Raw genomic sequence first — 55,594 nt, forward strand, 5'->3', positions numbered from 1 at the left:
CGAAGGCCAAGGCTCTGAATCAGGCGGCGGTACTACCGGCAAGGACGATACTGGCAACGGCCTTGAATAGCCAAAGGATAGACTGGCTAGGGTGCTAGCCCCTAGCCAAGCCTATCGCCCCAAAAAGTAAACATGAAACACTAAACTTTAAACACTAAAAAGATGAAAGCGAACACTTGGAAAACAATTCTTCAGATAGCCATCAGCATTCTGACCGCTATCGCTACTACGCTCGGAGTAACGAGCTGCATGGGATAAAGAACAAAAACGACCGCTCACCTCAATATGAGGAGAGCGGTCATTTTCGGTCACGGTCATTTTCGGTCATTAAGGATTTCAGATTATCAAAATATCCCTCTATCGTATAAAATAAGGTTAAATCGAGTTCGCCCAGCCAACAAAATCCATCCATATCATCAACTTTCTGAATATTTTTTGTATTTTTGCAGATATATTGCAAGAATGTAGGGGGTTGAGCATGGCTTATCCTCCTAGATTATAGGCGCATAATTATTAAAAGATTAGAGAATGAAGAAAATATTTATCATGAGCATTATAACCATGCTATCAAGCCTGTATTCTTGTCAGGCGCAAAATAAGGGCTATAAGAGTCTGTCGGCAGATGACTATGAGAAAGCCATCGCTGACACCGCAGTAATCCGTCTCGACGTACGAACCGCAGAGGAGTTTGCCAATGGGCATATTCGGGGCGCAATCAACATTGACGTACTGAAATCAGACTTCGAGCAGAAGGCCGCTGCCACTCTTCCCAAAAGCAAGACTATCGCCGTGAACTGCCGAAGCGGCAAGCGAAGCAAAAATGCCGCAGCTATATTGACAAAGAACGGCTATCAGGTAATAGAACTCGATTCCGGATTTATTGGCTGGCAGGCAGCAGGAAAAGAAATCGTAAAGGAGTAAAGTTAAAATAACTGAACTTCCCCACATGCGAAAGTTCCGTTAGTTATTATAAAATTTTAATTTGTAGCGTATGAAAAGAATTTTGCGAATTTTGATGATTGCCATCTGCTGCATGGTTTCATGCAATATGGTGGCGAATGCGGGCAACGACAAACCTATCTCTGTAAATGCACTTCCTGCAAAGGCTCAGACCTTACTCAGCCAGCATTTCAATGGTCAGAAGGTGATGCTTGCTACCATTGAGTCGGGCGTTGTGAGCAGAAGCTACGACGTGGTTCTGCAGAATGGCACGAAGCTGGAGTTCGACAAAAAGGGAAATCTTACAGAGATTGACTGCAAGCAGGCCACCGTGCCAGACCAGCTGATTCCGCAAGCCATCAAGAATTACCTGATGGCTAATTATGCAGGACAATCGGTGAAAAAGATAGAAATGAACAAGAATGAATACGAGGTAGAACTGGCAAACGGATTGGATTTGACCTTCAACAAGCATTTCCAATTAATAGATATTGACTGATTATCAAGTTAACTGAACTTTCGCATATCAGGAAGCTAAGTTTAGCAAATAGTTTAAGTACGGACTGAAGGCCCAAAAGCAAAAAAAAATCCCAGTCAGGATAAAACCTTGACTGGGATTCTTATTTTAAATCTCTCTCTTATTTTTCTCATCTATAAAAAGATGATTACTTCAAACCACGATTGATAAGAGTTGTGTTGAGAAGCATCACGTACTTACGATACTGACTGTTGTTCAAGATAACGTGCATGTACTTGAGATCCTTCAAAACTGCCTTGTCAATCATTGCAGAACGTTCCTCACCCTTTGCTGTTGCAGCATTCATCATGTCTGCGGTGAAGTTCTTGTGTACATCAGCTACAGCCTCTACCTGGTCGATGTTCAAGCTCAAAGCATCTGCCAAGCTAGACATCTTTACATTCATGTTGTAAGCTGCTGTTGCATTTGTCTCCTCTTCTGCTGCGAAAGTAGCTGTTGCCATTGCAAACATAGCTACTGCTAATACCATAATCTTCTTCATAATCTTTTTACCTTTCTTTACTTTGTGAGTCCTGCACATCCGTAGACGCCGGCTCTGTTAAACATTATCCTATAGTCTTTTTCTTTAAGACGCTGCAAAGATACGAACTTTTCTCTGTGTGCGCAAACATTTCTTGGGATATTTTCAGTTTTCCGCCTATTTCTTGACTTAAATCAACAACAATACACCGAAATAGGCATCAGAACGTTAGAGATATTACATTTTCTCTATCATTTTGTAATATCATCGAAAAAAAAGCCCTTTTTCTTCGTTTATACCAATTATTATTTGTACCTTTGCAAAAGATTCAACCTATAAAACAAGCAAAATGGTACAGGAAAATCATATAGACAAGGCACTCGCCTTTATGGAAAGTCTCGAGAAACTGGGCAACCAGCTCAAGGCGGCTGAGGAACACCAGAAGCAGCTCATCGCCCGAATGCTGGATCTCAAGAAAGAGAATCTGACCGACGGCGAGGAATATGCTGAACTCTCGCAGAAGAGCAAAAGTCTGCAGGACATCATCGACAAATGGCGCCCTATCTATCTGGAGCGCATGGAGATGGTAAAGAGCGTAAGCATTCAGAAAAGAAAAAGAAATAATAAAAAATAAATATAGAAATGGAAACAAACAACAAAAACAAGTTTATTGTAGTTTCATACGCACTGTATGATGTAACTAATGGTGACAACGGCGAGGAAATGCTCATCGAGCGCACAACCGACGAGCGTCCGTTCATCTTCATCAGCGGTATGGGTGTTACCCTGCCAGCTTTCGAAGAGAAGGTGGTAGACCTGGCTAAGGGTGATGAGTTCGACTTCCAGCTGGACCCAGAGCAGGCTTACGGACAGCACTATGATGAGCGCGTACTGGAGCTCGACAAGCAGATTTTTACCATCAACGGCCAGTTTGATGCACAGCACGTACAGGTAGGCGCTATCATCCCATTGCAGAACGAGGATGGCAACCACTTCAACGCAGTCGTGAAGAACATCAGCGATACAAAGGTAACCTGCGACCTGAACCACCCATTGGCTGGCTTGAAGCTCAACTTCTGCGGTCAGATTCTCGAGAGCCGCGAGGCTACTGCTGAGGAGATTGCCAAGATGGCTCAGATGATCAGCGGCGAAGGTGGCGGCTGCTCAGGTGGCTGCGACAACTGCGGCGGCGACTGCAAGGATGGCAACTGTGAAGGTGGTTGCGAAGGCGGCTGCAACAAGTAATAAACACCTTTATAATATATTAAGGTAATGAGGAATACATTTGGTAATCTTTTCACTCTCACTACGTTTGGAGAGAGTCATGGAATAGCTGTAGGAGGCGTTATTGACGGATTTCCTGCAGGCATAGAAATCGACATGGACTTTATCCAGAGCGAGCTGAACCGCCGACGCCCAGGACAGAGCCACATCACTACGGCCAGAAAGGAAGCTGACAAGGTAGAGTTTCTGAGTGGTGTGTTCGAAGGCAAATCAACAGGAACCCCTATCGGCTTTGAGGTGCGTAACCAGAACCAGCATTCTCAGGACTATGAGAACATGCGCTGTCTCTTCCGCCCTTCTCACGCAGATTTCACCTATCACGAGAAGTATGGTGTACGCGATCATCGTGGCGGCGGCCGTTCTTCAGCCCGCATCACCATTGCCCGATGCGTAGGCGGAGCTTTGGCTAAACTTGCCTTGCGACAGTTGGGCATCAGCATCACGGCCTATACATCGCAGGTGGGCAGCATCGCGCTGGAGAAAGATTATCATCTGTATGACCTTAACACCATAGAAGATAATCCGGTGCGCTGTCCTGACCAGCGGAAGGCGAAGGAGATGGAAGATCTCATCGCCCAGGTTAAGGCCGACGGCGATACGATTGGTGGAATCATCACTTGCGTCATCAAGGGTTGCCCGGTAGGATTGGGCGAGCCTGAATTTGGCAAGCTTCATGCCCAACTGGGTGCTGCCATGCTTGGCATTAACGCCGTGAAGGGTTTTGAATATGGTGAGGGATTTGCCGGAGTTACTGCCCGCGGAAGTGAGCAGAATGATGTCTTTATCCCGAAGGCTGATGCTGCAGAGACGCCAGCTGATGCTGCTGTGAATCAGGATATTGCTGCCCGTATTACAACAAAGAGCAATCATAGCGGAGGAATACAGGGCGGTTTGAGCAATGGTCAGGACATCTATTTCCGTGTTGCCTTTAAGCCAATTGCTACTCTGCTGATGGAGCAGAATACGGTAGATTTGGAAGGAAATGCCACCATGCTGACTGCCCGCGGCCGTCATGATCCTTGCGTTTTGCCAAGAGCCGTGCCAGTGGTTGAAGCCATGGCTGCCATGGTGATTCTGGATAACTATCTCTTGAATAAAACAATAAAACTTTAATTAGTGATTAATTGGTAGTGATTAACAAACTAATCACTACCAATTAATCACTAATATCTACCTAAAGCTTACTGTCCTTTAATAGTTTTGGGCAATATTCATTAAAAAAGCATTTATCGCAGAGCGGCTTCGTACTCTTGCAAATATATCTGCCATGCAGCAGAATCCAATGATGCGCATTCGGAATATCCTCAGCCGGAATGTGTTTCATCAGATAATCTTCTACTTTTCGGGGCGTATCTGCCGTTTTCGGCACCAACCCCATACGATGACTCACACGGTAAACATGCGTATCCACCGCCATCGTAGCATGACCGAACCATACGGCACGAATCACATTCGCAGTCTTGCGCCCCACTCCTGCCAACTTCTCCAAATCATCCGCAGCCTCAGGCACCTCACCTCCGAACATCTCAACCAGCTGGCGAGACATTTCAGCAAGATGCTTCGCCTTGGCATTCGGATAACTCACCGAACTGATCAACTCATAAATATCTTCCTCGCTCGCCTGTGCCATGTGCTGCGCATCAGGATAACGGGCAAAGAGAGCAGGCGTAACCATGTTGATGCGTTTGTCGGTACATTGCGCAGAAAGCAAGGTAGCCACCAGAAGCTGAAATGCGCTACCGAACTGCAACTCGGTAGTTACATTCGGCAGCGCACTTCTGAAATGGTTCAATATAAAATCGTATCTTTCCTTACGAAGCATTTCTCTTACTTTTTAGCAGGAGCAGCCTCCTCTTTCTTCAGCTTTCCCTTGTAAGCCTTGTTCAAGCCGGAAATCACCTCTTTTGTAATATCGTAAGCCTTGTCAGCATAGAGCAGATTATCGCCGCTCTTAGAGAAGATAATGCTGTACTTCTTGTCCTTGTTATAGCGGGCAAGATAGTTGGCAATGCTGTCGTGGAGCGCCTTGTTGTACTTCTCCTGCTCAGCAGCAAACTCGTTGCTCAAGCGCTGCTGCAAGCCCTGCAGGTCGTTGTTCTGCTTCTGCAGTCCAGCCTGGATAGCCTCAGCCTGCTCGCGGGTGTAAGCATTCTGCTGAATCTTCTGCTGGAAGTTGGCTGCTGCTGCCTGAAGCTGCTGGCCCTTCTGCGCAATAGTAGCCTGAATGTTCTGACCCTTCTTCTCCAAGATAGAAGAATACTCCTTAGCAAAGGTATACTGAGTCATGATAGAGTCTACCTCTACATAAGCAATCTTCAATTCAGCAGGAGCCTTGCTCTCTGACTTAGCCTCTACCTGAGGCTGAGATTTGTTGCATGATGCCAATGACAGGGCAGCAACAGCTGCAATTGCCACTGAACTCAAAATGTTCTTTCTCATTTTTTCTATCATATTATATTATTACTATTTTCTAATAAGCCTTGTTGGCTTCCCTTGCCTCGCGGTCCTGATCCACCACACAATGAATGCCCTGCTTGCGCAAGCCCGGATTGTCGTGCACATGCTGGGAAGAGAACTTGCCGTTCTTCTTAAAAATCACCTTTACGCAAAATAATGCCATGCAGATAGCAATTATTAACACGCTTAATAACATTAATTTTATCATTTTTATTACCTTTGCAGTGCCTTAGTGCACTTTTGGGTGCAAAGGTACTATTTTTTTGGGAATAACCAAAACAAAATAGCAGAAATAAATGTTTTATCAAAACAAAATAATAGAAAATAAATGAATAAAAGTGAATTGAAGCCTGCTCTCGTGTTCGAGCAGTTCGCAAAAATCAACGAAATACCTCGTCCTTCCAAGCACGAGGAGAACATGATTGAGTTTTTGAAATCTTTCGGAGAGGCTCATCAGCTCGAAACGCTGGTAGATGAAACCGGTAATGTGCTCATCCGTAAAGCTGCCACTCCAGGCTACGAGCATGCTGAAACCATCATCCTGCAGAGCCACATGGACATGGTTTGCGATAAACTGGTAGATGTTGATTTCGATTTCCACAAAGACGCCATCCAGACTTACGTAGACGGAGAATGGCTTAAGGCAAAAGGCACTACATTGGGTGCTGACGACGGTATAGGCTGCGCCATCGAGCTGGCTATCCTGGCAAGCAACGATATTGAGCATGGTCCTATCGAGTGCGTCTTTACACGTGATGAAGAAACCGGACTGACCGGTGCTCACGGCATGAAGGCGGGCTTTATGACCGGAAAGATGCTCATCAATCTTGACTCAGAGGATGAGGGCGAAATCTTCGTATCCTGCGCCGGTGGTCAGACAACCCATGCCACTTTCCACTTCTCACGCGAAGAGGCTCCTGCGGGTTATTTCTTCATGGAAGCTTCGCTGAAGGGTCTCAACGGTGGTCACTCGGGCGATGACATCAACAAGAAGCGCGCCAATGCCATCAAAATTCTTGCCCGCTTCCTCTTCCTCGAAAATGAGAAACTGGATGGAAGTCTGCGCCTCGTAAGCTTCAACTGCGGCAAAATGCACAATGCGATTCCTCGCGACGGAAAAATTGTTTTCGCCGTCAAAAATGCTGATAAGGAACAGGTTCGTGCCGACTGGAACATCTTTGCATCAGAAGTAGAAGATGAATTCCACGTAACCGAACAGGCTATGCTGTTCAATATGAGCAGCACCGATGCTGCACCTGTCATCGAGAAAGCTGTAGCTGACAAGTTCGTAATGGCTCTCCAGGCTGTAGACAACGGTCCGCTTACTACCTGTCAGGATGAGGCGATTGCCTGGATGGTAGAAACCTCAAGCAATGTGGCAAGCGTGATGACCGATGAGAACAGCATCAACATCGTAGCTTCTCAGCGAAGTAACGTGATGAGCAATCTGGAGAACATGACCAACACCGTAAAGGCAGCCTTCCTTCTGGCTGGCGCCGAGGTAACTGTAGGCGACAAGTATCCAGCTTGGAAGATGCGCGCCAACAGCGAGCTTACCGACCTGGCTGTGAAGGCTTATGAAAAGCTCTTCGGCAAAAAGCCATTGGTAAAGGGTATTCATGCCGGTTTGGAGTGTGGTCTTTTCTCAGAGCGTTATCCTGAGCTCGATATGGTAAGTTTCGGTCCTACCCTTCGCAATGTTCACACCCCAGACGAGGCTCTTCTCATTCCTACTGTAGAGATGGTTTGGGATCACTTGCTGGAGATTCTCCGCAGCGTGGCTAAATAAGCAAGCTCGCTAAATAAAACAACGAGCTTAATAAAAGCAGTGCGGCTTAATAAAAAAGAAGATGTCTATGATAAAGAAAATGATGTTTTTCATGGTTTCAGGACTTGTGCTGATGTTCACCTCGTGTGGCGATCAGCACAAGGCTCAATCTCTTGTCAAGGATTTTCTTAATGAAAACCTCGTTGAGCAGGACTGCAGCTATGAGCGGTTCTCCCGCCTCACTCCTACCGCCATGATCAGTTTCGACCAGATGAAGGTGATGCGACAAAATGTCAGCAAACTGCCTTACGTCAAGAAGAATATTAATTATAATGATGCAGCTTATCCCGACACCTTATTATATTTAAGGGCTACATACAAGCTGACCAACCATCAGGGCGAGAAGCAGGAAGTAACCCAAACCTTTTATCTTGATAAAGGTTTGACAAGAGTAATCGGGTTTAAGGAAAACTAAAAAAATAGTTAAGAATTGCCTTTCAGCAAGGCAGTAAGAATAAACAGAAAGAGTTGACTAGCATTTTAACTAGCCAACTCTTTTTTCATATAATCTCTTATTTCTTTTCTAGCCAGAGTCAGACGATTCTCAGCCGCTTTATATCCGAGGTTCAGACTTTGGGCAATCTCGCTCACCTGCATTCCTTCGAAGAGATTCAGGCGGTAAACCTTGCTTCTCTTCTCTGTGAGCCGGGCAATGCCACGCTCCAGAATCTCGTTGGTCTGCTGGGCAGAGAAAACTGATTCGCCATCAACATCATATCTTCCCATCCAGTCGCTAGCTCCCAGGAAGTGTTCATACTCCTCAATCTTATGCTTGCGCCGGTAATAATCGATAATCAGATTCTTGGCAATGGTGTATACAAAACAAGGTAAAGTAACAGGCGTAATCATCTTATCGCCTCGAAGTAATCGCACAAAAGTATTCTGCACGATGTCTTCAGCCTCGTCTGCCGGAAGCGAACGGGACATGACATACAACTTCAGCTCGTTGTAGTGTTCAGAGTAATAATCAGCAATAATGCTGTAATTTGAATTTGTTTGTTCCATGATGGCGATTTTTTTAATCATGTTTTTCGTTTATCGATATTGCAAAGGTAATAAAAAAAAGGAAAGCCACCAAAGGAAAGCGAAAAAAAATGTGCTAAATGTTCGTTTTGAAACATTTAGCACATATGATAGAAACAATTTGTAACATGAAATGTTACGCATCGCAAAGTTTTATTTCTTAAATCAAACCTTTTTACAGGTTGGATTACTTAATCATGTCAACGCTTCTCTTGAGGAATGCGTCGAGCGATGCACCCTTCAACATACCGTTCTGAAGCAGGGCAAGGTCGATGAGCTGGTGAACAATGTTGTTGTTCTTAGCATAGCCCGAGATGATTTCGTTGCGCTTAGCCTTCTCATCGCTGATGGCCTTCTCTGTGTTGTGAACATCATCCTTCTCCTGCTGGGTAATCTCTTCAGGCTTCTTCTTGTTCTGCTCCTGATGGAGTACGGCAAGGCGAGCTTCCTGACCCTTGATTTCTGCAAGGATTGGCTTCAATGTTTCAGCAGTGTTGGCCTCAGCATCTTCCAATACCTTCTTTACCAGAGCATGGTCTGAGTTCAGTACGATGTTGTAGCTGTCTGGCATCTGACCGTAGAAGTTCATGCCTGCCTGGAACTGGCTCATCGCCTTCATACGGCGCATGTACTCGTTCTGAGTGATGAGCACTGGCTGGTTCTGTTCGCCCAAAGCCTGAATCTCAACAAAGAATTCTGCCTTGTCAAGCTGAGGCATCTGAGAGCGGAATACTTCTGTCAAGTTGTCAGACTGCTCTTTGCTCAAATCGGTCTTCTTAGCATCTTCCTTCACGATGAGGCGGTCGATGATGTCGGCGTCAACACGTGTAAAGCGGCTCTTCTCCAGCTTCTGCTCCAGCATGTTTACCATCGGCGTATCGAGCTGACCTTCCATCAGAAGTACAGAATAACCCTTCTGCTTGGCAGCCTCGATATAAGAATACTGCTCTTCCTTATTGTTGGCATAGAGATAAACCAGGTTGCCGTCCTTATCGGTCTGATTGTCCTTAATCAGCGTCTTGTACTCCTCGAAAGTAAAGTACTTGCCCTCAACATCTTTCAGAAGTGCGAAGTCCTTTGCGCGCTCGTAGAAATCTTCCTGAGAGAGCATTCCGTAGTTGATGAAGATCTTGAGATCATCCCATTTCTCTTCAAACTCCTTGCGGTTCTCCTTGAAGATAGAGTTCAGACGATCGGCTACCTTCTTGGTGATGTAGGTAGAAATCTTCTTCACGTTGCTGTCGCTCTGCAGGTAGCTGCGGCTTACGTTCAGCGGAATGTCCGGTGAATCGATTACACCATGAAGCAATGTGAGGAATTCTGGTACAATGCCTTCTACCTGGTCGGTTACGAACACCTGGTTGCAATAGAGCTGAATCTTGTTGCGCTGCATGTCGATGCTGCTCTTGATGCGTGGGAAGTAGAGAATACCCGTGAGATTGAATGGGAAGTCTACATTCAGATGAATCCAGAACAACGGGTCGTCCTGCATCGGATAAAGGGTGTGATAGAACTTCTTGTAGTCCTCATCCTTCAGTGTGCTAGGAGCCTTGGTCCAGAGAGGCTCCACATTATTAATAATGTTATCCTCATCAGTCTCCACATTCTTGCCGTCCTTCCATTCGGTCTTCTTGCCGAAAGCAACAGGCACTGCCATAAACTTGCAGTACTTGTTCAGAAGTTCCTCAATCTTGTTCTTCTGCAGGAATTCCTTGCAATCATCAGCAATATGGAGGATGATGTCTGAACCACGCTCAGCCTTGTCTGCATCTTCGATTTCGAAAGCAGGTGAACCATCGCAGCTCCACTTTACAGCCTTGCTTCCCTCTTTGTAGCTCTTAGTGATGATTTCTACCTTGCTGGCTACCATGAAAGAAGAATAGAAGCCGAGACCGAAGTGGCCGATGATGGCGTTGGCATTCTCCTTATACTTGTCGAGGAAGTCAGTTACGCCTGAGAATGCAATCTGGTTGATATATTTATCGATTTCCTCCTCTGTCATACCTATACCATGGTCGCTGATAGTCAAGGTTCCAGCCTTCTCATCGAGAGAGACACGAACGGTTGTGTCGCCTATCTCGCCCTTGAAATCGCCCTGAGCTGCAAGAGTCTTCAACTTCTGTGTAGCATCTACGGCGTTTGAAACCATCTCACGGAGGAAGATGTCGTGATCTGAATATAAGAATTTCTTGATGACAGGGAAAATGTTCTCTGTCGTTACACCAATATTACCTTTCTGTGCCATAATATAAAATGTTTTTATTCGTATTTACTTTATTATTGTTTGGCAAGGGGACTTACAAATAGCGTGCCAAAATAAAAGCCCTCTTACCAAACAGAATAAAATAGCTGAAAAACATTTTATGATTCAGCGAAGCATTTTATGACTAAATGTCTCTTGGAAATCCCTTTGCCAAACCGCCTTCGCTTGTTTCCTTGTAAAGCGAAGGTAGGTCATGACCCGTCTGTCGCATTACTTCAACTACACGGTCGAAAGATACGGTATGATGGCCATCTGAGAAGGAAGCGTAGAGGTCTGCATCCAAAGCTCGGGCGGCAGCAAAGGCATTTCGCTCGATGCAAGGAATCTGAACCAGTCCGCAAACCGGGTCGCAGGTCATTCCGAGATGATGCTCCAATCCCATTTCGGCAGCATATTCTACCTGAGCCGGACTGCCTCCGAAAAGCTGGCAGGCTGCAGCCGAAGCCATGGCGCAGGCAACACCTACCTCGCCCTGGCAACCTACATCAGCACCACTGATAGAAGCATTCTGCTTTACGATGTTGCCCACCAATCCGGCTGTAGCCAAGGCTCTCAAGATGCGCTGTTCACTCATATCATGAGAAGTAAACATGTGGTAGAGTACAGCTGGCAATACACCACAGGCGCCACAGGTAGGAGCTGTAACGATGGTACCACCCGAAGCATTCTCTTCGCTCACAGCCAGCGCATAAGCATAAACCAAGCCGCGGCTCTGCAGGGAAGCACGGTAACCCTTCGCCTTTATATAATAGGTGGCAGCCTTACGCTGTAGCTTCAGCGGACCCGGCAAAACACCTTCATGGTTCAAACCATTTCTGATGCTCTGCTTCATCGTTTGCCAAACCATGTCGAGATAATCCCAGATATCTTCCGATTCGCATTTCTCAACATACTCCCAGAATGAGCGTCCGTTATCATAGCACCATTGCTTGATGTCGGCGAGCTTGTTCAGATCATAAACATCCTTGGCGCCCAGCTCTTCGTTGCCGGCAGTACCATCTGATATGGCTCCACCACCAATACTGTAAACGGTCCATTCATCGATAATATCGCCGTTCAGATCCTTGCCCACAAATTTCATTCCGTTGGGATGATAAGGAAGGAAAGTCTGTGGCTGCCAGATAATATTCACAGTTTTATGAGGTCTGAGCACTTCTTCTATTGCCACATCAGTCATGTGTCCCTTACCTGTAGCAGCCAGACTTCCATAGAGGGTTACTTCATAATAAGAAGCGTTAGGGCAACGCTCCTGAAAAAGTTTGGCTGCACGCTGAGGCCCCATCGTATGACTGCTCGATGGCCCCTTACCTACTCTATATAATTCCTTTAATGACTTCATTTTTCTCGTATTTAATATTTTTACTTATCGATTTTTTCTCTTTTAATGGGCTCAGTTACTTATTTCTTCAGTTTACCATCAGAAAGTTACTTCATCTGCTTGGCTTTCAGAATGATGACATCCGTGAGAGGTCTGTCGTTGTTCGTCTTATCGGTAGCCACATTCTGAATCTTATCAACCACATCCATGCCTTCAAGCACCTCTCCGAATACAGTGTAGCCGTTGTCAAGGTGAGGAACACCACCATGCTTGATGTAGCCCTTTTGCAACTGTTCTGAAGGAATGGCGTAATACTTGCCGTCCCGTTTCAGTTTTTCTACATAATATTCCATCTGCCGGGGAGAAAAATTTCTGCCCCAGGTGATGTAGAAATCAGTAGACGCCGAAGCTTTGGCCGGATTTTCATCATCTCCTTCGCGAGCAGCACAGAGCTGTCCGCGCTTATGATAATATTTAGGATAGATGATTTCTGCCGGAACCGTATAGTTTACATCAAACTTCTGCGGCTTTTTCATGTTCACCTTTCTGCATGAATAATCGCCACCCTGAATCATGAAATTCTTGATGACACGCTGAAAGATGCAACCGTCATAATAGCCCGAATTGACAAGTTTCAGGAAATTATCCCGATGCTTGGGAGTATCATTGTAGAGAGCCACGAGAATGTTACCCATCGTAGTTTCCAGCAACACCTGAGGGCAAGTTGGATTGTGCGGTGTTTCCCAGTCGAGCAGAGAATCGGGCTTAGACGCCACAACTTTTCCGGCTGGTTCTGATGTGTTCTGATTGCCTTCACTCTGAGCGAATGTCGTAACAGGCACCGTAAGAAGAGCGAGTGTCAATAATCTGATGATCTTCTTCATATTTTTGTATAATTTTACATCTATTTATGTTATCGGATGCAAAGATAATGATTTTATTCTAAAAAATTGATTTTTTATGCGGGAAAAGTTCCTTTGTTTCATACATTCTTCATATCTTTGCAGCAGAAGACAGAAAATGCAATCAATTATGAAGAAAAAAATATATATTATCATCGCTTTTTGCACTTTCCTCACTACAGAAGCAAGTGCACAGCAACAGGTAAGCTTCGGACCATTGCACAGTCCGGACAGTCCGCGCGAAGAATGGTTGCTGCCTGGCGATACGGTTTACCAGGCAGGAAAACCTATGATTTATCAGGGAAAACCGGTGAAGAATGCATATATGACTCCTGCCCGACTATCAGATAAGAAAGAAACTCTCGGCAAAAACGGATTACTGGGTGATGCTTCGCTAGACAGCACCTATTATAATAATCCCATCTCCAACCTTACCAACAGCTTGAGTTATCCGTTGGGCTATGGCTGGGGGCTGCACAAGGGATTGAATCTCTCGGTAGATCTTTCTGCCTTTGCTACATTCGGCAAGAATGTGCCTCACAGAGGCGGTTTCACCCAGACCATCGATGCAACCTACCTGACGCCACTCACCAAAGACAACAAACTCTGGTTGGCTCTGGGCACTTATATCAACAACGTAAACTATGGTGGAGACAGTTATCATGACGGTGGAGTCTACGGCATTCTGGGCTACCAGTTTAATGAGCATTGGGAGGCTTACGTTTACGGTCAGCTTAGTGTAGCCAACAATTACAATTCTCTTTACGGCCGTTATGGCGGTTATGGCTATGGTCCCTACGGCTATTCGCCTTGGGGCTACGGAATGTATCCTTGGGGTATGGGAAGAGGAATCATGCCGGGTGGCTACGGAATGGGAGTACCTGGCGCCAACGTTTTAGGAGCCGGTGTAAGATACACTAATTCCAAAAAGACTTTCTCTATCGGCTTAAACGTAGAAGGAGTATGGTATGATAATAAGACGCCAGCCTATTTCAAGCAATACGACTATCCTGTGCCAAAGGCGCCTGAAAAGGATTAAGAAAAAGATAAAGCATAAAAAGAAAGAGGTTCACTTTTCAATATAATCATATTGAAGTGAACCTCTAAGTTTATTCTGAAAAGAATCAGTTTACATAGCATCATCTCTCTCCATGAGATTATACGCTATGAGTTTAGATTCTATTCAGCGAGAATCTGGACTATTCTTTCTGCTGAGCGGCCATCCCATCTGTCAGGAATGCCCGCTTTCTTCCATTCACCCTTCAGAAGTTTCTGCATAGTTTGCTTCAGTAACTCCGGATCTTCAGCAACCAGTTCGTTTGTACCCACCTTTACAGTTTCAATATGCTCAGTATAGCTGTTGAGCGTAATGCAAGGAACCCCATTGAAGGTAGCTTCTTCAGCCACATTACCCGAATCGGTAATCACACCTTTGGCGTGAGCTGTAAGATAAGCAAACGACAGATAATCGAGCGGCTGAACCACCTGGATTCCACTCTGATGATTACTCTCTTCCTGATAAGCCTTGAATGCGAGCACGAAGCCCAAGGCTTTACCTCGAAGCGGAGCAATCACCTTCACTCCAGCCTGGCGCGCCTCTTCATCTATGACAGAAATGAGCGATTTCATCTCATCAATGTTATTGACGATGGCCTTGCGGTTCAAGGTCAGAACCATATATTCGCCTTCTTTCAGATGAAACTCGTCCATGACTTCAGGCCGCTGCATTTTAGACTGAAGGAAGCGGATGTTGTCGATAAGCACATTTCCTACCATGTAAACCTTAGACAATTCTGCACCTTCCTTGTTGGCGATGCTGTTGTTTGAAATGCCAGCGGTAAAGAGAATATCTGACAAGCCATCAATCACCAGACGGTTGATTTCCTTTGGCATGGTAATGTCAAAACTGCGGGTTCCGGCTGCAATATGAGCAAGCTGCACACCCTGCTTCTTGGTAACAATAGCCACAGCCATGGTTGAAGCCAGATCATCAACCACAATGACAACATCTGTAGCATTCTGCTGCAGATAGCACTCAAACTGACCCATCACCTGTCCGGTAAGTTCGTTCATGTTTGGACAGTCTACACCGAGATAAGCATCCGGTTTCTGAATGCCTAAGTCATCGAAAAGAGAAGATTCCAGTGTCGGGTCATCCTCTTTTCCTGTGTAAACCAACTGATAGCTGATTTCGTTACCAGCTTCCTGAGCATTACGAATTGCTCTAATTACGGGCGCAACCTTGATAAAGTTAGGTCTTGCACCTGCAACGATACAGATTTTCTTCATTTTTATCCTGTTTTATATATTTACTGAAGTTACAGTTTACTGATGTCTGAGTGCTTTATTTCTTGAGTCAAAGGGCATTATCCATCGACTCAGAGGTCTTTATCCCTTGAAAAGGTCTTTGATTCCTCCTATAGAACCCAAGAGATTGGTTGCCTCGTATGGCAGATAAACCACCTTATTATCCTTACCCTGTGCTACTTCCTGCATCATACTGATGTATTTCTGGGCCAGGAGATAGTTGGCTGGATTCGTACTCTGTCCTACAGCTTCCGTAATCTTCTGAATGGCAATAGCCTCGGCCTCAGCCTTACGGATGCGGGCAGTAGCCTCACCTTCTGCATTCAGGATAGCCTGCTGTTTGGCAGCCTCAGCCTTGTTCACGATGGCAGCCTTCTCACCTTCTGAGAGCAGGCGCTGCTTTTCCTTCTCACCTTCAGAAGTCAGGATGGTAGCACGCTTGTTGCGTTCAGCCTGCATCTGCTTTTCCATGGCCTGGAGCACACTCTCAGGAGGTGTAATATCCTGCAACTCTACTCGGTTTACCTTGATTCCCCACTTATTGGTTGCATCATCCAGAACCGCACGCAGTTTGGTGTTGATCGTATCGCGTGAAGTAAGCGTCTGGTCAAGCTCCATCTCACCTATTATATTACGCAAGGTTGTTTGGGTCAGTTTCTCTATAGCGTTTGGCAGATTATTGATTTCATACACACTCTTGAATGGGTCGACAATCTGGAAATAGAGCAACGCATTAATCTGCATCTGGATATTATCCTTGGTGATTACGTTCTGGCGGTCGAAATCATAAACCTGTTCACGAAGGTCAATGCTGTTAGTATAAACGTATCTTCCGCTTCTCATCGCCACAATATCCTTCGCATGGTCAATGAAAGGAATGATGATATTAATACCCGGTTTGAGCGTGGCATAATATCGTCCGAGACGCTCTATGATTTTCGTCTCACTCTGAGGGATGATAACGATGGTTTTCTTAACCACTACGAGTGCAAGTGCTACTAGAGCAATCAGCACGTAAATTCCTATGTTCATGATGTTTATACGATTAAGTGAATAATGTTGACTCTAAACTTTTCTAACCTAGATTTTTTCTACCTTGAGGATGATAGATTCATGGCCTAAGATTCGAACCTTATCGCCTACAGCAAGCGGTTCGGCAAGATGCGGAGCTTCTGCTTTCCAATCATCTCCATCCAGTTTCACTCTGCCGAAACCTCCGGCAGGAATCATCTCGGTTACTTCCCCTATCTGTCCTGCCAGCGCATCGGCATTACTGCGGCGGTCTTCCCCACCCTTATGCAGCGATTTCAGCAGATGCGGACGAACCAGCCAGATGCTAAGCATAGAGCAGATAGCCCAAACCACTACCTGCACCCAGAAAGGTGCTCCTACTAATGCCACAGGAATGCTGATGAGCGCACCAATGGCAAAACAAGTAACATAGAAATCGCCGGAAGACAACTCTAAGATGAGGCAGATGAACATCACCGACGTCCATACCAGCCAAAGGTTATGAGATAAATACTCCATACTTAACTATTTTAATTTGATTCTTCAGATTCGAGAGATTCGAAAGAGAAGATGAATTCATTTCTTCAGATTCGAGAGATTCGGAAAATTCCTTATTTTCTGCGGGTTGTAGTCTTCTTTTTTCTACTGGTCTTCTTGGTTGTAGAAGTCCTGCTCGTAGAACCTACCTTATAAGTTGTCTGAGGTTTATAATACTTCAGCGCAGTAGGCATTTCCTTCTGCAAGGCTGCAATACGCTTGGCGTCTGAAGGGTGATCACTGAAAATATCACTCTGATTGCTGCTTGAGCCCTGTGACATTCTCTTCCAGAAAGGAATGGCCTGCTGAGGATCGTAACCAGCCATGGCAGCGAAGATAAGCCCCATGTAATCTGCCTCGGTTTCATTATCACGGGAATACTTCAGATTGCGGAATGAGAAATACTGTCCGGCAACTGCACTTGCCACATTACCTACACCATTACCTACTGTCTGGTTCAACACAGTTCCCAGGATGCTTGTACCGGTTTGCTGATTCTGCTGCTTGGTGAGCTGCTCAGCACTATGCTTAGCCACAGCATGAGCTATTTCGTGACCCAAAACGATTGCCAAAGCGGTTTCATTCTGAGTGTAAGGCAAAAGTCCTTCATAAACCACGATTTTACCGCCAGGCATACAGAATGCATTGGCAGACTTATCTTGTACCAGGTTGAATTCCCATGAATAATTCTTCACATCGGCTTCAAATCCATTCTGCTTCAAATAGAGTTCAACAGCATTGGCAAGTCTTTTTCCTACCCGCTGAACCATAGCCGTATTGGCTGCATTGGTCGACTTCTTGGCAGAAGCCATGTACTTTGTGTATTCCTGATTAGACAGACTGAGTACCTGCTCATCGGATACAGAGATGCGATGAGTGCGACCGGTCAGAGGCACCGTCTGAGTAGTGCCGCATGATGCCAGCGCAAGGACTGCCACAACCGTCAAAACTAAAACCTTAAAATTTTTCATCTTAACTTACTTATGTATATAAAATATGTTTATTCATTAAGTTTATGTGCTGTTTGAAACACATTTTCTCTGCAAATATACTATTTCTAGTTGAAACCACCAAAGAAAAATGAGAAAAACATGAAATATAACCTAAAAATAACACAAGATAACTGACAAAAAAGGGGTGTACGAAAAAAAAATGGCAAAAAAATAAGGTGTGGCACAATCTTTGCAGTTTCGCAAAACCGTCAGACTGCCAGATGACAGCTGCCCGAGAAAGCAGCATTATCAGCAGACTGGGTTTAAGAAGTATAACATTAAAATATTTTAATATGAACGCAAAGAAGGAAGTGCCTGTATTGCTCTTGACAGGCTACCTGGGTAGTGGAAAGACAACCCTTCTCAACAAGATTTTAGCTAACGAAAAAGGTATTAAATTTGCCGTCATCGTCAACGATATTGGTGAAGTCAATATTGATGCAGCCCTGATAGAAAAAGGTGGCGTAGTAGGTCAGAAAGATGATTCGCTCGTTTCTCTCCAGAATGGTTGCATCTGCTGCACATTGAAGATGGACCTGGTAGAACAGCTCAAGGAAATCGTAGACATGAAGCGTTTCGATTACATTGTCATCGAGGCTTCCGGAATCTGCGAGCCTGCTCCTATTGCACAGACCATCTGCTCTATCCCATCCCTCGGCCCTCAGTACATCGAGAATGGCATTCTGCGCCTTGACAGCATCGTTACCGTAGTAGATGCTTTGCGCATGAAGGATGAATTCTCCAACGGCAGCGACCTGATGAAGAAGAATATGGATGAGGAAGATCTGGCTTCGCTCGTCATCCAGCAGATTGAGTTCTGCAACATCATTCTCCTGAACAAAGCAGCTGAGGTTGAGCCTAAGGAGCTGGAGCACCTGAAGCAGATTATCCGCGCCATCCAGCCTAAGGCAGAAATCTTTGAATGCAACTATGGTGACGTTGACTTGAATCTGATCGTCAACACCAAGAAGTTTGATTGGGAAACCGTATCCACTTCAGCCGGTTGGATTCAGGAGATTGAATCAGAAAGAAACGAAGAGCATGAAGAAGAAGATGATGATGACGAACATGAACATCATCACCATCATCACGACCATGACGAGGAAGACGAACATGAGCATCATCATCATGACCACGATCATGACGAGCATGAACATCATCATCACCATCATCACGACCATGACCATGATCATGAAGGCGGAGAAGTTGAGGAATACGGAATCGGCACCTTCGTTTACTATCGTCGCAAGCCTTTCGACTTGGGTCTCTTCGATGATTTCGTAGCAAGAAAATGGCCTAGAGACGTGGTTCGCGCCAAGGGAATCTGCTATTTCGATGATGAGCGCGACATGTGCTACGTGTTCGAACAGGCTGGCAAGCAGAAGACTGTAAAGCAGGCTGGTCAATGGTTGGCTACCATGCCGAAAGACGAACTCGCCCAGGTCTTGATGAATAACCCACAGCTGCAGAAGGAATGGGATCAGGAATTGGGCGACCGTATGATAAAAATCGTATTCATCGGTCAGCATATCAAGGAACAGAAAGATGCTATCATTGCTGAGCTCGACAAATGTCTGGCATAAAACAGATTAAAGAAGTAGACAAGCAGAACAGAAGTCTATCTTCAGAACAAATATTGCAGAATCTTATTCTGCCCAGTTCTTAGCAAAAAGCAAAGGAAAAATAGCTCAAAATGAGCAGGAAACAAGAAAAACGGAGGAAAACGAACAAAAAAGTGAAGTTTTTCCTCCGTTTTTTAGTTTAATTCGTTTTTTTTTGTTAATTTTGCACCCGAATAATAAAAGCGTAATAAATATGAAGACAAACTTCAGACCGGCGTATATAAAGGACTTTGCTGCTTGCTGGAAAGTCATCGACCAGGCTCGCCAAAGTATGATAGAATCGGGACGTCATCAATGGACTGAGGAATATCCATCAGAAAAAGACATTAGAAAGGACATAGAAAATGGCAACGCCTTCGTTCTGACTGTAAACGAAGAGGTAGTTGTCTATGGAGCAGTCATATTGAATGGTGAACCCAAATATAAGAAATTAGTAGGCAACTGGATTACTGATGGCGATTATTATGTAATACATCGCTTTGCTACGTTGCCTAGTTTCCAGCGTGAAGGTTTGGCGCGTATTTTCATCAGTAAGGTGAACAGCATGTGCGAGGTAGAAAAAATACCTAGCATCAAGGTTGACACCAACTTTGACAATACGCCGATGATTAACCTTCTGTCTTCGATGGGTTTCTGCATCTGCGGACGTGTAAACTATGGAGGAAACAGAGGTCAGCGTTTTGCCTTTGAAAAACTCTCCATAGCCATGGAACCTGCAGAATAATTTCTTGCCATCGAAAAACACAACATTTGATAAACATCCTCAAACATTCATTATGGAAGAGAAACTATTGCAGATGAAGAGCTTGGTTGAAAGACTCAACCAAGCTTCGGATAGTTATTATAACGGAAAAGGCGAACTCATGACCGACTATGAGTGGGACGCCCTTTTCGACCAGCTCAAGAGATTGGAAGAGGAAACAGGCGAAATTCTGCCTGACTCCCCTACTAATCGCGTGTCAGAAGATTCTATCGTAGGAAAGAAAGAGGAGCATGAATTTGCCGCCCTCTCTCTGGCAAAGACCAAACAGGTAAGTGATCTTGTAAAATGGGCAGAAGACCGCCCTATCTGGATTTCATGGAAACTGGACGGACTGACCCTCGTAGTAACCTATGACGGCGGAAAACTCACCAAAATCGTTACCCGCGGTAACGGACACATCGGCACCAACATTACCCACTTGGCTCCAGCCATTTCAGGCATTCCTGCTACCATTTCAGAGAAAGGACATTTTGTAGTAAGAGGAGAAGCCGTCATTTCGTATACTGATTTCGAACAGTTTATCATCGAAAGCGAAGGCGATTACGCCAATCCACGAAACCTCGCTTCAGGCTCACTCACGCTGAAGGATATTGAAGAGGTGAAGCAGCGCCACATCCAATGGATTCCGTTCACCCTGGTTTATACTGAGCGGGAACTTACCTCATGGGGCGAACGCATGCGGATGCTGAAAGAACTGGGAATGAATCCTGTAGAACGTGAGCGTATTGACCACCCTACCACAGAAAATATCCAGCTGGAAATAGACAAGTTTACGGAGAAGGTGACAAGCAAGAAGAATCCTTTCCCGGTAGACGGACTGGTGATTTGCTACGATGATACGGTTTATGCAGCTACCGGTTCGGTTACAGGCCACCACGCTACGAGGGCAGGATTTGCCTTTAAATGGCAAGATGAACATGCTGACACCGTACTCGACCACATCGAATGGTCGTGCGCAGCCAGCACCATCACGCCTGTAGCTGTTTTCAAACCGGTAGAACTGGAAGGAACCACCGTGCAGCGTGCCTCGCTCTGCAATGTAAGCGAATGCGAGCGTCTGGGCATTGGCGACAAGGGAACCAGACTACAGGTCATTAAGGCCAATAAGATTATCCCAAAGGTAATCAATATTACAGAGGTTGTGGGGAGTTTTGTCATTCCCGCCGAATGTCCGGTTTGCCATGCGCCAGCCGTAGTGCGCGAGAGCGAGAGCGGCACCAAGACTCTCCATTGCACCAATGCAGCCTGCCCAGCCAAACAACTTAAGAAATTTGCCCGCTTCGTCAGCAAGGAAGGAATCAATATTGACGGAATCTCAGAACAGACTGTCTGGAAATTCATCAATCATGGTTTTATCAGGGAATATGCTGATTTCTACAAACTGAAGAATTATGCGTTCGAGATTTCCTGTTTCGAAGGATTTGGCAAGAAGAGCGTAAGCAATCTTCTGGAGAGTGTAGAGAAAAGCCGCCATACTGACGGCCGTCATCTGCTCTACGCCTTGAATATTCCGCTCTGCGGCGGCGATGTGGCTAAAAAACTGCTCAGCCGTTACAAGGTGAAGGAACTGATAGAAGCAGCGCGCCTAAGCATGTTCGATGATGAGTTTGCAAGCATTGATGGTATTGGACCTGAAAAGAGTGCCAAGTTTATCGCCTGGTTCAAGGATGATGTTCATTTCCAGCATGTGCAGCATCTGCTGTCCGAGCTGATTATCGAGGAGCAAGAGCCTGTAGAAACGGGAAATAAATGCCAGGGGCTGACTTTCGTCGTAACGGGAGATGTGCATCATTACAAGAACCGCAACGAGCTGAAGGCTTATATTGAAAGCCAGGGAGGCAAGGTTACGGGAAGCGTGAGCAAGAGTACTAACTTCCTGATTAACAACGATGCAGCTTCGCAGAGTTCGAAGAACAAGAAAGCCCATGAACTCAATATTCCAATCATTACAGAGGATGAGTTCATTGAAAAGTTTCAGGAGTAAACACGTGAATTAAGCGAAATAAAAAGCGAAAGCCAGATTCCAGATTACGGACTTGGCTTTCGCTTTTCTAGTTTTAAGAACCTGCAAATTCTCTGTTATTATTCTCCAAGGAACTGACCCATGAAGAGAATGGCGCCACTGTTACGTTCTGTAATGAAATAAACGAATGGACGGTTGGCATGAAATTCTACACGCTTCATCTCGTGAGGACCCAGTGAGGTCAGCATCACAGCAGCTGTTACGGCAGCAGCCTTTGTTCCACGCTCGCTTACCTCAATCTTTGCCTTCTGCAACATCTTCGATACGTAGAAGCTGCCATTGGCAAAACGGCTGAAATCTGCCGTGCCTGGCTGGAAGATGCTTGGAGCTCCCAATTTACTGATAATCTGGTTGAGCGACAAATCCATCTCTGTGGTGAACTTCGGAAATTTTAAATCTACCTGGCAACGGTCCATGTCATTACTCAACTTCTGAAGTTTATCAGCATCCATCTCCTTCATCACCTCGCTGATGCTCTTGCCGGCCTTAGGAAGAAGAACGGTCATCTGATAACTTCCATTTCCGTATGGCAGCTCTACAGCCTGCAACATATCATTTTCAGTATAGGCAAACTTCTTGTTCTGGTGCATCATGTTCACCTTCTTAATATCGCGGGTGTAACCGCTGAAGTTCTCGAGGTGGGTATTCTTCGCATCAAACTTCTCCTGCCAGATTCCATTAAAATAAATAGCATTCAGAAGGTAAGAAACGGCTGCAGGGTCTACCTGGTCGATGATGCTAGGAATCATGCCTTTAGTCTGCTTCTTGCACCAGTCATTAATGCGAGTGGCAGATTTAGAATTGGTAAAGTCCATGCTCTCCACGCCAGCCTGATAAGAATCGGCTACGGTACGAGCGAAATCGCTGTTCAATGTGAAATTCTTGTTGATAGCGATAAAGTTGGCAATATTTACGGTTGTCTGCTTGTCGAGCTTGCCAGCCGAAAGCATCAGCGCCTTATAACAGTCGTTGAGTTCCTTCACGCTCACGCCCTCGCAACCGATTGCCTTCAGAATCTCCTGCTGAGTCTTGCCGTCAGCACCATTTGCAAGCATTCCCATCAGATAGGCGATGCTCATAGGCGAAACCACCTCAGAATCCATGCCGCTAATCTGCTGATAGAGTTTGAAAGCGAAATCATTATTCTTCTTCACGATGTTCTGCTGAGCCTCTGAGAGGACAAGATAACTCTCGTCCATTTCCTCATCTGCCGACGGACGGGCAGCCTCTGCCTCTGTTATCTTCTCAGCCTTTGTTGCGTTCTCATTTTGTGCATTCTTGCTTGAGCTGCAAGAAGTCATTGCCATTGCAGCTGAAGCTAAAATAGCTGCACTAAATACTTTCTTGTTCATATTTCTCTAATTTATTGGTTCATTTTAATGACTCAACGCTCCTAAACCCAAAGGGACAGTTCCTCTTTAAAAGGCTGTTCCCGAATCGGAATCTGAATCGTGAGTTCTGAAGATAAAATGAAAAATCGGCTAATCCTTGCACGAGGAAAGCCGATTTTACTATTTCTTAACAAAAAATATCTATGTTCTTTACAAAAAAATCAATGCAGCGGTGCCTCTTCCGAAGGTCTGCCAGGCTTTATTCTGAGATGATATCTGTTTCCATCATATTCCACTCGCATGATGTTCGTCCTGTTGGTCTTCATCTCATCGCTCGAATTTGCCACAAGATGTTCGTAGAGATCAATTGCCACATGACCCATCGTCCTGCGCAGATTAATCTCGATGCAAGGCACTACGCCCAGTCCGGTTCTGTTTACGTCCTCGCCTTCCTGATTCTGCACAGCATCGCAGAATTCGTCCTTTTCCCCTTTCGTGCAGATCATCATGTCAACGCCAAACGGACCGCTGTAAACATCCTTCAGCGCAGGCTCCATAACCTCGATGATGCGCTGTCTGATTTCGGCAAGCTGAGCCTCGCTAATGAGCGGTTTCATCATTTCCACCTTATCATCTTCAGAGCAGAGCACATTGCCCGAATAGGCATTCTTGATCGTATCGAATAGCGAAAGACCGCGATAGAGCGCCTTGCCATCTTTCATTTCAAACTCCATGGCGAAATCTCTCACCTTATTATATAGGGGTTCTACGGTTACGCCGCCCTGATGATAAATCATGTTTGCCACCCATCTTTCGAAGGTAGGATAATCTCCTGCAGTCCTGAAGTCATCAGCACTCACATATTTCACACCCCTCCCGCTACTGCTCCAGGGAGCCTTGACAACAGCTTTGCCGTGCTGGAGAATGAGTTCTTTGACACGGGCCGTTTCAGTAACATATTCCACGCCACGCTGCAGATGAAGGGCAGCCCATTGCCTGCTGCTCACCTCGCGTACCTTATTTAATACAGCATCAGTCGGCAACATAATCTCCGGTATTCCCAAACGCTCCAACTCACCTTTGAGCGACAGGTTCCATCCCCAAGGATGAACACTGTCCAGAAATTCAGTCTTGAGCAGATGCTTCAGCTGAGGCTTGGTGATAAACTCAACCTTGCTGTTCAGTTCAGCCCCAAAATGGCGCACCCTGTTCTTCGCAAAATCAATATCATCCACAAGTACGAGGTCGCCCTCTTCCGCCCAAAGAGCCGGAATGAAAGCAAGATCACTTCTAAGTTGTCTACCCGCATGAGGCGCGGTGAACTGTTTCAGATTTGCAGCCAAAGCCAAATCATGTTCTGGATTGAAAATATGTAACTTCATGGTGCAAAGATATAAAGAAAAGTGCAAAAAAGGGCAGAAAATCCCCTTTTTTACTTAGACAAGTGCTAAATAATGAAAAAAAAGTTACTTTTTGCTATCTAGAGTTTGCAAATTAGAAATATTTAATTACCTTTGCATCGTAAAAACAATTAGAAACGATATAAACTCATGGAAGAAGCATTCTTCAGAACACATACATACCTCGTAGAGCATACGGACGCACCAGTAAGACGCACTCTGATGGACGAAATCGACTGGAGCGACCGTTTGATTGGCATAAAGGGAACACGCGGTGTAGGAAAGTCTACATTCCTCCTTCAATATGCCAAGGAGCACTTTGGCCCTACTGACCGCAAGTGCCTGTATGTGAATATGAACAATTTCTATTTTCAAAGCAGAGGAATCGCAGATTTTGCAGGTGACTTTGTTCGCCACGGCGGCAGAACCCTTCTCATCGACCAGGTCTTCAAGCAGTCGGACTGGAGCAAGGAACTGCGCAAATGCTACGACCTCTATCCAGAGTTAAGAATCGTGTTCACAGGTTCCAGCGTGATGAGACTGAAGGAAGAGAATCCTGAGCTCAATGGAATCGTGAAAAGCTATAATTTGCGAGGCTTCTCTTTCAGAGAGTTTATCAACCTGCAGACTGGCAACAGTTTCAAGCCATATACACTCGATGAAATCTTGCGCAATCACGAGCACATCATCAAGCAGATACTGCCTAAGGTGAGCCCGATGAAATACTTCCAGGACTACTTGCATCATGGATTCTATCCATTCTTCCTGGAGAACCGCAACTTCACAGAGAATCTACTAAAGACAATGAACATGACGACCGAGGTAGACATTCTCCTCATCAAGCAAATCGAACTGAAATATCTCACCAAGATCAAGCGGCTCTTCTATCAGCTAGCTGTAGAAGGTGCCAAGGCTCCCAACGTGAGCCAGCTTGCCGAAGAGATCAACACCAGCAGAGCTACGGTAATGAACTACATCAAGTATCTTGCTGATGCGCGACTCATCAACATGATTTACCCTACCGGGCAGGAGTTCCCAAAGAAACCATCCAAGGTGATGATGCACAACTCCAACCTGATGTACGCCATCTATCCTATCAAGATAGACAAGCAGGAGGTGATGGAAACATTCTTCGTCAACTCAGTCTGGAAAGACCATAAGGTAAGCCAGACCGGCAAGGACCACTACTTCATTGTAGATGGTGAGAAGAAGTTCAGAATCTGCGATGCGCAATCTCCAAACAAGGTGCGCAACAATCCCGACATCATCTACGCCCGATACAATACCGAGGTAGGCAAGGACAACAGGATTCCGTTATGGCTTCTGGGTTTCCTATATTAGGGAATGTTGAATGTGGAGTGTTGAATGTTGAATTGCCTAACGGCATCAGCATGATGACACATAAGGGCGCAAGCCTAACTCAACACTCAACATTCAACACTCAACATTAGAATAAGAACATTAGAATAAGAATGAATTAAATACAAAACATTTTTAATATTTTATCTAAAAGTAAAATGGCTAAAGAGAAAAAATTTATCACTTGTGATGGTAACACAGCTGCCGCACATGTAAGCTACATGTTTACTGAGGTTGCTGCTATCTACCCTATTACTCCATCATCACCAATGGCGGAGCATGTAGATGAATGGGCTGCCAAAGGTCGTAAGAACCTTTTCGGTCAGCGAGTTTCTATCCAGGAAATGGAATCAGAGGCTGGTGCTGCCGGTGCAGTTCACGGTTCTCTCCAGGCTGGTGCCTTGACTTCAACTTACACTGCTTCTCAGGGTTTGTTGCTGATGATTCCTAACATGTACAAGATTGCTGGTGAGTTGCTCCCTTGCGTGTTCAACGTATCAGCTCGTACATTGGCTTCTCACTCACTTTGTATCTTCGGTGACCACCAGGACGTAATGGCTTGCCGCCAGACAGGTTTCGCTATGTTCTGCTCAGGTTCTGTTCAGGAGGTTATGGACCTCTCTGCAGTTCCTCACTTGGCTACATTGGAGACAAAGGTTCCTTTCATTAACTTCTTCGACGGTTTCCGTACTTCTCACGAGTACCACAAGATCGAGGAGATGGATATGGAAGACATCCGTCCATTGGTTAAGGAAGAGTTCATCGAGGACTTCCGTAACCGTGCTTTGACTCCTGAGCGTCCTGTTACTCGCGGTACCGCTGAGAACCCAGAGACATTCTTCACTCACCGTGAGGCTTGCAACACTTACTATGATGCAATCCCTGAGGTAGTAGAGAAGTACTGCCAGGAGATGACTAAGATTACTGGTCGTGAGTACCACCTCTTCAACTACTATGGTGCTGAGGATGCTGAGAACATCATCATCCTGATGGGTTCTGCTACAGAGCCAGCTCGCGAGGCTATCGACTACTTGAACAAGCAGGGCAAGAAGGTTGGTATGGTTGCAGTTCACCTCTTCCGTCCATTCTCTGTTGACTTCTTGAAGAAGACTATCCCAGCTACTGTTAAGCGCATCGCTGTTCTCGACCGTACTAAGGAGCCAGGTGCAGAGGGTGAGCCATTGTACCTCGACGTTAAGTCAGCTCTCTACGATGACGAGCGCAAGCCATTGATCGTTGGCGGTCGCTACGGTCTCGGTTCTTCTGATACAACTCCAGCTAAGATTGTTGCTGTATTCAAGAACCTCGAGTTGCCACAGCCAAAGAACCACTTCACTGTAGGTATCGTTGATGACGTTACATTCACTTCTCTCCCAGAAGAGGAGGAGATTCCAATGGGTGGCGACGACTTGTTCGAGGCTAAGTTCTACGGTTTGGGTGCTGACGGTACTGTTGGTGCTAACAAGAACTCAGTTCAGATTATCGGTAACAATACTAACAAGTATTGCCAGGCATACTTCTCTTACGACTCTAAGAAGTCTGGTGGTTTCACCTGCTCTCACTTGCGTTTCGGCGACAGCCCTATCCACAGTGCTTATCAGGTAAATACTCCTAACTTCGTAGCTTGCCACGTACAGGCTTACCTCCACATGTACGATGTAACTCGTGGTTTGCGTAAGAACGGTTTCTTCCTGTTGAACACTATCTTCGATGGTGAGGAGTTGGTTAACTTCATCCCTAACAAGGTAAAGCGTTACTTCGCTCAGAACAACATCACTGTTTACTATATCAACGCAACTAAGATTGCTCAGGAGATTGGTCTCGGTAACCGTACCAACACCATCCTCCAGTCTGCATTCTTCCGTATCACAAAGGTTATTCCTTTGGATCTCGCTGTAGAGCAGATGAAGGCATTCATCGTTAAGTCTTACTCTAAGAAGGGTCAGGACGTTGTTGACAAGAACTTCGGCGCTGTTGACCGTGGTGGTGAGTACAAGCAGTTGACAGTAGATCCAGCTTGGGCTAACCTCGCTGACGATGAGGCTAAGGAGGATAACGCTCCAGCATTCGTTAAGGAGCTCGTTCGTCCTATCAACGGCCAGGCAGGTGACCTCTTGAAGGTTTCTGACTTCGTTAAGCACAACACAGTTGACGGTACATGGCAGAACGGTACTGCAGCATTCGAGAAGCGTGGTGTTGAGGCATTCGTACCAGTATGGAACGTTGAGAACTGTATCCAGTGTAACAAGTGTTCATTCGTTTGTCCTCACGCAGCTATCCGTCCATTCGTATTGACCGATGAGGAGCTCGCAGGCATCGAGGGTCTCCAGACTCAGGATGTGAAGGCACCTAAGGCTTTGGCTGGAATGCATTTCCGCATCGAGACTTCAGTACTCGACTGTCTTGGTTGTGGTAACTGTGCTGACGTCTGCCCAGGTAAGAAGGGTGAGAAGGCGTTGACAATGGTTCCATTCAACGTAGACGCAGAGGATATGGTTAAGGAAGCAGCTAACTGGGAGTACCTCGTACACAAGGTAGCTTCTAAGCAGGATCTCGTAGACATCAAGCAGAGCCCTAAGAATTCTCAGTTCGCTCAGCCATTGTTCGAGTTCTCTGGTGCTTGCTCTGGTTGTGGTGAGACTCCATACGTTAAGTTGATTTCTCAGCTCTTCGGTGATCGTCAGATGATTGCTAACGCTACTGGTTGTTCTTCTATCTACTCAGCTTCTATCCCATCTACTCCATATACAAAGAACGCTAAGGGTCAGGGTCCTGCATTCGACAACTCATTGTTCGAGGACTTCTGCGAGTTCGGTCTCGGTATGGTAATGGGTAACAAGAAGATGAAGGAGCGCATCGCTCACTTGCTCGAAGAGGCTAAGGCTAGCGAGAAGGTTTCTGCTGAGTTCGTAGCTGCTGCTGACAAGTGGATGGCTAACATGAACGATTCTGAGGGTTCTAAGGAGGCTGCTGCAGAGTTGAAGCCTCTCATCGCTGCCTGCGCTGAGAAGGGCTGCCCTATCTGCAAGGAGCTCAAGACTTTGGATCACTACCTCGTTAAGCGTTCACAGTGGATCATCGGTGGTGATGGTGCTTCTTATGATATCGGTTACGGTGGTCTCGACCACGTATTGGCTTCTGGTGAGGATGTTAACATCCTGGTACTCGATACTGAGGTTTACTCTAACACTGGTGGTCAGTCTTCTAAGTCTACTCCACTCGGTGCTATCGCACAGTTCGCTGCTCAGGGTAAGCGTATCCGTAAGAAGGATCTCGGTTTGATGCAGACTACATACGGTTACATCTACGTAGCTCAGGTAGCTATGGGTGCTGACAATGCTCAGACATTGAAGGCTATCCGTGAGGCAGAGGCTTATCCAGGCCCATCACTCATCATCGCTTACGCACCATGTATCAACCACGGTTTGAAGCGTAAGGGCGGTATGGGTCGTTCACAGCACGAGGAAGAGTTGGCTGTTGAGTGCGGTTACTGGCACTTGTGGCGTTACAACCCACTGTTGGCTGATGAGGGTAAGAACCCATTCACACTCGACTCTAAGGCTCCTAACTGGGAGAACTTCCGCGACTTCCTGCTCGGTGAGGTTCGTTACCTCTCTGTACAGAAGGCATTCCCTAAGGAGGCTGATGAGCTCTTCTCTCAGGCAGAGAAGATGGCTAAACTCCGTTACCAGACTTACGTTCGTAAGAGCCAGGAGGACTGGAGCGAGCAGATCTAATCTAGCGAGATTTCAATAGGTTAAATATATCATCTCCGAAGACCTTGGTTGCGTTCTGCAATCAAGGTCTTTTTTGTTTAAAATGCTCCATATTCATGTAAAAATTGGAAATAAGTGATGAAACATAGGGAAAAATCGTGATTTTAAGATTGGGTTCATTAGGGGCAATTCAGAATACTTTTGTTAAGAAAACAGAATATTCACATGTGGTATAAGACGGGCTGAAAGCCCAAAAGCTCTTAGCCCTGGGCTATGAGCTTCTGCCCTTTCAGGGCGTATTGGGTAATTTCAACCGTACAGATCGAACCATTATGGATTTTTAATCCGCTAAAAGGACCGGAGCAAGAAGCGCAATCAGACTGAGTAATGTAAATTATCCTTACCTACCCAAAACAGAAACCCAAAGAGGCAAAAATCAGTGTATTAGTGAGTTTTCGAAGAAAAAAAGCAAAATAAGAGGGGTAGAAAGGTGTTTACCCCCTCTACTAAGGGTGAAAAATGCCCCTCCTCGGACTTCAAAACCCTTCCGATTTTAGATATTTTTGACCGAAACAAAAGCGAAACAAGAGGTAAATAGAGGACATTAGAGTACGAATAAGGCATAATCATATAGTGACAGATATAGATTAGGTTACACCAATGCTATTGAAGTAATTCTATATATAAATTCCGTATAGTGCTAACAATTAACACTTTAGCATATCTCACCTTTCATCATTTCACATATTCTCAAATATTATAATCCGGTCATTTCCGGTCATGGTCATTTTCGGTCATTTTTATTTCGGGGGAGAAAATGGTCACCTATAGTATAATATAAATAATATTTATATTTACTATAGCTCAAAATGACCAAACTCTTTTTTGAAAATGACCGAAAATGACCATGACCGAAAATGACCGCTGCCACTCTGGTTCTTAATGCCACCATTCACCCCCATTTACGTTAACCTGTAACAAAGTTCAGCTAGAAAGCCAATAGAAATCAGTATCAATCAAACACTTACACTACTTCTCCGAAAGAAAGTTATGGAAAAAGCTTGCATTCTGCCCAAAAATGTTGTATCTTTGCACCGGCAATCGAAAGAACAGCCTTTTGTGCCTTGCTCAGGTCTTCTCTTAAGACCAACACGGGTCATAAATGATGGCAGGCGCTGGTCATCAATGAAGACCCCGAAAACGGCAGGAACGGGGCATTCTGGGGAGTTGCTTAAAGAAACAAAAATTTGAACAAGAAGAAAATAATATGATTACAGTTGATGGATTGACCGTAGAATTTGGCGGCACCACCCTATTCAAAGACATTTCCTTCCAGATCAACGAGAAGGACCGTATAGCCCTGATGGGAAAGAATGGCGCAGGAAAGAGCACATTGCTCAAGATTATCGCCGGTGTGAGAAATGCTACTCGTGGCACCGTTTCCGCTCCCAAGGATTGCGTCATCGCCTATCTGCCTCAGCATCTGATGACCGAAGACGGCAGAACCGTATTCGAGGAAACCTGTCAGGCGTTTGCCCATCTGCACGAAATGCAGGCTGAGATTGACCGCATCAACAACGAGCTCACCACCCGTACCGATTACGACAGCGATGATTACATGCAGCTCATTGAGAAAGTATCCTCTCTCTCAGAGAAATTCTACGCCATCGACATGACTCATTTCGAGGAAGATGTAGAGAAGACGCTGCTCGGTCTCGGTTTCGAACGCTCTGATTTCAACCGCCCTACAAGCGAGTTTTCGGGAGGATGGAGAATGAGAATAGAGCTGGCAAAACTGCTCTTGAAATCGCCAGACGTACTGCTGCTCGATGAGCCAACCAATCATCTCGACATCGAATCTATCGGCTGGCTCGAAGACTTCATCATCAACAGTTCGAAAGCAGTAGTTGTCATCAGCCACGACCGAAAATTCGTTGACGACATTACAACAAGAACCATCGAAGTAACCATGGGCCGCATCTACGACTACAAAGCCACTTACAGCCAATATCTGGAACTGCGCAAGGAACGCCGCGAACAGCAGATGAAGAAATATGAGGAACAGCAGAAGATGATTGCTGAAACCAAGGACTTTATAGAACGCTTCAAAGGCACTTATTCTAAAACCTTCCAGGTGCAGAGCCGCGTGAAGATGCTAGAGAAACTGGAACTTATCGAAGTGGATGAAGAAGATACAAGCCGCCTTCGACTCAAGTTCCCGCCGAGCCCACGAAGCGGTGCTTATCCGGTTCAGATGAGCGATGTGGCGATGTCGTTTGATGGCAAGAAGATTTTCAGCGGCGTGAATCTTACCGTAGAAAGAGGTGACAAGATTGCCTTCGTGGGAAGAAACGGAGAGGGTAAGTCAACGCTTGTGAAATGTATCATGGGTCAGCTTCAGAACGAAGGAAAGTTGGAATTGGGACATAATGTGCAGATAGGTTATTTCGCCCAGAACCAGGCTTCTCTGCTCGATGGCGAACTTACCGTATTCCAGACCATCGATGATGTTGCCAAAGGTGAAATCCGCAACAAGATACGCGATTTGCTCGGAGCATTCATGTTTGGCGGAGAGGATTCTACCAAGAAGGTGAAAGTATTGTCGGGAGGTGAGCGCACCCGCCTTGCCATTCTCAAACTCCTGCTTGAGCCAGTGAACCTGCTGATTCTCGATGAGCCTACCAACCACCTCGACCTGAAGACTAAGGATGTGCTGAAGCAGGCCTTGCTCGATTTCGACGGAACACTCATCGTGGTTAGCCACGACCGTGATTTCCTCGATGGTCTTGTCAGCAAGGTTTATGAATTCGGTCATGGTCGCGTCCGAGAACATCTCTGCGGCATTTACGAATTTCTGGAATCTAAGAAGATGGAAAATCTTCAGGAACTGGAGAAGAAGCAATAACCCCCGATTCTATTGTTTTCTTATCAAAAATATTTCAAGCATAAAACAAAAAGTCCTGATGTTTCAAACAAACGAAACATCAGGACTTTATTTTTTTCTATCTATTCGGAAAAAACATTCCCGAAAAATTCTATTCGGAAAAACTTCCTTCCGGAATTACCAAAGCTCAAGGCGCTGGTTCTTAGGAATGAACAGCTTGTCGCCCTGCTTTACACCAAATGCCTCATACCATGCATCGATGTGAGGAAGCGCACCATCAACACGCCACTTGCCGAGAGAATGAGGATCATTCTTTACGCGGTTGCGGATTTCCTTATCAGTAATGTTCTGTCCCCAAACACCTGCATAGGCGAGGAAGAAACGCTGGTCAGGAGTGAAACCATCCTTGTTCTTCAATGGCTTCTTAGCTGTAGCATTCTTGAAGGCATTGTATGAAACCATCAAACCACCATGGTCGGCAAGGTTCTCACCGAGGGTAAAACGGCCGTTGGCATTCAGGTCTGGCAAAACCTTGATGTTGCTGAAGAAATCAGCATACATATCAGCACGCTTGTTGAAACCTTCTGCATCAGCAGGAGTCCACCAGTCCTTCAGATTACCGCTAGCATCATACTGACGACCCTGATCATCGAATCCGTGAGTCATCTCATGACCGATTACTACGCCTATAGCACCATAGTTGAACGCTGCATCAGCCTTAGCGTCAAAGAACGGATACTGGAGAATACCAGCTGGGAAGCAGATTTCATTGGTAGTAGGATTGTAGTAAGCATTCACGGTCTGAGGAGTCATGAACCACTCATCCTTATCTACCGGCTTTCCTGCCTTCTCTGCAATCTCCTTGTCGTTGGCAAACTTGCGGCAAGCCAAAACGTTCTCATAATAGCTCTTAGATGGGTCGATGCTGAGCTTGCTGAAATCAGTCCACTTGTTAGGATAACCAATCTTTACATAGAACTTGTCGAGCTTGTTGTGAGCAGCTTCCTTAGTAGTCTGGCTCATCCAGGTCTGAGCATCGATACGCTGACCAAGACTGATCTGAAGATTCTTCACGAGGGTCTCCATCATCTTCTTAGAGCTTTCTGGAAAATAGCGCTTGCAGTAGATGCGGCCGAGCGCCTCACCCAACTGAGCCTCTACCTGAGCAGTAGCGCGCTTCCACAGAGGATAATCCTCCTTGCGGCCGCTCATAGTCTTGCCGAAGAATTCGAAACGGGCTTCGCGAATCTCATCGCTGAGATAAGAAGCAGAACTCTTGATGATGTCCCACTCCATCAAAGCCTTCAGAGTAGCTGCACATTCTGCAGCAGCCACCTTGTCATAGCCGGCGAAAAAAGCAGGCTGACCAACGATCAACTCCTTGAGATATTCGCTCTTGATTCCCTCGGCGTTGGCAAGTGCCTCGAGAGGAATGTTAGGATAATTCTCCTTGAATTCTGCCAAGGTCATCTTGTTGTAGTTTGCCTGAGGATCACGAAGTTCGGTGCGGCTCTTAGAGAAAGTAGCGAGCGTTGTTTCGTGAAGGAATACGGCAGAAGCCTTCTTTGCAGCATCTTCGGCAGAGAAACCGTAGAGCTGGAACATCTTGCTGAGGTAAGTCTTATAAGCCTCACGGATGGCTACGGTTGCTGCATCGTTGTTGAGGTAATAATCCTTTGCACCGAGAGTAAGACCGCCCTGCATCAGGTTGTAGATGTTCATGGTTACGTTCTTCTCATCGGCAGCGAAACCTGCGCCATAGCTCAAGCCAAGACCCATCCAAGCATACTTAACCTGGAGTTTCTGAAGTTCGTCCTTGGTCTTGGCAGCTTCAATCTCATCCATCAGAGGCTTTACAGGAGCGATTCCAGCCTTGTTGCGGCTGTCAACATCCATAGAGAGTTTGTAGAAATCAGACAATTTCTGCTCGATGGTTCCAGCCTTGTAAGTCTTCTTCTGGAGTTCAGAAAGAATGGCATTGATGCGCTTGTTGTTGTTCTCAGCAAGCTGGTCAAAACTGCCATAACGGCTGTAAGCGGCAGGAAGAGGATTGTTCTTCTGCCATCCGCCTGTAGCAAACTGATAGAAACTGTCTGCTGGCTTTACTGTCTTGTCGAGATTGCTCATGACAAGACCCGATTTATTCTGAGCGTCAGCGCCTAATGGCAGAGCTGCGATCATCATCATCGGTAAGATCATCTTCATTTTCATTTTCTTCTCTGTTTTATATATTAATGTTACTATTATTTCGAAACTTCTTCCAGTTCTTCCGAAAGGAGCATCCAGCGCTCGTTCTCCTCATCGAGACCCTTCATGAGTTCAGTGTATTCGGTCACGAGTTCCATGTTGGTTGCATTTTCCGGTTTCATCAGGAGTTCATCAATCTCTTTCTTTCTCGCTTCCAGTTTCTCTATCTTCGCCTCACATTCCTTCACGGCTTTCTCAGCCTTACGGATCTTCTTCTGCTGTTCCTTATGTTCAGCGTAGCTCTGCTTGCCGGATGTGGCAGAGGCAAGACTGTCGGCTGTAGAACCTGATGCGACAGAAGAGCCGGAAGTATTGGCAGAAGGCGAACCGGCAGAAGCCATGCTCTGGTTGGCAAGAGCCTGATTGATGTTCTCGGCATTATGGGCACGGAGATAATCGTAAATACCACCGAGATGCTCACGAACCTTGCCGCCGCCAAACTCATAGACCTTATCTACCAGACCATCGAGGAATTCACGGTCGTGGCTCACGATGATGGCTGTTCCATCGAAAGCCTTGATGGCTTCTTTCAGCACATCCTTCGACTGCATGTCGAGGTGGTTGGTAGGCTCATCGAGAATGAGAAGATTCACCGGTTCGAGCAGGAGCTTGATCATAGCCAATCGGCTGCGTTCTCCTCCACTCAGAACCTTGACAAACTTCTCTGAAGTCTCGCCGCCAAACATGAAGGCGCCCAGGAGATCGTTCACCTTCAGACGCATTTCGCCTGTAGCCACATTGTCGATAGTCTGGAAGATGGTAAGATTCTCATCCAAGAGCTGCGCCTGATTCTGGGCGAAATAACCAATCTGCACATTATGACCAATCTTTAGCGTTCCGGTGAAAGGAATCTCACCCATGATACATTTTACCAGGGTAGACTTACCCTCGCCGTTCTTACCCACGAAAGCCACCTTCTCGCCACGCTTGATGGTAAAGGTAACATGGTCGAAGACGGTGTGTGCGCCGTAATCCTTGCGCACCTCATCGCAGATGATAGGATAATCGCCACTTCTGAGACAAGGAGGGAATTTGAGGTGCATCTGCTTGTTGTCAACCTCATCCACCTCGATAGGCACGATTTTCTCGAGCTGCTTGATTCTGCTCTGCACCTGAACCGCCTTGGTAGGCTTGTAGCGGAATCGCTCGATGAAATCCTTGATGTCGGCAATTTCCTTCTGCTGGTTTTCGTAAGCACGGAGCTGCTGCTCGCGGCGTTCGGCACGCAACACCACATACTCATCGTATTTCACCTTATAGTCTTCTACCCTTCCGCAAGTAATTTCGAGGGTACGGTTAGTTACATTGTTGATGAAAGCACGGTCGTGGCTCACCAGAACCACAGCCTTGGCACTCTGCGCCAGGAACTGCTCCAACCACTGGATACTTTCAATATCAAGGTGGTTGGTAGGCTCATCGAGGAGCAGGACATCAGGCTTCTGCAACAGAATCTTGGCAAGTTCGATACGCATTCGCCAACCACCGGAAAACTCCTTGGTAGGGCGCTCGAAATCATCGCGCGTAAAGCCAAGACCGCTCAAGGTGCGCTCTATCTCAGCCTCATAGTTTTCGCCACCCATCATCATGTAGCGTTCATGTTCCTGGGTAAACTTCTCTACGAGCTGAGCATAGCTTTCGCTCTCATAGTCGGTGCGGTCGGCCATTTCCTGCTGCATCTTGTCCAGACGCGCCTTCATCTCGGTATTATGGGCGAAAGCCTTGCGGGTTTCCTCCTTCACGGTCGTATCGTCCTGCAGTTTCATCACCTGTGGCAGATAGCCGATAGTGGTTTCGTTAGGAATAGCCACAACGCCGTCAGTAGGTTTCTGCAAACCGCAGAGAATCTTGAGCATCGTAGATTTTCCCGCACCATTCTTACCCACCAGGGCAATGCGGTCGCGGTCGTTGATGACGAAACTTACATCATAAAAGAGAGGCTTAACGCCAAACTCTACTTTCAGTCCTTCTACTGAAATCATCTATTTTTAATTTATAATTTACAATTAATAATTTATAGTTTTCCTAACTCCTTTTACGGAATGAGCAGGGATGAATCACCATAGCTCAGGAAACGGAAATCATGCGAAAGAGCATAATCGTAAACCTTCCTCCAGTCGCCCTTGAGGAAAGCACTCACCAGGAGCAGGAGCGTACTCTGAGGCTGATGGAAATTGGTGACCAGCATCTTCACAATCTTATACTGATAGCCAGGAGCAATGATAATCTGCGTGCTGGAATGGAGAGCCTCCAAGCCGTTGCGGTCCAGATAATCGATGATTGCCTGGATAGCCTGCATCGGAGTGATTCCATCTACCAGATTGCCATCTTCAGAAAGCTCGTAAGGATCCCACTGTTTTACGTGCAGATCTTCTTCGTTTGCCTCAGGATGCTTCAGCAGATGAACACCCATGTAATAGAGACTCTCGATGGTACGGACGCTGGTGGTTCCTACGGCAATGACCCGACACTCGTGCTTGATGAGTTTTTCCAGACTGCGGCGATGAACAACAATATATTCCGTATGCATCTGATGACCTTCGATTTCAAGGCTCTTCACCGGTTTGAATGTGCCGGCTCCTACATGCAGGGTTACTTCTTCGCGGTCGATTCCATGCGCATCAAGATCCTTGAGAACCGCATCGGTAAAGTGGAGTCCGGCAGTTGGAGCAGCCACACTTCCCTTGATTTTAGAATAAACCGTCTGATAAGTTGTCTTGTCGCTTTCCTCTGTCTTGCGGTTGAGATAAGGAGGAATAGGCAATTCGCCTACTGTTTCGAGAATCTCAGCGAAAGACACCTTGTCGTTGTCCCAATCGAAGTCAACCCAATAGTTGGTTCCTCCGCCTTTGGCAACCATTTCCTGTGCCTCTGCGCCAAGAGCATCTCCACGTCGCATGGTTGCGCTGAGGGTAAGCTTATGACCCTTGATTTCGAAATCACGCTTCAGGCTGCCCTCTTTCCATTTCTTCAGATTACCAATCATGCAGAGCCAGGAACAATGTCCGGCAGTCTGGAACATGAGTTCGTAATCAGTAGGTTCTGCAGGCTCCATCAAGAAAACCTCAATAAGCGCACCTGTTTCCTTGCGGAAGTGCAGACGCGCTTGTATCACCTTGGTATTGTTGAATATCATCAAGGCTCCTTGAGGGAGATATGTGGGAAGATGATGGAAAACATCATCGCTTACCTCGCCGTGCTTATAGACCAGCAGTTTGCTGTGGTCACGCTGGGCGATAGGGAATTTTGCGATGCGCTCATCCGGTAAATCATAGTTATAATCACTAATTTTAATGTGTTTTGTATCCATTATTTATTTTACTTTTTGAACTTTCTATTTTGAACTTTTATTTCTGTACTAAAGATAAGCCATCTGACAGGTGGCATAAAACACAACCATGATAAGGGTAAATATCACTACGGTCATGATTTTATCTACATCATCATAGTCGTAACCCGTACTCGTATACTGGTTGGAAATATACTTAATCTTTGGGGAGATGCGGTAATACATCCTGATGTAGATGAGATAAACGACAACTCCCACCACAGCTCCGATAGCCAGACCGCAAAGAATGTCGACCGGATAATGAACACCCAGGTAAAGACGGGTCCAACAGTTTACGAGCGACCATAATAACAGGGTCCACGTAACCAGTTTGCTGCGGATAAGCAACGAGAAGAAGATGGCTAACGAAAGCGTATTGGCCGCATGAGCCGAACAGAAGCTGAAACTCTTGAGGCGCATATTGTCAACCACCTGAACCGTATACTTGAACATCGGGTCGCTGGAAGGTCTGTATCTTTCAGCCAGCGGTTTAATGATTCCATCCACCAGTCCATCAGCCAAAAAGATACAGAGCAACGCTCCTCCTACCACGAGTGCAATCTGGCCCATCATCTCGTTGTTTCTTATCACAACAACGAAGAGGACGATATAAAGCGGAATCCATGTCCAGCCCGACGTAAGCGCCATCGCCATCTGATCGAGCCAGACATTCTCGCTGCCGTTAAACACATGCAACAGCTGCATGTCAAAATCTTGTATACTACTAAAATCCATTCTCTTTATTTTAATCAGATTTTATCTTATAATCAGATTTCTTTTTAAATCAGATTTCCTCTATAGCCTTGGTCTCTATCCAGCCTTCTCTGCCGTCTCCAACCTTGATTCCACGCCAGCCTTTCATCGCCTTATCGGTAATATCAACGCGGGTTCCTTCATGCAGCAGGAAGAGGTCAACGCTAGTCTTGGCTGGAGTCTTCTTCACATTGACAGAAGGAGCGATGATGATGGCTCCCGTACGGTTGATGAGCATCTGCCGCTGCTGGTAAGCAAAGAGATTGCTCAGCAGGAAGACAGCCACGAAGAAGATTCCACCGAAGAAACCAATCTTGCGCAAAACGATATGCGAACCGAAGAGATAAACCAAGACCAGAACCAGCGCCATGATGATGGCTATGATGCCTGTCTTTGCCCAACAGTCAACACTCGTAAAGTTGACCAGCGCCTTCCACCAGGTTACGAAGAACATCTCGCTTTCCGGCGTAATCTTATCGATGGTCTTGCTACGTGCAAACTGCAGGTTGAAGCTGATGTCTTCATCGCCTGGCGAGAGCAGATGGGCACGCTCATAATTGAGCACAGCCTTGGTAATATTGTCTGTACGGTAATAAGCATTGCCCAAGTTATAGTAAACTTCGGCAGAAACACCATAGTTGTTCAATATTTCCTCATAGTCGCGTATGGCCTGCTGATAGTTACCTTTCTGATATTCCGTATCAGCATTGTTCTTGGTTACAGCGCCTGCAGAAACAGAGCAGCCCAACATCACCATGATCATCATGACGAACGAATATCCTGTTGCACTCTTCTTGCGCTGCTTACGCGTTGCATTGATAGCATTTTCTATATTCATAATAGCAGTCATTGCTGAGTCGAATGTACGGTTCATATTGCCGGCAGGGTCGCCAGGAGCATAGCGTTCAAACTCACATTCATCGAGCGCAGTTGTAAACTTCTCGATAGTTCTCTCCTCTACACAATGTTTTTCGAGCATAGCCTGAATGTTTTCACGTGAGAGCTTTTCGGCTGGCATGTTGAGCTTGTAGCTTACATAGCCCCACAAAGCACGGAGCACTTCATCGTAGAATTCTTCCTGCTTGCCACCGAGCATCAGCAGATGAGCCTTCTTCAGGCGCTTGGTTGCTATCTTGTTTGCCTTGTTGGAACGGACCTTTACAAGGTCAGCATTCTCGAGGGCACGGCGGCGGAAGACAATGAGCAGGGCAAAGAAGGCTGCCAATGGAACCAGCAGACTGGTCCAGTAGCCGAAGCTTCCGTAGAACATATCGTCAATATCATGGAGCTTAGACTTGCCCAGTTTCAGCGCATGAATGTCCTTATCCTTGTTGCTGAAATCTGATGTTTCATTGTCTGAAGTTCCATCGCCCTTCTCTACGGTCAGCGTAAACGGCTGGGTCTTGATTGTCTTATACTTGTTAGCCGAAGTATCATAATAGGTGAATTCTACCGCAGGAATGGTATAATTTCCCTGATTACGAGGCACAGCCAGGAAGTCATAAATCATATTGCCTTCTACGCCATTAGCTGTAAGGCGGGTCTTGTCTGTCACCTTCGCATCGTACTTGTCAAAATCCTTAGGGAAGGTAATGACAGGCTGCTTGAGCAGCTTCAGGTTTCCGATTCCTCCTACCACTACACGAATGGTGATTGGTTCGCCAGCCTTTACTTCCTTCTTGTCGATGGAAGCAGTAATGTTGAATTTACCTACACCGCCCGAGAAGTTGGCTGGGCGCTGAGGCAATGGATCAACCTGAATTTTCACACTAGGAGCAATAATATCTTTCTTTACTTCAACATAGCCAGAACCACCATTGAAGAAAGCTTCCATCGGGTCAACGTTTCTGTTCTGCTGAACTACGATTCCCTTGAAGGTAATGGCTGGAATGGTGAGGCTTCCCGTCATCTGCGGATACATGACATACTGGCTCCATGTAACGCATCGGTAAGGTCGGCCGTTTACGGTTTCAGTATGGAAGGTCTTCTGCTGAGGCAGCGGAACTTCCTGGTTGTGGAATCCCTTCAGGTCAGGCATCTTGCCTTCCAGCTGGGTAAGGTCTACCTGCGTGTAAACCTTATAAGTAAGGAGCACAGGTTCCTGTTCGTGAACACGTCGCTTGTTGGCTGTAACCTTGATGAAGAGGTCGCTGCCTGATATTCTTGATCCGGCAGTTCGCATGCGTGGTTCATTATAATCATTCTGTCCGTGCATGGAAGGTGCGCCGTTGTTGCGTGCAGCATGGCCAGAAACCGTAATCTTAACCGGATGGGAAGAGAGTTTCTTACCATTTACGATGGCATGAGAGGCACCAATGCCAAAGGTTCCGTTCTTAGCTGCGTAGAGCGTATAGGTAATGGTTACCGACGATGAAGAGGAAGTATGGCCATTGATCATCTGATAACTGGACTGCGATGAGGTGTAAGGACCAGCGATTACCTCAAGTCCTTCTCCTACTCCGCCCAGACGGAATTCCTCTACATCACGTGTATTGATGGTATAGGCCACACGGAAGTTTTCTCCCGCCGCCACGTGTGTTGGTGCCGACACACTGATATGCTGGGCTTTCAGCTGCAAACTGAAGCCCAGAAGCATTGCCCATATAATAATAAACCAACCTATATGTTTCATGTTCTAAATTTATTATACTCGTTGTATTATTTTACTTTTTACCAGTTTTTCTCATATTGCTTTCTGCGAGGCTGACTCATCGCTTTCTGCATCTTGCGCTTCGTATCCTTCTCCTGCTGGATGGCAGCGTTCAAGAGTTGTTCAGCATTATCTTTGCTCATCTTGTCCTGATTGTTCTGATTCTGCTGATTGTTCTTATTCTGGTTGTTCTTGTTTTTGTCGTTCTTGTTCTTGCCTTTATTCTGATCTTTGTTCTGATCCTTATTCTGCTTGTCTTTGTTCTTGTCCTTGTTTTTATCCTTTTTGTTCTTGTTCTTATCGTTCTGCTTGTTCTGCTTCTGGTTTTTAAGCAGTTTCTTGCAGAGGGCAAGATTATATCGGGTTGCATTGTCCTGCGGATTGCAGCGCAGGGCGTTCTCATAACATCCTATGGCCTGCGCATATTGCTGATGCTGCTGCATGACCACACCCATGTTGTGGTAACTTCTGGCGCGTCGCATCTTGTTCGTTTCCAGTTTCGAAGCATTCTCAAACTGTATCATCGCCATCGAATCCTTCTGCTGCATCATCAGGGCGCAACCCAGATTATAGACAGCCTGCGCATTCTTCTGGTTCTTGGAGATAGCCTTGCGATATTGCGTTTCGGCTGCAGCCCACTTCTGTTTATGATAGGCGCGGTTTCCCTGGCGGATGAAGTTGCGGTCGTTCTGTGCTCCCACCTTCGCCAAGCCCAGCACCATCAGGGCAAAAACCAATATATATCTTAAATATCTCATTCTTATTATATAATAATGTATAAACGTTTATCAGAAAGGCTTCTTGATGTCTTTCTTAAAAAACTTGATGTTTCTGAGCAGAGGATTCTTTACCTCAAGCAGACAAACTTCGATGATAAGCAACAGGATGACGAGAATACCTACAGCCTGGAATTGTTCATCATAAGCGCTGTAAACCACACTCGTTACATCACCTTTCTGCAATTTGGCAATATCATCATTCAATGCTCTTTCCGCATCGCTGGTATTATCTACATGAATGTACTGACCCTTGCCTGCCTGGGCAAGTTCCTTGCACATCTGCTCATTCAGGGCGGTCATTACGGTGTTGCCCGTATTGTCCTTCAGATAAGAGCCGTCGCCCATAGGGATTGGCGCTCCCTTGGTGTTTCCTATGCCCAGGATAAAGACATTGATTCCTTTCTTGTTGGCAGCAGCTGCAGCCTCCTGTGCGCCAGGCTCATGGTTTTCGCCATCAGTAATTACGATGATGGCTCTGCCCACATTCTCCTGCTGGGTGAAACTCTTGGAAGCCAAATCGATGGCAGCTCCAATATTGGTTCCCTGGGTCTGGATAAGACCTGGGGTAATGTTCTGAAGAAACATCTTTGCCGAAACATAATCGGTGGTGATTGGCAACTGCACGAACGCATCGCCTGCAAAGACGATGAGTCCGATTTTGTCGTTGTTAAAGTTGTCGACCAGATTTTCGATAAGCATCTTACTCTTGTCCAAACGGGATGGAACCACGTCCTGACAGAGCATGGAATTGGAAATATCGAGGCAGATGATGGTTTCAATACCATGTCGCTTATCGTGAGAAATCTTGCTGCCCATCTGCGGACGAGCTACCATCACGATGAGAAGCGCCAAGGCTGCGAGCATCAGCACAAACTTAACTGTAGGGCGATATTTGGAGATGTTGGGCATGAGCTGTTTCAGAAGTTCCGGATCGCCGAGCTTCTTCAGTTTAGCCTTTCTTCTTCTCCATCCTATCAGTCTGATCAGAATCAGTACTGGTATTATCCACAACAGCCAGAGAAATATAGGATCTTCAAATCTTAACATTTTCTATTCTAATTATATCTTCTATTCGATTATCCGATAATCAGTAAAATATCTCCGATAACTGGTAAAATATCTCCGAAAGATAGCAGAATATCTCCGAAAGATAGCAGAATATCTCCGAAAGATAGCGAAATATCTCCGATAATCAGTAATGGCTCAGTATCCGGATTACGGAATTCTTCTGAACCAGGTGATGCGGAGCAGGATTTCTACCAGCAATACCAGAAGAGCTGCCAAGGCGAATGGCTGATAAGCTTCATAGCGCTTAGCGAAATGCTTGACATTAAACTTGGTTTTCTCCAGTTTATCAATGTCCCTGTAAATCTTCTTCAGCTCGTTATTGTTCGTAGCGCGATAGAAATTTCCATCGGTTGTCTGTGCAATATCACCCAGCGTCTTCGTATCTATCTCTACCGGAATGTTGACGTACTGTACTCCTCCTGCCACAGGCATTGGATAAGGAGCCACCTTGTTGGTTCCTACACCGATGGTGTAAACGCGGATTCCGTAGCTTTTGGCAATCTCTGCTGCGGTCATAGGCGAGATTTCACCCATGTTGTTACTGCCGTCGGTAAGAAGAATCACGACCTTCGATTTTGACTTAGAATCCTTCAGTCGGCTCACGGCATTGGCGAGTCCCATTCCCACTGCAGTACCATCGTCAATCAGTCCTCGGGCAGCAATATCCGTACGGGTTGCCTGCAAGAGGCGCAACAGACTGGCATGATCGGTTGTCATAGGGCACTGGGTGAAGGCTTCACCGGCGAAGATAGTCAGACCGATGTTGTCGTTCGGTCTTCCCGAGATGAATTCTGTTGCCACATCCTTAGCCGCTTCCATACGGTTTGGTCTCAAATCTTCGGCAAGCATAGAGGTAGAAACGTCCATCGCCAACATAATGTCAATGCCTTCTACCGTCTTGTTGTCCCAAGCCGTATGCGTTTGCGGACGAGCCATTGCACAAACGATGAGCACGAAGCAGATGCATCTCAGCACCATTGGCAGATGGATGAGACGCACACGCAGGCTCTTCGGAGCATATTGATACTTTTTCGTGTCGCTCATGCGCATGGTTGGCGCATTCTTCTTCCTGTAGAGGAAATACCATAATATATAAGGTATCAGCAACAGGAGCAACAGAAAATAGCCTTTACTTGCAAATTCCATTTCTATATTTTTCTATTTATAGCCAGGCAAAGAGTTGCGGAATAAACCGCTTTGCCCGGCGAAACGTTTCATAAGAACAGCCTGCCTTACATCAGCAGCATGGCTGACTGATAAATGATGTAAACCAACAGAGCCAGACCTACGATGGCTCCTATCCAGAGGAGCGACTTGATGAGGCGGCGCTGAGATTGCGTCTTCTGCTCTTCATTGGTCAGTTGTGGAACCACCTTTTCTTCTGTAGGTTTCTCATCTGTCTTGGTCTGGTCGATGAAGTTGATGGCATTCACCAGGTTTGCGTCGTTCTCATTCACCAGGGTTTCATATTTGGCAAACTTCACGAGATCGGCAGTCTGGAAGAGTTCCTTCAGTTCATCAATCATCTTCTGGTCGCCTGCTTCGCGCAAACGTTCGATGATTTCCATACTGGTCATTTCCATCGCATTGAATCCGAAACGGCTCACGATGTATTCTCTCAGCGTATTGGTAAGCTGGGTGTAGTAAGCCTTCTGTGTTTCCTGATTATCTACGTGCTGCTGCTTGATGACGTTGATTTGATTCAGCGCCTTTTCATGAGCCGGAACACGTTTTACGATGCGGATATGGGTAATGATTGGCTTGTTGTTCTTCAGTCTGTTGCGCAGATAAAGCCATGCGCCACAGAGGATTAACAGCAATAGGCTCAACCAAAAGAGCGAGCTCCATTCACTCCAGGAGAAAGGATTATCCTGAACATCCTTAGGCGGATAGAACTGGTTGGGATGAACCGTATCTACAGGCACGGTGAGCACCTTCAGCGCAAGCTGGTTGCCATGACAGTTCTTGCCGTTTACCTTCACATTGAGCGCAGGAATCACGTACACCTTTTCATCAAATGAAGTCAGCGTATAGTCGCGGCTCACCACCATGCGGTCGTCGCCTATGTGCGAAGTGTCGCCTTTGCTCTGCTCTACCACTTCCACTCCTGGTGTGAGTTGCTGCTGAGGCTTGAAAGATGGCAGTTCCACCTTATCGCCTTGCTTCACCGAAGCCTTCAGATGCAGCACGGTCTGCTGTCCTATCAGTATCTGCAGCGAGTCGATGCGTTGCTCTACCTGCTGGGCTTGAGCCAAGCCTGAGCACCCCAGGAGAACGAGCGACAATATGATATTCTTTACTTTAAACATAGTTTCTTTACTTTGAGCTTTCGGTTTATCAGCCCCTTTGCTTGAAAAGCATCAGGAGCGCCTTCGAGAAGTCCTCGTTAGTGGCAATCGAAGTCCAGTCGACCTTGCTTTTGGCAAAGTCGGTTTTCAGATTCTCCTGCTGCATCAGCCATTGCTGTGTATGGGCCATTCGCAGTTTCTTCGAACTCGTATCAATATACATTTCATGTCCGGTTTCTGCGTCCATCACCTTGAGCAGTCCTACGTCAGGCAGCACCTTGGCACGCGGGTCGTAAACCTGGACGGCTACTACATCATGCTTCTGGTTGGCAATCTGCAGCTGATGTTGGAAATTCTTATGATCGTAGAAGTCACTGATTACGAAAGCCGTGCAGTGGCGCTTCATCACGCGGGTGAAATATTCCAGGGCGCAACCGATGTCGGTACGCTGGCTCTGCGGCTGGAAGTTGAGCATTTCTCTGATGATATAGAGAATATGTTTTCTTCCTTTCTTAGGCGGAATGTACTTCTCGATACGGTCAGAGAAGAAGATGACACCTATCTTGTCATTGTTCTGAATGGCACTGAAGGCGAGTGTGGCAGCAATCTCAGTAGCCAGATCGCGCTTCATCTGCTTCATCGTACCGAAATCGAGCGACCCGCTGACGTCTACGAGCAGCATCACCGTAAGTTCCCTTTCCTCTTCAAACACCTTGACGTAAGGCTTATGAAAGCGGGCGGTCACGTTCCAGTCGATGTCTCTCACATCATCGCCATACTGATATTCGCGCACCTCGGCAAAGGCCATTCCCCTGCCCTTGAAGGCAGAATGATACTGACCTGCGAAGATGTTCTGACTCAGTCCGCGAGTCTTGATTTCTATCTTCCGAACCTTTTTTAAGATATCTTGTGTATCCAAAATCCTAAACTATTAACTATAAACTATCAACTGTTAACTATCAACTGTTAACTATAAACTGTTAACGATCAAGGCACTTCCACCTTATTAATGATGCGGCTCACGATTTCCTCGCTTGTCACATTGCTTGCCTCTGCTTCGTAAGAAAGGCCGATACGGTGGCGCATTACGTCATGAGCCACAGCTCTTACATCCTCAGGAATCACATAGCCGCGATGCTTGATAAACGCGTAGGCTCTGGCTGCCTTGGCAAGAGAAATGCTGGCACGAGGACTGCCGCCGAAGATAATCATATCTTTCAGTTCGCCCAGTCCGTAGCGCTCAGGATAACGTGAAGCAAAGACGATATCGGCAATATACTGCTCAATCTTCTCATCGAGATAAACCTCGTTTACTATCTTGCGAGCCTTCAGAATCTCCTCGGCTGATGTTACAGGAGTAACCTCAGGAAGTCCGCCCTGAATATTCTCACGGATGATGAGCTTCTCCTCTTCCAGTGTAGGATAATCGATGATGACCTTCAGCAGGAAACGGTCTACCTGTGCTTCAGGCAACTGATAGGTTCCTTCCTGCTCGATAGGGTTCTGTGTAGCCATTACCAGGAATGGACTAGGCAGTTTGAAGGTTTCATCGCCAATGGTAACCTGGTGTTCCTGCATGGCTTCGAGCAGCGCACTCTGCACCTTGGCTGGAGCACGGTTAATCTCATCTGCCAAAACAAAATTGGCGAAGACAGGACCGCGCTTTACATGGAAAGCCTCGTCTTTCTGTGAATAAATCTGAGTACCCACCACATCGGCAGGCAACAGATCAGGAGTAAACTGAATGCGGCTATAGTCGGAGCTGATAAGCTGTGACAATGTCTTGATTGCAAGTGTCTTCGCCAGTCCAGGCACACCCTCAAGCAGGATATGACCATCGGAGAGAAGACCGATAAGAAGGCAATCTATGAGGTGCTTCTGACCTACGATTACCTTATTCATGCCCATTACCAAATTGGTAACAAACTGACTTTGTTGTTCTATCCGGATATTCAATTCGCGGATATCAATAGCTTCTGCCATAATTCTATATTTTTACGTTTAATTTCTTAATTCAAACAATATATTTCCAAAACTAAACGCAAAAGTACTCAAATTAAGCCACAAAAGCGAAAAAACCTATCTAAATAATATTAAAAATGTTTCATAAAAGCTATTTTTAGATTCTTTTAAAGAATAGCTTTTATGAAACAAACGAGATTTCAAATATTTTATCTGTTTTTATGCTTCATGTACCATGGATGAACCAAGAAATTGTACACCAGCAACGATACGATTGTAAAAAGAAGTGCATAGTGCAACATCCCTGATTCAACCATATTATATACAGGATGATCTACGTCAAAATGCGCTCTCGCCGGAAGATTATGGAACATGAAACCGAGACCGATTCCCAAACTCAAGCCCAACTCCCAAGCCAGGAAGAACGAATTCACGCTCGTGCCGCGCTGGCAGTGTTTGGCAAGCTTGATATAGAAGAGTAAGAAACGGCTACCGATGATTCCCAAGCTGAAACCCAGCAAGGTTGGAACCACGATTTCGACAGCAAACTCCTGACTTGCAAACGAAATCAGTTCAGCGGAAGCCAACAATATCAGGCCTACCAATATCTGACTCTTCAAATCTGCATCAGCAAAGACAAACTTTTCTGCCAGGAACGCCAAGACCAATCCTCCGAAAATCATCAGAAAGATGCCAGTAGGATGAGGCACAGAAAAGTATAATCCCGCAGAAATAGTAATCAGGATGATATTGACAAACAGCGGAGTTCCCTGCGGCAGATAGAAGCGGTCGAGGCTGAAAGTTTTAATTCCTTCGGCAGGTGCCTTGAAAGGAAACTTGGCGCGAGAAACCAGCACGAAGGCTCCCAAAGCCAGCAACGAAGCCGTAGGGAAGACATAGCCCATGCCGAAATAGTTGTAAACAAAACATGCCACCAAGGGTCCTACGGCTATCGAAAAACGGGCAAACCAAGAGGTAATGTAATTAGCCTCGGTGCGCTGGAACGACTCGCAGGAATCAATAACCAGCGTACTGGCAAGCGACATCTGAGCCAGCCCCAGAAATGCTCCAAACAGGAAACGGAACGCCAGGAGAATCTCAAAAGAAAACCTGATGTTCCAGAACGTATCCAGATAATAAATTACCGAATGGCAAACAACCACACCTAAAATGGAAAGCTGACAGACCATATTCCTGCGGTAGCGCTGCACCAGATAAGAGCAGAAGCCGCCAAACAGAAACAGGCCAAAGCCGTATGCAAGAAGCACACACCCTATCTGCCACATCTGAAACTTCTCCTGAAGCAGGAAATAAGGAATGGCAAAAACGAGCATGTACACACTCGACATCAGCAAGAGGTTGGCAAAACATAATCGCCAGAAGTCCTTGTGCCACAGTTTGATATGTACTGGTGTATTTTGTGTATCCATTATTCTAAACTCTTTTATGAATCTATCGTATTTATACTCTCTTACACTTCGCTAAAAAGAGAGTTAATGTTAATAACTCTCTTCAGCGCTAGGATAATCTACGGTCTTCACCGCATCAATATAAGCCTTCACACCCTTGGTCATTTCCTCGCCTACCTGAGCAAAGTGGCGCAGGAACTTAGGCTTGAAGCCCTGTGTCATTCCGAGTGCATCAGCATAAACCAGAACCTGTCCGTCGCAGCCGTTACCTGCACCGATTCCAATCGTTACAGCCTTCACCTTCTTGCTTACTTCAGCAGCGAGCTTAGCAGGAACCTTCTCCAGCACGATGGCAAAGCAGCCTGCTTCATCCAGCGCAATGGCGTCGCTGATAAGTTTCTGTGCCTCAGCCTCTTCCTTGGCACGAATGCCATAACCGCCAAACTTATTCACGCTCTGCGGGGTAAGTCCGAGATGACCATGAACCGGGATTCCGGCATTAACCAGCGCCTTAACCGTGTCGCAGATTTCTACGCCGCCTTCCAGTTTCAGAGCGTCTACACCCGTCTCCTTCATCATGCGGCAAGCATTGCGCAGCGCCTCTTCCTTGCTGATCTGATAGCTGCCGAAAGGCATGTCGCAAACCACGAAAGCATGCTGGCAGGCACGGGCCACACTGCGGGCGTGATAAATCATCTGATCTACGGTAATCGGCAATGTGTCTGCATTTCCTGCCATCACATTGCTCGCCGAATCACCTATTAATATAGAGTCAATTCCTGCAGCATCTATAATTCCGGCTGTTGTAAAGTCGTATGCAGTCAGCATGGTTACTTTCTCGCCTGCCTTCTTCATTTCTGCGAAGGTCTTGGTGGTAATTTTCTTCTTGTCAGTAGATAAATATCCCATTTTTTATTTTGATTTATTTATTGTTCTGCGTTGAATCTATTTCGCATTCTCCACGATGCGCTGCAAGTCAGCAAAGCTGAAACCTCTGTAATCATCTATCACATAGTCGGATAGCGGCTGGATGGCTTCTCTGCTGTTCGTTGTGGCAAGACCTAGGGTAAAGGCTCCTGAGGCTCTCACCGCCTTCAGTCCGTTAAAGCTGTCTTCCAGTCCTACACAGTCCTCCGGTTCCACACCGAAATAGGCTGCACCTTTCAGATAGCAGTCTGGATGAGGCTTGCTCTCGGCGAAATCCTCGCTGGTCAGCACGCGGTCGAAATAAGCCTTGAATTCCGGGTGACGTTCATAAACATTCAGCATCTTCTGAATGTTGCTGCTCGTTACCACAGCGCATTTTACGCCATGCTGCTTCAAGTCGCTGATGAAATCTTCGAACCCTGCAATATATTCATACTGCATGGTCTTTTCAAACTCATCCAGTCGGGCTGTAATCTTAGCCTGTTCCACCTTTGCGCCTGTAAAACCTTCGATGTGGGCGAAGACGGCTTCATCGGTGAAATACTTGTCGTAAATCTGAACCAGAGTCTGTCCCTTGATGCGATATTCGAAATCGGGCATTTCCGGATGATACTCCCTGCCTATCATTCCCCAGAAGATGGAGTACTGTGATTCTGTATCGAATACCACGCCATCCAGATCGAAGAGTGCTGCTTTTATCATATTTTCTTGTCTGTTTTTATCTATTTTTGCTTAAATTATATTGAAAACGGGTGCAAAGTTACGCAAAAAACTTAATATACGAGCATAATCTAACAGATTTTGATGTTTTTATTACGTGTTTTCCGATTTTTTACACTACCTTTGCAGAAAAATCAGTAGAAATAAAGAAGAATACATATAATTATATGATAGAAATAATAGAGAAATACTTCCCGAACCTCACGGAAGAGCAGAAAAAGCAGTTCGAGGCACTCGATGCATTATACCGCGACTGGAACAGCAAGATCAATGTCATCAGCCGCAAGGACATCGATAATCTGTACGAGCACCACGTGCTCCATTCTCTGGCAATAGCCAAAGCCATCCATTTCCGTCCGGGTACGGAGATTCTCGATTTCGGCTGCGGCGGAGGTTTCCCGGGCATTCCGCTCGCCATCCTCTTCCCTGAATGCAAGTTCAAACTGATAGATGGAACAGGCAAGAAAATCAGAGTCTGCAACGAGGTGGCTACGGCAATCAATCTGCAGAATCTCAAGGCTGAACACCTGCGCGGAGAAGACGAAAAAGGCAAGTACGATTTCGTGGTAAGCCGTGCGGTAATGCAGCTTCCAGACCTGATGAAGATTATCAAGAAAAACTTTAAGCAGAAGGGGCAAAACGCTCTGCCTAACGGACTTCTGTGTCTGAAAGGCGGTAATCTGAAAGAAGAACTGAAGCAATACTTCAAGATTTCAGAAATTACTCCGCTCAGCACTTTCTTCGATGAAGAATGGTTCAGCCAGGACAAGCAACTGGTTTACGTTCCGGCTTAGTAGAAGTAAAGAGTGAAAAGTAATCATAAAGTTCAAAGTAAGAAATGTTACATATAGAAAGATTTCAAGTAAACATGTTGCAGGAAAACTGCTACGTGGTGAGCGATGAGACCAAGGAATGCGTCATCATCGATTGCGGCGCCTTCTATCCGGAAGAGCGCACGGCTATTACACAATATATTAAGGAGAACCAGCTCAAGCCCGTTCACCTGCTCGTAACCCATGGCCATCTTGACCATAACTTCGGCAACAACACCATCTATCAGGAGTTCGGATTGAAGCCGGAAGTATCGGCAGCAGATGAAAAACTGATGAAGGGACTCGCCAAGCAGGCAGAAACCTTCTATCAGATGCAGCTCGATTACCAGTTTCCGCCTATTGGCAGATTCTTCGAAGATGAAGAGGTCATCAAGTTCGGCAACCACGAGTTCCAGGTCATCGCCACTCCGGGCCACAGCAGCGGTTCCGTCACCTTCTATTGCGAGGCAGAGCACGTAGCCTTCACCGGCGACACCCTCTTCCACAGCTCTATCGGCAGAACCGATTTCCCTGGAGGCAGCATGTTCCGCATCATCAACAGTCTGCGCCATCTCGGTCAGTTGCCTGATGAAACCCAGGTCCTCCCGGGTCATGGCGAATACACCAACATAGGCGAAGAGCTCGCTCACAATCCTTATATGGACCGTTAAAACAGCATTTTTAAAAAGTCAGGAGATTTATCAGCGATGATCAAGAAATCGAATACAGAGAAGATCATTCTCGGCATAGACCCCGGAACCAACGTGATGGGCTATGGCGTAATCCGCATCATCGGCAACAAGGCCGAACTGGTGGTGATGGGCGTCATCGACATGCGCAAGGAGAGCGATCCCTATCTCCGGCTGGGCAAGATCTTCGACCGCGTAACCGGCATCATCGACAGCTATCTGCCCGATGAGATGGCCATCGAAGCCCCCTTCTTCGGCAAGAACGTGCAGTCGATGCTCAAGCTGGGCAGAGCGCAGGGAGTAGCCATCGCAGCCGCCATTCATCACAGCGTTCCTATCCACGAATATGCGCCGCTCAAAATCAAGATGGCCATTACGGGACAGGGACAGGCTTCGAAGGAACAGGTGGCGGGAATGCTGCAGCGACTGCTCCATATTCAGCAAGACGAAATGCCGAAGTTCATGGACGCAACCGATGCGCTGGGGGCAGCCTACTGCCACTTTCTACAGATGAACCGCCCGGAAACCGACGCCAAGCACTACAGCAGCTGGAAAGACTTTGCAACAAAGAATCAGAGTAGAATAAAAAAATAAGAGAGATGCAAAAGATTATTAGCATTAAAAATGGTGTTACCCGTATGCCTGAATGGCGTATGGCAGAACCCGTAAACTTCGAGGCGTGCGATGGTGAACACATCGCTATCGTAGGTCCGAACGGTGGAGGAAAATCAATGTTTGTCGACATCATCGTAGGTCGCCACCCACTCCTGATGCACGACCCTGATTACGATTTCTCACCTAGTCAGAAAACTATGGTGAGCGACAACATCAAGTATATTACCTTCCGCGACAGCTACGGAGGCGATAACGACCGCACTTATTTCCTGCAGCAGCGCTGGAACCAGCTCGAGATAGACGAGAACACGCCTATCGTAAAGGACAAGCTGGAAGAAGCCTACCAGATGGCCGGTGAAGACACACCGGAGCGCAGAGCCCTGCAGCAGCACATCTACGAACTCTTCCACATGCAGCACCTGATGGACAAATACACCATCCTGCTCTCAAGTGGCGAGCTCCGCAAGTTCAAACTTGCCTCTACCCTCTTCTCAGAGCCTCGCGTGCTCATCATGGACAATCCGTTTATCGGACTCGATGCTGAAACCCGCGACCAGCTCAAGGAACTGCTCAAGACCCTCTCTTCTGAGCGAGCCCTGCAGATTATCCTCGTACTGAGCAAGAGCGATGATATTCCCGATTTCATCACCCACGTGGTAGAAGTGAAGGATATGAAGGTTCTGCCTAAGATAACCCTCGCCGAATATCTTGCCGGCAGAGAATCCGTACCTGCCCATGTGCTGAGCCCCGAGATGGAACAGGCCATCGTAGACCAGCCTTACAGCGACCGCGAATATCACACCCAGGAAGTGGTGAAGATGAACAAAGTACGCATACAGTATGGCGAGCGAATCATCCTCAACGACCTCGACTGGACCGTGATGAACGGCGAGCGATGGGCTTTGAGCGGACAGAACGGAGCCGGAAAGAGTACGCTCCTCAGTCTGGTTTGTGCCGACAATCCGCAGAGTTATGCCTGCGACATTACCCTCTTCGACAACCCTCGAGGCAGCGGCGAGAGCATCTGGGACATCAAGAAGCACATCGGCTACGTATCGCCTGAGCTTCACCGCTCCTACCAGCGCGACCTGCCAGCCATCCGCATCGTAGCAAGCGGACTGATGGACTCTGTAGGTCTCTACGTAAAACCGAAGGAAGAAGATATGGACAAGTGCCGCTTCTGGATGAAAGTCTTCGGGCTGGAAGGTCTTGAAGACCGTGGTTTTCTGAAGCTCTCCAGCGGCGAACAGCGCCTCGTTCTCCTGGCACGTGCCTTTGTCAAGGATCCGGAACTGCTGATTCTCGATGAGCCGCTCCACGGACTCGACAACCGCAACCGCCGTCTTGTAAAAGACGTCATCGAAGCCTTCTGTCGCCGTCAGAACAAAACCATGATCATGGTAACGCATTATAAGGAAGAATTGCCAGCGTGCATCGACCACAGCATCTTCCTCATGCGCCACACCAACGATTAAAAAGAATTGATAATTAATAATTTCAGAAAGATGAGATACATAATATTATTATTTGCGCTCACCCTCAGCATAGCTAAGGCAAGCGCCCAGGATGTATTAAACGAGGTGCTCCGCACTTCTGATGCAATCATCAACGACACCACGAAGAGTATGGACGAGCGCCGTACAGCCCTCTTCAAGTTTGACGCAATGACCTACATGCGCAGCAAGATTCTGCCACCGTATGTAATGCTCGACAAGAATCTGAGCAAGGACACCTTGAACATCAAGGTTCGCTATCTCAACGAGCAGGCCTACGCCATGAGTGTTTATATTACGCTCTATCAGAGACGACTGAAGGAGGCTTCAAACAAGAACAAGTCGCTCGTTACCCAGTTTTTCAAGCAGGCAACCATCGACCACAAGGCATTTAAGGATGCAGATACAGAGTTTACCCTGGCTTATTACAACACCCCGGATGTTCCTACTCCATTCTGCCTCGACTGCGATTGGGTTTCAACCTTGGCTTTTATCCGCAGCATCGACTGGTCAAAGCTTTAAGAACGTTTTCAGTCAGAAAATATATAAAAACAGATTAGCAGCATCCCTTATGCAGGGATGCTGTTTGTCTATAGGATGGTTATCCAGAGTAATTTCACATGTTGCATCGGAAAATAAGTATAAATAGGGAACGCAGCGCGTTCCCTATCTGTTAGCCCCACTCCTTCTTCACATCAAAGCAGGGACAAGCCTTGTTGGCAAATTCATTATGGCCATGAATCGTGGCTAATGGATATTCCTCCTTCAGCTGCTCGATAAGCGAGCGCATTGCCACTTTCTGGTCTCGGGTTCTTGTATCCTTCGGCTTGCCTTTCTTTGATAAACCGCCGATGTAGCAAATGCCTATACTGATGGAATTATGGCCCTTGCAATGGGCGC

48 protein-coding genes and 1 pseudogene are annotated in these 55,594 nt (G+C 46.4%); 20 read left to right on the forward strand and 29 right to left on the reverse strand.

Translation table 11 applies throughout. From position 1 onward, the window contains the following. Positions 1-162: 162 nt before the first annotated feature. The 3 genes from F7D47_RS12415 to F7D47_RS12425 all read left to right on the forward strand — a co-directional run bounded on the left by F7D47_RS12415 (position 163) and on the right by F7D47_RS12425 (position 1,438). Positions 163-258, forward strand: coding sequence for a smalltalk protein (locus tag F7D47_RS12415; RefSeq protein ID WP_153072405.1), 96 nt, complete (start codon positions 163-165; stop codon positions 256-258). Positions 259-528: 270 nt separating this feature from the next. After that, positions 529-921, forward strand: coding sequence for a rhodanese-like domain-containing protein (locus tag F7D47_RS12420; protein WP_119227164.1), 393 nt, complete (start codon positions 529-531; stop codon positions 919-921). Between the two features lie 70 nt (positions 922-991). Then, positions 992-1,438 (forward strand): PepSY-like domain-containing protein, encoded by a 447-nt coding sequence (locus F7D47_RS12425; protein ID WP_228112360.1) that lies wholly within the window; start codon positions 992-994, stop codon positions 1,436-1,438. 166 nt (positions 1,439-1,604) lie between these two features. Here the strand turns inward: F7D47_RS12425 and F7D47_RS12430 are convergent, their stop codons facing one another. Next, a complete protein-coding gene (locus F7D47_RS12430; RefSeq protein WP_118152866.1) occupies positions 1,605-1,958 on the reverse strand; it encodes a hypothetical protein in 354 nt (117 codons plus the stop codon). A gap of 328 nt (positions 1,959-2,286) precedes the next feature. Between F7D47_RS12430 and F7D47_RS12435 the strand changes: the two genes are divergently transcribed. Genes F7D47_RS12435 through aroC form a run of 3 tightly spaced genes read left to right on the forward strand, consistent with a single transcriptional unit; the run spans position 2,287 to position 4,334 of the window. Beyond that, positions 2,287-2,571 (forward strand): hypothetical protein, encoded by a 285-nt coding sequence (locus tag F7D47_RS12435; RefSeq protein ID WP_006846647.1) that lies wholly within the window; start codon positions 2,287-2,289, stop codon positions 2,569-2,571. An 8-nt stretch (positions 2,572-2,579) separates the two neighbouring features. After that, complete coding sequence (locus tag F7D47_RS12440) at positions 2,580-3,182, forward strand: FKBP-type peptidyl-prolyl cis-trans isomerase (protein ID WP_153085523.1); 603 nt, start codon at positions 2,580-2,582, stop codon at positions 3,180-3,182. 27 nt (positions 3,183-3,209) lie between these two features. After that, the gene (gene aroC / locus F7D47_RS12445) at positions 3,210-4,334 is read left to right on the forward strand and encodes a chorismate synthase (protein WP_153085524.1); all 1,125 of its coding nucleotides are present in this window, start codon (positions 3,210-3,212) and stop codon (positions 4,332-4,334) included. 61 nt (positions 4,335-4,395) lie between these two features. Here the strand turns inward: aroC and nth are convergent, their stop codons facing one another. The 3 genes from nth to F7D47_RS12460 are packed head-to-tail and all read right to left on the reverse strand — an operon-like array spanning position 4,396 to position 5,886. After that, positions 4,396-5,043 carry an endonuclease III gene (gene nth / locus F7D47_RS12450; RefSeq protein WP_006846651.1) on the reverse strand — a complete coding sequence of 216 codons (648 nt, stop codon included), beginning with the start codon at positions 5,041-5,043 and terminating at the stop codon, positions 4,396-4,398. Positions 5,044-5,048: 5 nt separating this feature from the next. Next, a complete protein-coding gene (locus F7D47_RS12455; RefSeq protein WP_040552750.1) occupies positions 5,049-5,660 on the reverse strand; it encodes an OmpH family outer membrane protein in 612 nt (203 codons plus the stop codon). Positions 5,661-5,691: 31 nt separating this feature from the next. After that, positions 5,692-5,886, reverse strand: a complete 195-nt coding sequence (locus F7D47_RS12460; protein WP_117586554.1) for a hypothetical protein — start codon at positions 5,884-5,886, stop codon at positions 5,692-5,694. Between the two features lie 120 nt (positions 5,887-6,006). Here F7D47_RS12460 and F7D47_RS12465 point away from each other — a divergent pair, with 120 nt between their 5' ends. Both F7D47_RS12465 and F7D47_RS12470 read left to right on the forward strand, forming a co-directional pair. Further along, positions 6,007-7,467, forward strand: a complete 1,461-nt coding sequence (locus F7D47_RS12465; RefSeq protein ID WP_153085525.1) for an aminoacyl-histidine dipeptidase — start codon at positions 6,007-6,009, stop codon at positions 7,465-7,467. A gap of 67 nt (positions 7,468-7,534) precedes the next feature. Further along, entirely contained in the window at positions 7,535-7,921 is a 387-nt protein-coding gene (locus tag F7D47_RS12470) for a hypothetical protein (RefSeq protein WP_153072469.1), read from the forward strand. A gap of 65 nt (positions 7,922-7,986) precedes the next feature. Here the strand turns inward: F7D47_RS12470 and F7D47_RS12475 are convergent, their stop codons facing one another. The 4 genes from F7D47_RS12475 to F7D47_RS12490 all read right to left on the reverse strand — a co-directional run bounded on the left by F7D47_RS12475 (position 7,987) and on the right by F7D47_RS12490 (position 12,994). Continuing rightward, positions 7,987-8,511, reverse strand: a complete 525-nt coding sequence (locus F7D47_RS12475; protein WP_118254759.1) for an RNA polymerase sigma factor — start codon at positions 8,509-8,511, stop codon at positions 7,987-7,989. Between the two features lie 205 nt (positions 8,512-8,716). Then, the gene (htpG, locus tag F7D47_RS12480) at positions 8,717-10,774 is read right to left on the reverse strand and encodes a molecular chaperone HtpG (protein ID WP_153085526.1); all 2,058 of its coding nucleotides are present in this window, start codon (positions 10,772-10,774) and stop codon (positions 8,717-8,719) included. A gap of 142 nt (positions 10,775-10,916) precedes the next feature. Continuing rightward, entirely contained in the window at positions 10,917-12,131 is a 1,215-nt protein-coding gene (locus tag F7D47_RS12485) for an L-serine ammonia-lyase (RefSeq protein ID WP_153072467.1), read from the reverse strand. An 86-nt stretch (positions 12,132-12,217) separates the two neighbouring features. Continuing rightward, positions 12,218-12,994, reverse strand: coding sequence for a peptidylprolyl isomerase (locus F7D47_RS12490; protein WP_153085527.1), 777 nt, complete (start codon positions 12,992-12,994; stop codon positions 12,218-12,220). A gap of 148 nt (positions 12,995-13,142) precedes the next feature. Here F7D47_RS12490 and F7D47_RS12495 point away from each other — a divergent pair, with 148 nt between their 5' ends. Then, positions 13,143-14,051 (forward strand): hypothetical protein, encoded by a 909-nt coding sequence (locus F7D47_RS12495; protein WP_228112268.1) that lies wholly within the window; start codon positions 13,143-13,145, stop codon positions 14,049-14,051. 140 nt (positions 14,052-14,191) lie between these two features. On the opposite strand, the gene F7D47_RS12500 is transcribed toward F7D47_RS12495, so the two are convergent. From F7D47_RS12500 to F7D47_RS12515, 4 genes are all read right to left on the reverse strand, one after another. Beyond that, the gene (locus F7D47_RS12500; protein WP_118254743.1) at positions 14,192-15,301 is read right to left on the reverse strand and encodes a UDP-N-acetyl glucosamine 2-epimerase; all 1,110 of its coding nucleotides are present in this window, start codon (positions 15,299-15,301) and stop codon (positions 14,192-14,194) included. Between the two features lie 99 nt (positions 15,302-15,400). After that, positions 15,401-16,351, reverse strand: coding sequence for an SPFH domain-containing protein (locus F7D47_RS12505; RefSeq protein WP_153085528.1), 951 nt, complete (start codon positions 16,349-16,351; stop codon positions 15,401-15,403). 48 nt (positions 16,352-16,399) lie between these two features. Further along, the gene (locus F7D47_RS12510; RefSeq protein WP_153085529.1) at positions 16,400-16,849 is read right to left on the reverse strand and encodes an NfeD family protein; all 450 of its coding nucleotides are present in this window, start codon (positions 16,847-16,849) and stop codon (positions 16,400-16,402) included. Between the two features lie 92 nt (positions 16,850-16,941). Then, complete coding sequence (locus F7D47_RS12515; RefSeq protein WP_153085530.1) at positions 16,942-17,838, reverse strand: M48 family metallopeptidase; 897 nt, start codon at positions 17,836-17,838, stop codon at positions 16,942-16,944. Between the two features lie 314 nt (positions 17,839-18,152). Here F7D47_RS12515 and F7D47_RS12520 point away from each other — a divergent pair, with 314 nt between their 5' ends. The 3 genes from F7D47_RS12520 (at position 18,153) to ligA (ending at position 22,228) form a co-directional block, all read left to right on the forward strand. After that, the gene (locus tag F7D47_RS12520) at positions 18,153-19,442 is read left to right on the forward strand and encodes a CobW family GTP-binding protein (protein ID WP_153082238.1); all 1,290 of its coding nucleotides are present in this window, start codon (positions 18,153-18,155) and stop codon (positions 19,440-19,442) included. 232 nt (positions 19,443-19,674) lie between these two features. After that, positions 19,675-20,205, forward strand: coding sequence for a GNAT family N-acetyltransferase (locus F7D47_RS12525; protein WP_006846667.1), 531 nt, complete (start codon positions 19,675-19,677; stop codon positions 20,203-20,205). 52 nt (positions 20,206-20,257) lie between these two features. After that, a complete protein-coding gene (gene ligA, locus F7D47_RS12530) occupies positions 20,258-22,228 on the forward strand; it encodes an NAD-dependent DNA ligase LigA (protein ID WP_153085531.1) in 1,971 nt (656 codons plus the stop codon). Positions 22,229-22,326: 98 nt separating this feature from the next. Here ligA and F7D47_RS12535 read toward each other — a convergent pair whose 3' ends face one another. Continuing rightward, a complete protein-coding gene (locus tag F7D47_RS12535) occupies positions 22,327-23,619 on the reverse strand; it encodes a serpin family protein (protein WP_153085532.1) in 1,293 nt (430 codons plus the stop codon). Positions 23,620-23,819: 200 nt separating this feature from the next. Beyond that, positions 23,820-24,980, reverse strand: coding sequence for a hypothetical protein (locus F7D47_RS12540; protein ID WP_153085533.1), 1,161 nt, complete (start codon positions 24,978-24,980; stop codon positions 23,820-23,822). Positions 24,981-25,148: 168 nt separating this feature from the next. Between F7D47_RS12540 and F7D47_RS12545 the strand changes: the two genes are divergently transcribed. The 3 genes from F7D47_RS12545 (at position 25,149) to F7D47_RS12555 (ending at position 32,978) form a co-directional block, all read left to right on the forward strand. Beyond that, positions 25,149-26,339, forward strand: a complete 1,191-nt coding sequence (locus F7D47_RS12545; protein WP_153082234.1) for an ATP-binding protein — start codon at positions 25,149-25,151, stop codon at positions 26,337-26,339. Between the two features lie 176 nt (positions 26,340-26,515). Continuing rightward, a complete protein-coding gene (gene nifJ, locus F7D47_RS12550) occupies positions 26,516-30,094 on the forward strand; it encodes a pyruvate:ferredoxin (flavodoxin) oxidoreductase (protein WP_022121989.1) in 3,579 nt (1,192 codons plus the stop codon). Between the two features lie 1,246 nt (positions 30,095-31,340). Then, positions 31,341-32,978, forward strand: coding sequence for an ABC-F family ATP-binding cassette domain-containing protein (locus F7D47_RS12555; protein ID WP_022121988.1), 1,638 nt, complete (start codon positions 31,341-31,343; stop codon positions 32,976-32,978). Positions 32,979-33,134: 156 nt separating this feature from the next. Here F7D47_RS12555 and F7D47_RS12560 read toward each other — a convergent pair whose 3' ends face one another. The 14 genes from F7D47_RS12560 to F7D47_RS12625 form a co-directional block, all read right to left on the reverse strand. Then, positions 33,135-35,168 carry a M13 family metallopeptidase gene (locus F7D47_RS12560; RefSeq protein ID WP_153085534.1) on the reverse strand — a complete coding sequence of 678 codons (2,034 nt, stop codon included), beginning with the start codon at positions 35,166-35,168 and terminating at the stop codon, positions 33,135-33,137. A 32-nt stretch (positions 35,169-35,200) separates the two neighbouring features. Beyond that, the gene (locus F7D47_RS12565; RefSeq protein WP_153085535.1) at positions 35,201-37,183 is read right to left on the reverse strand and encodes an ABC-F family ATP-binding cassette domain-containing protein; all 1,983 of its coding nucleotides are present in this window, start codon (positions 37,181-37,183) and stop codon (positions 35,201-35,203) included. A gap of 53 nt (positions 37,184-37,236) precedes the next feature. Then, positions 37,237-38,511: an S-adenosylmethionine:tRNA ribosyltransferase-isomerase gene (locus F7D47_RS12570; RefSeq protein WP_153085536.1), complete on the reverse strand. Its 1,275-nt coding sequence runs from the start codon at positions 38,509-38,511 to the stop codon at positions 37,237-37,239. 48 nt (positions 38,512-38,559) lie between these two features. Next, positions 38,560-39,264: a phosphatase PAP2 family protein gene (locus F7D47_RS12575; protein ID WP_153085537.1), complete on the reverse strand. Its 705-nt coding sequence runs from the start codon at positions 39,262-39,264 to the stop codon at positions 38,560-38,562. Positions 39,265-39,313: 49 nt separating this feature from the next. Continuing rightward, entirely contained in the window at positions 39,314-41,914 is a 2,601-nt protein-coding gene (locus F7D47_RS12580) for a BatD family protein (protein WP_153085538.1), read from the reverse strand. 38 nt (positions 41,915-41,952) lie between these two features. After that, positions 41,953-42,690 carry a tetratricopeptide repeat protein gene (locus tag F7D47_RS12585; protein ID WP_153085539.1) on the reverse strand — a complete coding sequence of 246 codons (738 nt, stop codon included), beginning with the start codon at positions 42,688-42,690 and terminating at the stop codon, positions 41,953-41,955. A 30-nt stretch (positions 42,691-42,720) separates the two neighbouring features. Beyond that, on the reverse strand, positions 42,721-43,758 hold the full coding sequence (locus F7D47_RS12590; protein WP_153085540.1) for a vWA domain-containing protein: 1,038 nt from the start codon (positions 43,756-43,758) through the stop codon (positions 42,721-42,723). 168 nt (positions 43,759-43,926) lie between these two features. Continuing rightward, positions 43,927-44,925, reverse strand: a complete 999-nt coding sequence (locus F7D47_RS12595; protein WP_119238362.1) for a vWA domain-containing protein — start codon at positions 44,923-44,925, stop codon at positions 43,927-43,929. Positions 44,926-45,011: 86 nt separating this feature from the next. Next, positions 45,012-46,088 (reverse strand): hypothetical protein, encoded by a 1,077-nt coding sequence (locus F7D47_RS12600; protein ID WP_153085541.1) that lies wholly within the window; start codon positions 46,086-46,088, stop codon positions 45,012-45,014. A gap of 28 nt (positions 46,089-46,116) precedes the next feature. Continuing rightward, positions 46,117-46,986: a DUF58 domain-containing protein gene (locus F7D47_RS12605; protein WP_153085542.1), complete on the reverse strand. Its 870-nt coding sequence runs from the start codon at positions 46,984-46,986 to the stop codon at positions 46,117-46,119. A 68-nt stretch (positions 46,987-47,054) separates the two neighbouring features. Beyond that, the gene (locus tag F7D47_RS12610) at positions 47,055-48,050 is read right to left on the reverse strand and encodes an AAA family ATPase (RefSeq protein WP_153085543.1); all 996 of its coding nucleotides are present in this window, start codon (positions 48,048-48,050) and stop codon (positions 47,055-47,057) included. Between the two features lie 188 nt (positions 48,051-48,238). Further along, a complete protein-coding gene (locus F7D47_RS12615; RefSeq protein ID WP_153085544.1) occupies positions 48,239-49,459 on the reverse strand; it encodes an MFS transporter in 1,221 nt (406 codons plus the stop codon). Positions 49,460-49,528: 69 nt separating this feature from the next. Continuing rightward, positions 49,529-50,347 (reverse strand): 3-methyl-2-oxobutanoate hydroxymethyltransferase, encoded by an 819-nt coding sequence (gene panB / locus F7D47_RS12620; RefSeq protein ID WP_022120572.1) that lies wholly within the window; start codon positions 50,345-50,347, stop codon positions 49,529-49,531. Between the two features lie 36 nt (positions 50,348-50,383). Continuing rightward, positions 50,384-51,067 carry an HAD family hydrolase gene (locus tag F7D47_RS12625; RefSeq protein ID WP_153085545.1) on the reverse strand — a complete coding sequence of 228 codons (684 nt, stop codon included), beginning with the start codon at positions 51,065-51,067 and terminating at the stop codon, positions 50,384-50,386. Between the two features lie 185 nt (positions 51,068-51,252). On the opposite strand from F7D47_RS12625, the gene rsmG reads away from it, so the two are divergent. From rsmG to F7D47_RS12650, 5 genes are read left to right on the forward strand one after another with little or no spacing between them, the layout of a single operon-like run. Next, positions 51,253-51,879 (forward strand): 16S rRNA (guanine(527)-N(7))-methyltransferase RsmG, encoded by a 627-nt coding sequence (gene rsmG, locus F7D47_RS12630; protein ID WP_040552760.1) that lies wholly within the window; start codon positions 51,253-51,255, stop codon positions 51,877-51,879. A gap of 44 nt (positions 51,880-51,923) precedes the next feature. Next, entirely contained in the window at positions 51,924-52,568 is a 645-nt protein-coding gene (locus F7D47_RS12635; RefSeq protein ID WP_153085546.1) for an MBL fold metallo-hydrolase, read from the forward strand. Between the two features lie 36 nt (positions 52,569-52,604). Continuing rightward, positions 52,605-53,180: a crossover junction endodeoxyribonuclease RuvC gene (ruvC, locus tag F7D47_RS12640; protein ID WP_006846693.1), complete on the forward strand. Its 576-nt coding sequence runs from the start codon at positions 52,605-52,607 to the stop codon at positions 53,178-53,180. 5 nt (positions 53,181-53,185) lie between these two features. Then, on the forward strand, positions 53,186-54,676 hold the full coding sequence (locus F7D47_RS12645) for an ATP-binding cassette domain-containing protein (RefSeq protein WP_153085547.1): 1,491 nt from the start codon (positions 53,186-53,188) through the stop codon (positions 54,674-54,676). 30 nt (positions 54,677-54,706) lie between these two features. Next, on the forward strand, positions 54,707-55,216 hold the full coding sequence (locus F7D47_RS12650; RefSeq protein ID WP_153085548.1) for a hypothetical protein: 510 nt from the start codon (positions 54,707-54,709) through the stop codon (positions 55,214-55,216). Positions 55,217-55,367: 151 nt separating this feature from the next. On the opposite strand, the pseudogene F7D47_RS12655 reads toward F7D47_RS12650, so the two are convergent. Next, a pseudogene (locus tag F7D47_RS12655) lies at positions 55,368-55,594 on the reverse strand (N-acetylmuramoyl-L-alanine amidase); the annotation flags it as partial.

The sequence above is a fragment of the Segatella copri genome (genome assembly GCF_009494835.1).
Taxonomy (GTDB): Bacteria; Bacteroidota; Bacteroidia; order Bacteroidales; family Bacteroidaceae; genus Prevotella; species Prevotella copri_F.

What these genes read in the sequence shown, in the direction of transcription:
- F7D47_RS12565 (WP_153085535.1), bottom strand. Translation starts at nt 37,183, where the DNA reads ATGATTTCAGTAGAAGGACTGAAAGTAGAGTTTGGCGTTAAGCCTCTC.
- F7D47_RS12580 (WP_153085538.1), bottom strand. Translation starts at nt 41,914, where the DNA reads ATGAAACATATAGGTTGGTTTATTATTATATGGGCAATGCTTCTGGGC.
- F7D47_RS12625 (WP_153085545.1), bottom strand. Translation starts at nt 51,067, where the DNA reads ATGATAAAAGCAGCACTCTTCGATCTGGATGGCGTGGTATTCGATACA.
- ruvC (WP_006846693.1), top strand. Translation starts at nt 52,605, where the DNA reads ATGATCAAGAAATCGAATACAGAGAAGATCATTCTCGGCATAGACCCC.
- F7D47_RS12590 (WP_153085540.1), bottom strand. Translation starts at nt 43,758, where the DNA reads ATGTTAAGATTTGAAGATCCTATATTTCTCTGGCTGTTGTGGATAATA.
- F7D47_RS12525 (WP_006846667.1), top strand. Translation starts at nt 19,675, where the DNA reads ATGAAGACAAACTTCAGACCGGCGTATATAAAGGACTTTGCTGCTTGC.
- F7D47_RS12595 (WP_119238362.1), bottom strand. Translation starts at nt 44,925, where the DNA reads ATGGAATTTGCAAGTAAAGGCTATTTTCTGTTGCTCCTGTTGCTGATA.
- F7D47_RS12495 (WP_228112268.1), top strand. Translation starts at nt 13,143, where the DNA reads ATGAAGAAAAAAATATATATTATCATCGCTTTTTGCACTTTCCTCACT.
- F7D47_RS12545 (WP_153082234.1), top strand. Translation starts at nt 25,149, where the DNA reads ATGGAAGAAGCATTCTTCAGAACACATACATACCTCGTAGAGCATACG.
- F7D47_RS12575 (WP_153085537.1), bottom strand. Translation starts at nt 39,264, where the DNA reads ATGGATTTTAGTAGTATACAAGATTTTGACATGCAGCTGTTGCATGTG.
- F7D47_RS12535 (WP_153085532.1), bottom strand. Translation starts at nt 23,619, where the DNA reads ATGAACAAGAAAGTATTTAGTGCAGCTATTTTAGCTTCAGCTGCAATG.
- F7D47_RS12425 (WP_228112360.1), top strand. Translation starts at nt 992, where the DNA reads ATGAAAAGAATTTTGCGAATTTTGATGATTGCCATCTGCTGCATGGTT.
- nth (WP_006846651.1), bottom strand. Translation starts at nt 5,043, where the DNA reads ATGCTTCGTAAGGAAAGATACGATTTTATATTGAACCATTTCAGAAGT.
- F7D47_RS12505 (WP_153085528.1), bottom strand. Translation starts at nt 16,351, where the DNA reads ATGAACATAGGAATTTACGTGCTGATTGCTCTAGTAGCACTTGCACTC.
- htpG (WP_153085526.1), bottom strand. Translation starts at nt 10,774, where the DNA reads ATGGCACAGAAAGGTAATATTGGTGTAACGACAGAGAACATTTTCCCT.
- F7D47_RS12415 (WP_153072405.1), top strand. Translation starts at nt 163, where the DNA reads ATGAAAGCGAACACTTGGAAAACAATTCTTCAGATAGCCATCAGCATT.
- F7D47_RS12515 (WP_153085530.1), bottom strand. Translation starts at nt 17,838, where the DNA reads ATGAAAAATTTTAAGGTTTTAGTTTTGACGGTTGTGGCAGTCCTTGCG.
- F7D47_RS12435 (WP_006846647.1), top strand. Translation starts at nt 2,287, where the DNA reads ATGGTACAGGAAAATCATATAGACAAGGCACTCGCCTTTATGGAAAGT.
- F7D47_RS12510 (WP_153085529.1), bottom strand. Translation starts at nt 16,849, where the DNA reads ATGGAGTATTTATCTCATAACCTTTGGCTGGTATGGACGTCGGTGATG.
- F7D47_RS12540 (WP_153085533.1), bottom strand. Translation starts at nt 24,980, where the DNA reads ATGAAGTTACATATTTTCAATCCAGAACATGATTTGGCTTTGGCTGCA.
- aroC (WP_153085524.1), top strand. Translation starts at nt 3,210, where the DNA reads ATGAGGAATACATTTGGTAATCTTTTCACTCTCACTACGTTTGGAGAG.
- F7D47_RS12555 (WP_022121988.1), top strand. Translation starts at nt 31,341, where the DNA reads ATGATTACAGTTGATGGATTGACCGTAGAATTTGGCGGCACCACCCTA.
- F7D47_RS12635 (WP_153085546.1), top strand. Translation starts at nt 51,924, where the DNA reads ATGTTACATATAGAAAGATTTCAAGTAAACATGTTGCAGGAAAACTGC.
- ligA (WP_153085531.1), top strand. Translation starts at nt 20,258, where the DNA reads ATGGAAGAGAAACTATTGCAGATGAAGAGCTTGGTTGAAAGACTCAAC.
- F7D47_RS12465 (WP_153085525.1), top strand. Translation starts at nt 6,007, where the DNA reads ATGAATAAAAGTGAATTGAAGCCTGCTCTCGTGTTCGAGCAGTTCGCA.
- F7D47_RS12520 (WP_153082238.1), top strand. Translation starts at nt 18,153, where the DNA reads ATGAACGCAAAGAAGGAAGTGCCTGTATTGCTCTTGACAGGCTACCTG.
- F7D47_RS12500 (WP_118254743.1), bottom strand. Translation starts at nt 15,301, where the DNA reads ATGAAGAAAATCTGTATCGTTGCAGGTGCAAGACCTAACTTTATCAAG.
- F7D47_RS12650 (WP_153085548.1), top strand. Translation starts at nt 54,707, where the DNA reads ATGAGATACATAATATTATTATTTGCGCTCACCCTCAGCATAGCTAAG.
- panB (WP_022120572.1), bottom strand. Translation starts at nt 50,347, where the DNA reads ATGGGATATTTATCTACTGACAAGAAGAAAATTACCACCAAGACCTTC.
- F7D47_RS12560 (WP_153085534.1), bottom strand. Translation starts at nt 35,168, where the DNA reads ATGAAAATGAAGATGATCTTACCGATGATGATGATCGCAGCTCTGCCA.
- rsmG (WP_040552760.1), top strand. Translation starts at nt 51,253, where the DNA reads ATGATAGAAATAATAGAGAAATACTTCCCGAACCTCACGGAAGAGCAG.
- F7D47_RS12460 (WP_117586554.1), bottom strand. Translation starts at nt 5,886, where the DNA reads ATGATAAAATTAATGTTATTAAGCGTGTTAATAATTGCTATCTGCATG.
- F7D47_RS12615 (WP_153085544.1), bottom strand. Translation starts at nt 49,459, where the DNA reads ATGGATACACAAAATACACCAGTACATATCAAACTGTGGCACAAGGAC.
- F7D47_RS12475 (WP_118254759.1), bottom strand. Translation starts at nt 8,511, where the DNA reads ATGGAACAAACAAATTCAAATTACAGCATTATTGCTGATTATTACTCT.
- F7D47_RS12455 (WP_040552750.1), bottom strand. Translation starts at nt 5,660, where the DNA reads ATGAGAAAGAACATTTTGAGTTCAGTGGCAATTGCAGCTGTTGCTGCC.
- F7D47_RS12420 (WP_119227164.1), top strand. Translation starts at nt 529, where the DNA reads ATGAAGAAAATATTTATCATGAGCATTATAACCATGCTATCAAGCCTG.
- F7D47_RS12645 (WP_153085547.1), top strand. Translation starts at nt 53,186, where the DNA reads ATGCAAAAGATTATTAGCATTAAAAATGGTGTTACCCGTATGCCTGAA.
- F7D47_RS12610 (WP_153085543.1), bottom strand. Translation starts at nt 48,050, where the DNA reads ATGGCAGAAGCTATTGATATCCGCGAATTGAATATCCGGATAGAACAA.
- F7D47_RS12585 (WP_153085539.1), bottom strand. Translation starts at nt 42,690, where the DNA reads ATGAGATATTTAAGATATATATTGGTTTTTGCCCTGATGGTGCTGGGC.
- F7D47_RS12490 (WP_153085527.1), bottom strand. Translation starts at nt 12,994, where the DNA reads ATGAAGAAGATCATCAGATTATTGACACTCGCTCTTCTTACGGTGCCT.
- F7D47_RS12570 (WP_153085536.1), bottom strand. Translation starts at nt 38,511, where the DNA reads ATGGATACAAAACACATTAAAATTAGTGATTATAACTATGATTTACCG.
- F7D47_RS12440 (WP_153085523.1), top strand. Translation starts at nt 2,580, where the DNA reads ATGGAAACAAACAACAAAAACAAGTTTATTGTAGTTTCATACGCACTG.
- F7D47_RS12600 (WP_153085541.1), bottom strand. Translation starts at nt 46,088, where the DNA reads ATGTTTAAAGTAAAGAATATCATATTGTCGCTCGTTCTCCTGGGGTGC.
- nifJ (WP_022121989.1), top strand. Translation starts at nt 26,516, where the DNA reads ATGGCTAAAGAGAAAAAATTTATCACTTGTGATGGTAACACAGCTGCC.
- F7D47_RS12470 (WP_153072469.1), top strand. Translation starts at nt 7,535, where the DNA reads ATGATAAAGAAAATGATGTTTTTCATGGTTTCAGGACTTGTGCTGATG.
- F7D47_RS12485 (WP_153072467.1), bottom strand. Translation starts at nt 12,131, where the DNA reads ATGAAGTCATTAAAGGAATTATATAGAGTAGGTAAGGGGCCATCGAGC.
- F7D47_RS12430 (WP_118152866.1), bottom strand. Translation starts at nt 1,958, where the DNA reads ATGAAGAAGATTATGGTATTAGCAGTAGCTATGTTTGCAATGGCAACA.